The following is a 57,236-nucleotide window of genomic DNA, read 5'->3' as shown; positions in this document are numbered from 1 at the left end:
GAGCGTCTGTACCGGGTTCGCGGCTGACGTCGCAGGACGACGCATCCACCACATCCGGTATCCCCAGATAATCAGCACGCACAGCGCAACGCCAAACGCGATGAGCAGCAGCTGATTTGCCAGACCAAACAGGATCCCCATATGGAAATCCACGCCCCAGCGGGTGAGTTTAGCCATCAGCGGGAAATCCCCAAAGCGAGTCCTGTCCAGCACCTTCAGAGAGTGGGGGTCCACGGCAACGGCATCAACCTGCGTCGGCCAGCGGCGATCGATTTCCGTCACCGTCCAGGCCTGGTCGACCCTGCTTGCCGGACGGATCTCAACGTTGTTAGCATCAATTCCTGACTGGCGGGCGGCCTGCAATACGCTGTCAAAAAGCGACAGTTCAACAGGCATTTCAGGCATCGACATTCCGCCGTGATGACCACGATGTTCGGCGTGTTCATCCATCATTTCCGGCGCACCGGAAAGGGTGGTGTTTACCTGCGGCGTCAGCCAGTTCATCTCTGCACGCAGCTTATCGACGTTGCCACCGGCCCATTGTGACCAGGTTAACCCGGTGACTGAGAACAGCAGCATTCCCGCCAGTAACGTCCAGCCTAAGATCACATGCAGGCGACGACGATTCTGGAAACGATTGTTAATACGGCGCTTCGGTCGGGTATAGAACCACAGCGCGATCCCGCCCAGGGCAGCAACCCACATCCACGAGGCGGCTAACTCGCTATAGAGGCGCCCGAGGTTGCCCAGCATCAGCGAGGTATGCAGATAATCGATAGTCTGACGCAGCGGTAAAATCCCGCTGGTGCCGTACACAGTCATATCCCCTCGAACCTCAAGGCTGGCGGGATCAATAAAAATAGCCCGATGCTCGGAGGGACCCAGCGCCGGGTCGGCAAACATCACGCGGGTCGTTTCGCCCTCTTCCAGCCCCGGACGAACGGCATGCAGACGCAGGTCTGATTCTACGGCCTTTTCGGCCGCGGCAATTTGTGCAGCAAGAGGCTGCACCTCACCCACGGCATCCGTGTGGAGTGCATGATGGTACAGCGCATTTTCAAGCTGCGGCGTGGCGACATACAGCGTACCGGTCAACGCTGCGAAGAAAATAAACGGACCAACAAACAGCCCGATATAGAAATGGAGGCGACGCAGCAGGTTTCCCCATGCCGCGCGCGGAGTGCAGGTAGTCATACTTTTCCTTTTTAAGGCAAAAAGTGAGTGATTTTGTTTTAAAGGGAGAAAGCAGACCGACGCGGCGGCGCGCGGGTATCGGGGTAAAGCCAGGGGAAAAAGTGCCAGTGGCTGACCGCCTGACGAGGCGGCTTCATGCGCAGCCGCTGCAACACCACGCTGAGCAGAACGATAAGCGCCAGCATCACGCCCGGCACATGCGCTAACAGCACGCAGTAGCCGCAGGCTTCCGCATGGTCAACTGGCATGGAATGCGGCATATCCCCATGATGCTCGTCCATCGACATCATGCTCATGTCATGGTGCATGCCCGGCATGGCGCTCATGGGATCTTTTTGCAGCGAGACGGAGATCAGCGGCGCCACGACGATCAGCAGGATCGCAAACAGCGCGGTCAATGCCGCTGCGCGTTTCCAGCTATGCTGATGCAGTACGTTATCCACTTACCCTCCACCCAAGAGGCGAACATTGTAAATGATTTATGACGGAAGGGTTAACGCGAGAGTTGCGATGAGATAAAAAAAGGGCCAGCCTTTCGGCCAGCCCTTTCTGACAGGATGTCGCTTAAGCGAATCTTAGTTCAGACGCTCTTTAATACGAGCAGACTTACCAGTACGCTCACGCAGGTAGTACAGTTTAGCTTTACGTACAGCACCACGACGTTTAACAGCAATGCTGTCAACTACCGGAGAGTGAGTCTGGAAGACACGCTCAACGCCTTCGCCGTTGGAAATTTTACGAACAGTGAATGCAGAGTGCAGACCGCGGTTACGAATAGCGATAACCACGCCCTCGAATGCCTGCAGACGTTTTTTGGAACCTTCAACAACCCATACTTTCACTTCCACGGTGTCACCTGGACGGAAGGAAGGTACGTCCTGCTTCATCTGCTCTTGTTCAAGTTGCTTAATAATGTTGCTCATAATTTAATCTCTTATCCTGGGTAAACTGATATTCGGGAGCGTATTACGCTTTCCCATCATGTTCATGCTGCTGGTGCGCGTGTTCGGTTTTGAACTCGGCCAGCAACTTTGCTTGCTCTTCAGTCAGAGCCAGGTTTTCCAGAAGTTCAGGTCTTCTAAGCCAGGTCCGGCCCAGCGACTGCTTCAAACGCCAGCGACGTATCTCGGCATGGTTTCCAGACAGTAACACTGCCGGGACTTCCATCCCTTCTAACACTTCAGGACGAGTATAGTGTGGACAGTCCAGCAATCCATCGGCAAAGGAATCTTCCGTTGCCGAAGCTTCATGGCCCAGAACCCCCGGAATAAACCGGGCGACGGAGTCAATCAGCGTCATTGCTGGTAACTCACCACCGCTGAGAACGTAATCGCCGATAGACCATTCTTCGTCAATCTCGGTTTGAATTACGCGCTCATCTATCCCTTCGTAGCGACCACAGACCAGAATCAGCTTTTGATTCGTCGCCAGTTCGCTCACGCCTGCTTGATCAAGCTTGCGTCCCTGAGGTGACAGATAAATCACCTTCGCGCCTTCACCTGCCGCGGCTTTTGCTGTGTGAATGGCGTCCCGTAAGGGTTGCACCATCATCAACATCCCCGGTCCGCCGCCGTAAGGACGATCGTCCACGGTACGGTGCCGGTCATGCGTGAAGTCACGAGGACTCCAGCTCTGGATGCTCAGCAGGCCATTCTTTACTGCCCGGCCAGTTACCCCGTAATCGGTAATCGCGCGGAACATTTCAGGAAACAGGCTAATTATGCCAATCCACATAGCGCCGTCTTTTACCGTTTATCCGGAGAATTTAAAAACCAGGATCCCAATCTACTTCAATGGTTTGAGTAGTGAGATCGACTTTCTTGATAACCTGTCCATCGAGGAACGGGACCAACCGCTCCTTGATGCCAAATGCATCTTTCAGGTTTGCCTTAATGACGAGAACGTCATTTGACCCGGTTTCCATCATGTCGATGACTTTCCCCAGGCTGTAGCCTTCAGTGGTCACTACCTGGCAACCCATAAGGTCTTTCCAGTAGTAGTCACCCTCTTCCAGTTGCGGCAACTGCGACGAATCCACGACAATTTCACAATTAGTCAGCGCATTCGCGGCATCTCGATCGTCAATGCCTTTCAGCTTGATGATGATGTCCTGATTGTGGTGACGCCAGCTTTCCAGCTCGACCTCTTCCCACTTACCGGCTTTCTGGATAAACCAGGGCTGGTAATCAAAAATGCTATCAGCGTCTTCAGTGGAGGAAAACACTCTGAGCCAACCACGGATACCGTAGCAAGAACCCATTTTTCCCAATACGATCGGTTCAACAGGTGCTTTATTGCTCATCATGACCACCGTGACAGATTAAGCTGCTTTGTTTGCTGCTTTGATCAGCGTAGCAACGCGATCGGAAACAGTAGCGCCCTGGCCAACCCAGTGAGCGATACGATCCAGATCCAGACGAGTTTCTTCTTCTGCGCCAGAGGCCAGTGGGTTGAAGAAACCAACGCGCTCAATGAAGCGACCGTTGCGTGCATTACGGCTGTCAGTCACAACAACCTGGTAGAACGGACGCTTTTTAGCGCCGTGACGTGCTAAACGAATAGTTACCATAACATCCTCTTGTGTGAATAAAACAACCGGGCCCCATCGAGGAACGGAGCCCGGGTGTCATATTAAAAGCCCGAAAATTTTACTCATTTTCGGGCAAAAAGCAATCTCAAAAGCGATTATCGCCCAGGAAAACCGGGCGGCATCATGCCTTTCATGCCGCGCATCATCTTCGCCATGCCGCCTTTCTTCATTTTCTTCATCATGCGCTGCATGTCGTCGAACTGTTTCAGAAGGCGGTTAACGTCCTGGACCTGCATGCCGCAACCGGCTGCGATACGGCGCTTGCGGGAACCTTTGATGATTTCTGGCTTCGCGCGCTCTTTCAGCGTCATCGAGTTGATGATTGCCTCCATACGCACCAGCACTTTGTCATCCATCTGGGATTTGACGTTGTCCGGGATCTGCCCCATACCCGGCAGTTTACCCATCAGGCTTGCCATACCGCCCATGTTTTTCATCTGACGCAGTTGCTCAAGGAAGTCGGTCAGATCGAAACCGTCACCTTTTTTCAGCTTGCTGGCGAGTTTTTCAGCCTGCGCGCGGTCAACCTTGCTTTCGATATCCTCGATCAGCGACAGCACGTCGCCCATGCCGAGGATACGGGAGGCAATACGATCCGGGTGGAACGGCTCCAGCGCTTCGGTTTTCTCGCCCACGCCGAGGAACTTAATTGGCTTACCAGTAATATGACGAATAGACAGCGCCGCACCGCCGCGAGCGTCGCCGTCGACTTTGGTCAGCACCACGCCGGTTAACGGCAGGGCTTCGTTAAACGCTTTTGCGGTGTTTGCCGCATCCTGACCGGTCATGGCGTCGACAACAAACAGGGTCTCTACCGGATTGATAGAAGCATGAACCTGCTTGATTTCGTCCATCATCGCTTCGTCAACGTGCAGTCGACCGGCGGTATCCACCAGCAGCACGTCGTAGAATTTCAGCTTCGCCTCTTTCAGCGCCGCGTTAACGATGTCAACAGGCTTCTGCGCCACGTCGGACGGGAAGAAGTCTACGCCAACCTGCTCGGCCAGCGTTTCCAGCTGTTTGATCGCCGCCGGGCGATACACGTCCGCCGAAACCACCAGCACTTTTTTCTTGTGCTTTTCGCGCAGGAATTTCCCCAGCTTACCGACGCTGGTGGTTTTACCCGCACCTTGCAGACCCGCCATCAGCACGACGGCCGGTGGCTGAGCCGCCAGGTTAAGCACCTGATTCTCTTCGCCCATCGCCGAAACCAGCTCGTTACGGACGATTTTGACGAACTCCTGACCCGGAGTCAGGCTCTTGTTAACTTCATGACCAACCGCTTTCTCTTTCACGCGGTTGATAAAATCACGCACGACCGGCAACGCAACGTCTGCTTCCAGCAGCGCCATGCGCACTTCGCGCAGCGTTTCCTTGATGTTCTCTTCGGTAAGGCGTCCACGGCCGCTGATGTTGCGCAGCGTGCGCGACAAACGATCGGTTAAATTATCAAACATTGTCTCTCGCCTGGGGTAGAAACGTTAGGTCGCCTGGGCGACACATACACAGAATTTTGCCGGAGTATAACATGAAGGCGCCTTTGTTGTTATGCAACGGTTGGAGCAGGCGTCACGTAACGTTATACTGCTTCTCTTTCTTATTAAGACAACTGTCGACGCCTATATGCCTGTTTTCGCACTGATCGCCCTTGTTGCCTACTCTGTCAGCCTCGCGCTGATCATTCCTGGCCTGCTGCAAAAAAACAGCGGCTGGCGGCGCATGGCTATTCTTTCGGCAGTGATCGCACTGATTAGCCATGCGTTTGCGCTGGAATCACGCATCATTCCCGGCGACGGCAGCGTGCAAAATCTGAGCGTGCTGAACGTCGGCTCGCTGGTCAGCCTGATGATCTGTACGGTCATGACCATTGTCGCGTCTAAAAATCGTGGCTGGCTGCTGCTGCCGATAGTCTACGCCTTTGCGCTGATCAACCTGGCGTTAGCCACGTTCATGCCCAATGAGTTTATTACCCATCTGGAAGCCACGCCGGGGATGCTGGTGCATATCGGCCTGTCTCTATTCTCCTACGCGACGCTGATCATCGCCGCCCTTTACGCCATGCAGCTCGCCTGGATCGACTACCAGCTGAAAAATAAAAAGCTGGCGTTTAACCATGAAATGCCGCCGCTGATGGTGATTGAGCGTAAGATGTTCCACATCACCCAGGTCGGCGTGGTTTTGCTGACGCTGACGCTGTGCACGGGCTTGTTTTATATGAAGAACCTGTTCAGCGTGGAGAATATCGATAAAGCGGTCCTCTCCATCATCGCGTGGTTTGTCTATATTGTCCTGTTATGGGGCCATTATCATGAAGGCTGGCGCGGTCGTCGCGTGGTCTGGTTCAACGTTGCGGGTGCGGGCATTCTCACGCTTGCCTATTTTGGTAGCCGCTTCATACAGCAATTTGCTGGCTAAGTAACAAAAGGAGTTCCCCCTGGAACACATCTCTACCACCACGCTGATCGTCATTCTGGTCATCATGGTGGTCATCTCCGCTTATTTCTCTGGCTCTGAAACCGGCATGATGACGCTGAACCGCTACCGGTTACGTCATCGCGCCAAGCAGGGTAACCGTGCCGCGCGTCGTGTCGAAAAGCTTCTGCGTAAGCCGGACCGGCTGATTAGCCTGGTGCTTATCGGTAACAACCTGGTCAATATTCTCGCCTCTGCACTGGGCACCATCGTCGGGATGCGTCTGTACGGCAATGCAGGCGTGGCGATTGCCACAGGTGTGCTCACGTTTGTGGTACTGGTGTTTGCGGAAGTGCTACCCAAAACCATCGCGGCGCTTTACCCGGAAAAAGTCGCCTACCCGAGCAGCTTCCTGTTAGCACCGCTGCTTATTCTGATGATGCCGCTGGTCTGGCTGCTGAATATGGTGACACGGGTGCTGATGCGCATGGTTGGTATAAAGGCAGACGTCACCATCAGTAGCGCGCTCAGCAAAGACGAACTGCGTACCATCGTGAACGAATCCCGCTCGCAGATCTCCCGTCGCAATCAGGACATGCTCCTGTCGGTGCTGGATCTGGAAAAGGTCAGCGTTGACGACATCATGGTGCCGCGCAATGAAATCGTCGGGATTGATATTAACGACGACTGGAAGGCCATTGTCCGCCAGCTGACGCACTCCCCGCACGGGCGTATCGTCCTCTATCGCGATTCTCTCGACGATGCCATCAGCATGCTGCGTGTGCGCGAGGCCTATCGTCTGATGACTGAGAAAAACGAGTTCACCAAAGAGGTGATGCTGCGCGCCGCCGACGAAATTTACTACGTGCCGGAAGGCACCCCACTCAGCACGCAGCTGGTGAAGTTCCAGCGAAACAAGAAGAAAGTCGGTCTGGTGGTGGATGAATACGGCGACATACAGGGGCTGGTGACGGTCGAAGATATTCTGGAAGAGATTGTCGGGGACTTTACCACGTCAATGTCGCCTTCCCTTGCAGAAGAAGTCACCCCGCAAAACGACGGGTCAGTGCTTATCGACGGCAGCGCCAATATTCGTGAAATCAATAAAGCGTTTAACTGGCATTTGCCGGAAGACGAAGCGCGGACGATGAACGGAATGATCCTGGAAGCGCTGGAAGAGATCCCGGCGGCAGGCACGCGCGTGCGCATTGAGCAGTATGATATTGATATTCTGGACGTTCAGGACAACATGATTAAGCAGGTGAAGGTCCTGCCCGTTAAACCTTTACGCGAAAGTATCGCCGAGTAATGTTGTAGGCCGGGTAAGGCGAAGCCGCCACCCGGCACTACGGGTCGGCAAATTACGCTTTCGCTTTCGCCACGGTCACCATCGCAGCGCGAATAGTACGACCGTTCAGGGTATACCCTTTCTGCATCACGCCCAGCACGTTACCCGCGGCAACGTCTTCGGATTCCACCATCGCAATGGCCTGGTGAACGTTTGGATCCAGCGGTACATCCGTATCGGCAATCACTTCAACACCGAACTTACGCACCACATCCAGCATGGATTTCAGCGTCAGCTCGATGCCTTCAATCATCGCCGCGTTATCCGGATTAGCTTTATCCGCCACTTCCAGCGCGCGATCCAGGCTGTCGATCACCGGAAGCAGTTCGTTGACGAATTTCTCCAGCGCAAATTTGTGCGCCTTTTCAACGTCCAGCTCGGTACGACGGCGCAGGTTTTCCATTTCCGCTTTGATACGCAGTACGCCATCGCGTTCGCGATTCTGCGCTTCTACCAACTGAGCTTCCAGATTGGCAATTTTTTCATCGCGCGGGTCCACCTGCTCAGCAGACGTGTCTGGCTCTACTGCCTCAACTTCATCGTGCTGTTCCGTGATAATTTCTTCAGGGGCTTGCCCCTCAGGCGTTTTCTGTTCTTTACTACTCATGAATTTCTCCGCGTTTTTCTGCATTCATCTCGCTAACTTCGCTTATTATGGGGATCAGTTTCCTGGATTCAAGGGAACAAGGCAGATTGTCATCATTCATCAGGCACAAGGACCTCCAGAAAATGAATAATCATTTCAGGTGTATTGGGATCGTCGGCCATCCGCGTCACCCTACCGCATTGACGACACATGAAATGTTGTATCGCTGGCTGTGTGGTAAAGGCTATGAAGTGATGGTCGAGCAGCAGATCGCCCAGGAGTTGCAGCTTAAAAGCGTCAGAACCGGCACGCTGGCGGAAATTGGCCAGCAGGCGGATCTCGCCGTGGTGGTCGGCGGCGACGGCAATATGCTGGGCGCGGCGCGAACGCTGGCTCGCTATGATATTAAGGTTATTGGTATTAACCGTGGCAATCTTGGTTTCCTGACCGACCTCGACCCTGACAATGCGCAACAGCAGCTGGCGGACGTGCTGGAAGGTCACTATATCAGTGAAAAACGGTTTTTACTTGAAGCCCAGGTCTGCCAGCAGGATTGCCAGAAGCGCATCAGCACCGCTATTAACGAGGTGGTTCTCCACCCTGGTAAAGTGGCGCACATGATCGAGTTCGAAGTCTATATCGACGAAATCTTCGCTTTCTCGCAGCGCTCTGACGGGCTGATTATTTCAACCCCGACGGGGTCAACTGCCTACTCGCTTTCAGCCGGAGGCCCAATCCTGACGCCATCGCTGGATGCGATCACCCTGGTGCCGATGTTCCCGCATACGCTCTCGGCGCGTCCGCTGGTGATCAACGGCGACAGCACCATCCGCCTGCGTTTTTCACATCGCCGCAGCGACCTGGAGATCAGCTGCGACAGCCAGATTGCGCTTCCCATTCAGGAAGGAGAAGATGTCCTCATTCGCCGCTGCGATTATCACCTGAACCTTATCCATCCAAAAGATTACAGTTATTTCAATACATTAAGCTCAAAACTCGGCTGGTCAAAAAAATTGTTCTGATTTTACATCCAGCGCTTTACTGTATATAAAACCAGTTTATACTGTATACAAACACAGTTATGGTTTTTCATACAGGAAAACAATTATGCTGGCACAACTGACCATCAGCAACTTTGCCATTGTTCGTGAGCTTGAGATCGACTTCCATAGTGGAATGACGGCGATTACCGGTGAAACCGGTGCAGGTAAATCCATTGCCATTGATGCCCTCGGCTTGTGCCTCGGCGGTCGTGCAGAGGGTGATATGGTGCGCACAGGTGCGGCCCGTGCCGATCTCTGCGCCCGCTTCTCGTTAAAAGACACGCCTGCCGCCCTGCGCTGGCTGGAAGCGAACCAGCTGGAAGATGGACGTGAGTGTTTACTTCGTCGCGTCATCAGCAGTGATGGCCGCTCCCGCGGTTTTATCAATGGTACAGCGGTTCCCCTTTCCCAGCTTCGCGAGCTGGGCCAGCTGCTCATCCAGATCCATGGTCAGCACGCGCACCAGCAGCTAATCAAACCCGAACAGCAGAAAGCCCTGCTCGATGGCTACGCGGGTGAGTACGCGCTTACTCAACTCATGGCGGAGCACTATCGTCAGTGGCATCAAAGCTGCCGCGAACTTGCGCAGCATCAACAGCAAAGCCAGGAGCGTACCGCGCGCGCCGAGCTGCTGGAATATCAGTTGAAAGAGCTGAACGAATTTAACCCTCAGGCGGGTGAATTTGAGCAAATCGACGAGGAGTACAAGCGTCTGGCCAACAGCGGTCAGCTGCTTTCCATCAGCCAGAATGCCCTGAACATGCTGGCGGATGGCGAAGACGTGAATTTGCAGAGCCAGCTGTATACCGTGCGTCAGCTTGTTACCGAACTGACCGGCATGGACAATAAGCTTTCTGGCGTACTGGAAATGCTGGAAGAAGCCGCGATTCAGATTTCAGAAGCCGGGGATGAGCTGCGCCACTACTGTGAACGTCTGGATCTCGACCCGAACCGTCTGTTCGAGCTTGAGCAACGCATCTCCCGTCAGATTTCACTGGCGCGTAAGCATCACGTTACCCCGGAAGAGCTGCCGAATTACTATCAGTCTCTGCTGGAGGAACAGCAGCAGCTGGACGATCAGGCCGATTCCCTCGAAACCTTGTCTCTGGCGGTTAATCTGCATCATCAGCAGGCGCTGGAAACGGCGAAACGGCTGCACGACGTGCGACAGCACTATGCTCTGGAGCTTAGCCAGCATATTACCGACAGCATGCATACGCTGGCGATGCCGCATGGGGTGTTCACTATTGATGTTCGCTTTGAAGAGCATCACCTGACGGCGGAAGGCGCAGACCGCGTAGAATTCCGCGTCACCACCAACCCGGGCCAGCCTTTACAGGCGATTTCGAAAGTGGCTTCTGGCGGTGAACTGTCGCGTATCGCCCTGGCCATTCAGGTGATTACCGCCCGTAAAATGGAAACCCCGGCGTTGATTTTCGATGAAGTGGATGTGGGTATCAGCGGCCCGACCGCGGCCGTTGTCGGCAAACTGCTGCGTCAGTTGGGTGAATCGACGCAGGTTATGTGTGTGACTCACCTGCCGCAGGTCGCCGGCTGTGGTCATCACCACTTTATCGTTAGCAAGGAAACCGATGGCGAAATGACGGAAACGCACATGAAACCGCTGGATAAACGCTCACGCTTGCAGGAGCTGGCACGCCTGCTGGGGGGCAGTGAAGTCACCCGTAATACGCTCGCGAATGCGAAAGAACTGCTGGCGGCATAAACTTTTCCGGGATCTCAGGGTCATACAGAACAACAAAAACGCCGCCAGACCAGTTTCAAAGTGGGGCAAGGTCTATTATCATCGGCATATTACATATGAGCCGCGTACTGCTCGGGCCCGAAAAGGAATCAAATCACTATGCGCTGTAAAACGCTGACCGCTGCCGCAGCGGTTCTTCTGATGTTGACCGCAGGCTGTTCCACTCTGGAGAAAGTGGTTTACCGTCCTGACATCAACCAGGGGAACTACCTTACTCCTAACGATGTGTCCAAAATCCGCGTAGGTATGACACAACAGCAGGTCGCTTATGCCCTGGGAACCCCGATGATGTCCGATCCGTTCGGCACAAACACCTGGTTCTATGTATTCCGCCAGCAGCCTGGTCATGAAGATGTGACCCAGCAAACCCTGACGCTGACCTTCAGCAGTGCCGGTGTGCTGACCAACATCGACAACAAGCCTGCCCTGACCAAATAATCAGGCGTCAGCAACGCAAAAAGGTGCTCAATGAGCACCTTTTTTGTGTATGTTTATTTGGCTACTTACCGGATTTCTCTGCTCGCTGACGGCGCAACTCTTTCGGGTCGGCAATCAGCGGACGATAGATTTCGACCCTGTCGCCCTCTTTCAGCACATCACCGAGCTTAACCGGACGGCTATAAATGCCGACTTTATTCTTCGCCAGGTCAATATCACGGCGAAGTTCAAGGATGCCGGAGGCCCGGATAGCCGCCTCAACGGTGGCGCCCTCTTCAAGCGTCACGCGCTGCAAATACTGCTTCTCCGGCAGCGCATACACCACCTCAACAGCAATCTTATGCGACACTGTAAACCTCTTTGGCGCGCGTGGTGAACGCCTGAACCATATTCGAGGCCAGCTCTTTAAAGATTCGGCCAAACGCCAGTTCGATCAGCTTATTGGTAAATTCAAAATCCAGATGAAACTCAATGCGGCAGGCGTCAGCGCTCAGTGGCGTAAACTTCCACCCTCCCATCAGTTTTTTAAACGGACCATCCACCAGATGCATCAAAATACTCTGATTGCTCGTCAGGGTATTGCGCGTGGTGAACGTTTTGCTGATCCCCGCTTTGGAGACATCCACGGCCGCAGTCATCTGCGTCGGGCCGGATTCCAGCACCCGACTACCGGTGCATCCTGGAATAAATTCCGGATAGGACTGAACGTCGTTCACTAACTGATACATTTGTTCCGCGCTGTAGGGAACAAGCGCAGTACGGCTAATCTGAGGCATAGCATTTTCCATGGTCACACAACAGACAAATAATAACATTTATCACCTGTTAAAAAAACGCTAAGCCTTATCTCGTGCTAAGATAGCGCGTTAGACCTCACAGGACGCAATGAGGTGACTTTTTAAAATCAGATTACCGACGGCTTTACGACACTTATGACGAAGAAAAAAGCACATAAACCTGGTTCGGCGACCATTGCGCTCAACAAGCGTGCTCGCCACGAGTATTTCATCGAAGAAGAATTCGAGGCCGGCCTTGCGTTGCAGGGCTGGGAAGTAAAATCGCTGCGTGCCGGGAAAGCCAATATCGGCGACAGCTACGTGATCCTGAAAGACGGTGAGGCCTTCCTGTTCGGCGCGAACTTTACGCCGCTGACCGTCGCCTCTTCACATTACGTTTGCGATCCTACCCGCACCCGTAAGCTGCTGCTGAACAAGCGCGAGCTGGAATCCCTCTACGGACGCATCAACCGCGAAGGCTTCACCGTAGTTGCGCTCTCTTTGTACTGGAAAAACGCCTGGTGCAAAGTGAAAATCGGCGTGGCGAAAGGTAAGAAACAGCACGACAAGCGTACTGACCTGAAAGCACGCGAGTGGCAGCTCGATAAAGCACGTATCATGAAAAACGCAGGACGTTGATTCTGCGCGCTTATTGTACTATTCAATAAGTTAGCGTTTCGGGCTGGTATCGAGGAAGTGAAATCTGGTATACTGAGTTCAACACTATTGGGGCTGATTCTGGATTCGACGGGATTTGCGAAACCCAAGGTGCATGCCGAGGGGCGGTTTGCCTCGTTAAAAGCCGCAAAAAAATAGTCGCAAACGACGAAAACTACGCTTTAGCAGCTTAATAACCTGCTAAGAGCCCTCTCTCCCTAGCTTCCGCTCTTAAGACGGGGATCAAAGAGAGGTCAAACCCAAAAGAGATCGCGTGGAAACCCTGCCTGGGGTTGAAGCGTTAAAACTAATCAGGCTAGTTCGTTAGTGGCGTGTTTGTCCGCAGCTGGCGTGCGAATGTAAAGACAAACTAAGCATGTAGTACCGAGGATGTAGAAATTTCGGACGCGGGTTCAACTCCCGCCAGCTCCACCAAAATTCTCCATCGGTGATTACCAGAGTCATCCGATGAAGTCCTAAGAGCCCGCACGGCGCAAGCCCTGCGGGCTTTTTTGTACCCTCAATTTGTCCCGCGTAGTCCGAAGAGAACTAATTAAATCCGAACCTTTTAGGCCCATTGATAGGCCCAACGAAAAGCTCTATTGTTTTCGTTGGGCCTAAACGCATGGAGACTCCCCATGGCAAGAAAAACCAAGCCGTTAACTGATACGGAAATCAAAGCCGCCAAACCTAAAGATGCCGATTACCAGCTGTATGACGGTGACGGGCTAACTCTGTTAATCAAGTCCAGTGGCAGTAAGCTTTGGCAATTCCGTTACTATCGGCCTCTGACCAAGCAGCGAACCAAACAGAGCTTCGGTGCCTACCCTGCCGTCTCGCTTTCTGATGCACGTAAACTCAGAGCTGAATCTCGAGTTTTATTGGCAAAAGACATTGATCCTCAGGAACATCAGAAAGAACAGGTGAGGAATTCTCAAGAGGCCAAAACCAACACTTTCCTGTTAGTTGCGGAGCGTTGGTGGAATGTGAAGAAAGCCAGCGTGACGGAGGACTATGCCGACGATATCTGGCGCTCGCTTGAAAGAGATGTTTTCCCGGCAATCGGTGATATCAGTGTCACTGAGATTAAGGCTCATACTCTGGTTAAAGCAGTTCAGCCGGTTCAGGCCAGAGGTGCATTAGAGACTGTTCGCCGCCTTTGTCAGCGTATTAACGAAGTCATGATTTATGCGCAGAACACGGGCCTGATTGATGCGGTTCCCAGCGTAAACATCGGGAAAGCATTCGAGAAACCGCAAAAGAAAAACATGCCGAGTATCAGTCCGGATAAGCTTCCACAATTAATGCAAACAATGCGTAAGGCAAGTATCAGTGTGTCAACGCGGTGCTTGTTCATGTGGCAGCTTCTCACCATTACCCGCCCTGCCGAAGCTGCTGAGGCTCGATGGGATGAGATCGATTTCAATGCTAGCGAATGGAAAATTCCTGCAGCGCGAATGAAGATGAACCGGGACCATTCGGTTCCACTATCTGATGGGGCTCTCGCTATTCTGGAGATGATGAAGTCTCTCAGTGGTGGTCGAGAATTTATCTTTCCCAGTCGCATCAAACCAACCCAACCAATGAACAGCCAAACAGTGAATGCAGCACTCAAGCGAGCTGGATTAGGAGGCGTTCTCGTTTCTCATGGCTTACGCTCTATCGCCAGCACTGCTCTCAATGAGCAGGGATTTCCGCCTGATGTAATTGAGGCTGCACTGGCTCATGTGGATAAGAACGAGGTTCGCCGAGCCTATAATCGCAGCGATTATCTTGATCAGCGACGGCCAATGATGCAATGGTGGGCTGACTTTGTGAAAAAGGCAGATAGTGGTAGCCTCGCTGAAGTTGAATTTACAACATTAAAGCTTACTGGATAAAACCAATTCTTAATCCACACAAGCAAAAAACAGGAGTGTGCGGTAATGGCGCAATCCTGTTTTATAAGATCTTACTTCTTGGGTTACACGCATGATCTAACCAGACAAGCATTGGCTCATACTATCAGGAACAAATCTGAAGCAGCCTACCATCGTAAAGATCTGCTGAATGAGCAACGCCCGATGATGCAGGCATGAGAGGATTATGACATGTCAGCAATCTCAAAAGCCTGAGCAAAACGCTTTCCTATCTGCACAGACTTTCAACCGCTCATATAATAATCAGGGAGATAAATTTGTTAACCGTCCAGGTAATACGCAAAGAGGCCATCATATTTCGGGAACTGCTCGAAAAATGTGATCCATCGAAAACTTACCTTGTACCTGACAGCTTTCCTGTTGAAAGCTGCAGACTTGCTTCGATGCTACTTTCCTTCCACTTTATGAAATTATGGCCTGAGCTGGAATTGAAAGGTGTCTCAGGAGTAACAGGTAAAAATGATGCAATAACTCACTACTGGTTGGAGTTGGATGATATCGTTATTGATATTACAGGGGATCAATACAACGTCATCAGTACCAGCAAACTAAACGAAGCTATCGTAAAAAACAGGCCTTTTGTGCCTGTTCATATCGCTCACATAAAGGACAGCTATCTCTATGATTTATTTAGAATTCAAGGGGAATGGCGTTTAACCAGTGGATTTCCGACAATCGGTGATGATTTCATCGATCAGATGGAATGTGATTATCGCCAGCTTCTCAGGTGATGGTGGACACAGAATCAAGAAATAGATGCAGACCTGCACTTTTGCAAGTCTGCAACTGAAGTTCTATTTGTCGCTCAAGGGCCGCTGTATTAGCTGGCTAGTGCCAAAGTTGCGATAACCGTCATAGAAATCTTTACTGTAGTCTTTGCTCAGATAAGCTGTTCGTAGAAGAAACTCATAGTAGTCATCACTTAACGTTAACGCGTCATCCCGAGTGAACCAAGCGGTATGATTCTTCGGGAAATGCGGGAGATAAGTATATTCAGGATAATCAAGCCCAATGGCGCTGCACCAAGCTTTCTGAATACGGGTCGCCATATTATCAGCATCAGATTCAGTGTAATTCCCCAGATAGGCATAAACCTCTTTGTCAAACAGCAGAACCAGATGGTAGTGATGATGCTCCCCGATAACACGCTCTCTGACCCAAATATAGCCGAGTGGCCTAGGCTCACCACTCCTGCCAGAACGCTTGTGCTCTTCCCTTAACTGGCTTTTAAGGGATTCTATAGCCCGAGTTATGGCTTTCTCATCATCCTTCTGAAAACAGAGCGGCAAGTCTGGCTCTCCAGGCACATGGGACTGAGCAAATCTCAGGTCAACGCGTAATGCAAATACCCGGTGATAGCTTTCCAGATAGTTAGATATCACAGCAAGCGATCGACGAAGCATATAGCGTGATATCCGGGAGTCATATTTCTTTTCTGCTACCAGTATCAGGGATTTAAATTCTTTTTCAGATAACTCATAAGGTGATCTCATAATAAATTACTCAGGTAATATTTATTGATTAATGGGTAGCAGTGGGCTACCCATGTGATTAGGTGTATAGTTCCTCTCACAGAGAGGGATTATCTATGCTGGTATCTTGTATAGTGATCAATTAGTTAACTGGTATCTAGGCAAATGTTAATAAGGATATATATTACATATACCGACTGGCCAAAACTAAGAAACGATATTATTCTCGACACTCTAACCCGCAATCAATCAGGGTTCACGAGAAAGATAACTCGTTGATAAATAATAAAAGTCACTCTGAAGTTATTCAGGTTTAGCCAGCTTACTCAGTGCTAGTGATCCAGACTGGTATATGGGCGTATTAGTTTTCTCAGCTAGAGAAACAGGATCCATTTCTGAACCAGTAAATTTGACATAATTTATACCCGCCACTTCGAATAATTGCACCTTCCCTCTCGACTCAAGTTTTTCCAGCGCTGGTATCAACCTCTCAGCGCGCCTGACTGAGTTTGGCCCCTTTTTGATAATGTCATTTCTTCTGAATTCGAAAGATCTATTTTCTACAAGATGCGACTCTAGCCAGAACAATATTTTCTCTTCATCGCTAAGCTCTCTTGTTGAATCAATTTTTGTGATGGCGTGATTGGCAAACCAGTTTATAAGATCCAAGGCTGACGACAAATGTTCCTTTGTTATTACTGTCGAATCAGGATCACTAGAAATCTGAAAAATACCTGCCAACTTGAGGCTCTGCTCAGGAAGGCGAGCACCTATATCATCATAGTGGTACAAAAGGCCGCCAGGTTCCATCTCCTGCTTTAAGTTCAGTAATGTTGATTCGTAGAGTTCCTGTGCATCCAGAGCCAAGGTAAGTTCAATATATTCATCATCATTTTCTCTTCGCTTAACACCGGCTTTCATAAGCCGCGTCAAAAGTGAATACAGTCCACAAAGCGCTGACTCATCATGTGCATAACGGCCATTGGCGATGCATGGTTCAGTAATCTGATCCATATCAATCATTAGGGTACGAGCATATAACCCAGTATCTCTGATGCTTGCCATTTTCTGTCTGAGGGTATTGTTATATGGCTGCGGTTGCATCATTAAAAATGATGAAAACACGTAGTTTTCAATAATAAAACTTTCACTGGATGCTCTGTCTACAGTTTCCTTATCTGCACACCAGTATGTGTTAAGAGACGCAGAATTATTGACGATCCTCCTGTACACAGTTGCTGCTTCATCGTTGAAGAGAGCCCTGTTTTGATACCCCAGCCCGATGGCTTTTGCGAGTGCTTCGCTTGTCGGATTTGTTAAAATAATTGATTTTCTAACTGGTGCCTTCGGCTTTCGAGCAATACACTCTTCAAGTTTCTTAGCCGTTTCCGTTGTGTCTTCGCTCTGGCTCAGTTCTTTTTTATAACGCTTGTTTAATACTTTAAACTGCGCTTCCCAAAGAACAATGTTTCGCTCAAATACCTCAAGCTCCGCACGGTGATCTTCTTCAAACTCCCGCTCAAGTTGTAAAACAGGCTCCTTCAACAGTCTGAATATACTCGATTTTCCACTACCAGACCTTGAAAGCAGCAGCAGATACAATGCCAGGAAAGTTCGCGGTCTACCCACTAATTTAACACAGTACAAATCCTGACAAGCCAAACCCAAAAAGGCTAATAGCGCAACTGTTGCTATCTCAAGAGCCACTCCTGTTTTGTAGGAAAAATGAGAAGCCCAATACCTGATGTGCCGTGGTAACTTTACAAAATTCAGGTTAAGCTCTTGATTAATTTTACTTTTAAATTTATTGCTCATTGCATCATCCTTTGTTTTTTGCAAAAAAAATTAAACTGTGCGGGAAGCGATCCACTCATCAATAGCAGTAGCTCGCCAACCAACAGATGCTGCCCCAAGCCGGACCGGTTTAGGGAACTCAGCATCGTAGTACCTCGATTTCGGATTCAATTTTTCGTAGATACTTGAGCGCGAGATCCCAAGAATCGCCGTCAACTCAGTCATGCGTAGGATGCATAGCGGGTGTGCTTTTTGTTCACTAACGTTCGACATTTTCACTTCTCCTGTTGGATGTCTTTGGCTGGATTCGAAATTTGCCATAACATCTGGGATAGTGTCCGCGTAGGAAAATGGAAACCAACCGGAGGAAGTTCAGTGGCACATGCATTTGCAAAACTGATGTACGACGTCTGTCAGATTTTGGGAGTATTCAGGGAAGGGAGTAAACAGCGGGATATACGTGCATATGGGAGTTTTTGGCGTCATCAGGCGTTTTTTAATCAGCGCTATAATGAGATAATCGGAATAATTGATAAAGAAAGGGTATTCAGTGAAGAAGAACGTCGTAGTTTGTTCTACAAATACGAAATGTTTTATAATCAAATCATGTCTTACCCCGTGTTCAGCACTCTGACCCGGAGCCAGGTATTCGAACGTTATATTCAGCTCGGGGTTTCTTCATTCCTGGCACTTGATATACACAAAACTTTCAACACCACTAATAACAGCGGATTCTACTTTCATATTCATAGTTTTCTGTTGAGTGATCATTGCCCAACACTGGAAAATAATGGAAGGGATATCCTACAAGGAGTGAAAAACTATTTAAGGGACCTTATTAAGTCACCTGACGGGAGTTATAAAAAAGTTCTCAGCCCACTGTCTGAACATATAAGAAATATCAGAAAAAACAGCACACCGATAAAATCATGGATGAATAGTGCCATAGATGAATGCATCGAACATTCCCAGATAACATTAGACGAGGATGAGTTTAACAAAATTAAAGGTCAGCTGGATGATTTTAAAGTAGCTTACTCTTCGCTTCGAGTCCTGCTGGCTTTGGAACGAAAGACTGGACTGACTGAACACCTTTCCAGTTTTTACCGATACCTTTTTCAGGTAGAGGGTCTGAATGACAGCTATTATTTGGTATTACATCAATATCTTTATGAATCGAAAAAATTCGATGAGCGGTTGCTGGAATCTGTAATAGAAGAGTTTCATAAGAAAGCGACCAAACCTTATTCGATAGAGATAAACAAAGATGCATGGCTGGATATCAAGGTCATCTGGCATCTTGTTTTCAGTTCTCTTAAAGGTGACATTTTTTCTGAATTAGATTTGATAGAATTGGCTATCAACCTTAAAAATTCTCCAGACTCAGTTGTCCTTACACCTTATCTGACGTTATCTAAAATAATACATAACATTTGCATTGACGATTTAAACGAGGCAAATAAAAAAGCTAATGCCATATCAATTAATGAGCTACCTCCAGGTTTTATCTCAGCAGCTATTAGCACTATTAAGTTGGCTCTTAACATCAAATTAAACGGGAATACGATAAAAAATGGAGGGTTACTTTCAGATATAAATACAATTTTAACATATCGCGGCGTTTTTACTGATCATGTCAATATCGATCGCAAATTTAAACAACCCGATTTGATATTAATTATGTGTGCCAATAATTTGATAATAATGAATGCGATAAAACAATATAACAACATGGTTCAGATGACAAGTTTCTACAACGAGCTTGAATTATCAGCCATCCATCCACAGTCTATTACAGGCATTCTGGATGAAGTTGAATATGCATTGGGAAAAATAAATAAACGGCTTGATGCAATTGAGAAAATTATTAATAGCGAAGAGCTGGCCAAATTAATTATAGATGAGAAAATATTAACCATCCGGGAGAGCAGGCAAAATCTTGTAAGCTATTTGAATGAATTTACATTGTACAACTGTATTCTTAACCTGAATTATATAAAACCTTACCTGATACTCCCTGGGGAGAAATTGGTTCATATTTCCAGACTTGTCGGTAATTCAGAAGAACGTGTAATTAAGCGAGAATTTTTAGCTGAGGCTATCAGAATTGTTAATGAGAGAGAAGGTCAAGCTAAGCCTTTAGGTGAAGGAGAGAAATCTCAAAAAATGGCGCTAATACACGACTTGAGCAGTGAGCTTTTCAAAAATGATGAGTGAACCCTTTATCCCTGCTACAGCTGCTACGTGTAGCAGCTGTAGCAGGGATATGTGTTTCATTTTTTATTTTTCTTCTCGCAACTCTATGATAGATATACCATGCTCATCTATTGAGCTATTTTATAGCATTCAAACAATATTGACCTAGTGCGTTACAGACATCATACAAACTTTGAAACGCGATATGTCGATGAGCCACAACCATTTCGTTAGTCGTAGATAGCTCCCCCTATCCCTTTGGGCAATAGTTTAATGGTGGCTATTAATCACCACCTCGTACGGAGGTGATTTAGGCAAAAAAACAAATTATTATCTTTTCAACGTTTTTCAACTATTGAAGAAAGAAATCCACAGTCATGAGGCTTATCAAAACCAGAGGTGCTTTTGACATATTCAGTAATCAGCGCACCAATAATCTTAACTGCATCTTTGTTCGTTGTAATGAAGCCCAATGGCATAGTCACAGGCAGCGTTTCTGGTTGCGAAATATGATAGATAACGGCAGATAACTCATCCTCAAGATGAAGGATCTCAACATTACCATCTAACAGTCCTTCAACTAGCCCTTTAGCGCACGCGTAGAATTGCCCAAGTTCATGCTTCCACTGTCTGGCAACCCGGGCATCAGCTGCATCCTGGACAGGTACGTACAGCACCGGTTTATACAGCCGCTTATCCTTCGTAGCCGACCTGTTAAGAAAATCGCTCAGGCTTGAGATAAATCGGATGCTCTTTGACCAGTAGGGATCTGATGGAGCTACCCAGACAAACGGGCTACCGCCATAATCGGTTTTGTCTCTGATACGCTGATTAAGCACCGGTGCCAGAGCCTTCTGCAGTTTTTCCCAGTTGTCTTTAGAATAAACCGGGCCTAAAAAAGTCGTCCTGCCTGAGTCTGAGTATTCTTCCAGCGCCTGCATATCCTTGATAAATAATGGATTAAGTTGATTCGTTTTAGAGTCAAACAGCTTAAGCGTAAGGTCATCGTTAATGGATACCATGGCCTTAAAAATACTCATGGTATTGTTATGCCGTGATAACCTAGCTATCTCAACAGCCATTAACTCATGAACACATTCCGAACTGTTTAACTGTTCATAGTCTTCACGCTCGACAGCCTTACCATCGTTATCCATTTTAAATTCCGTTGTTAAACGGAGCGGTATTTGCCGCAGCTTATTAACAGAATTAACGGTATAGATAGAAGGTTGTTCTTTTCCGCCCTGAACCTGCAGGTGAGACAGATAACCTTTATCTAGGATTTGATTAAACTGGTACTGAAAGTGCTTCTCAACCAGTTTCTCACTTTGAGAAATGTTGTTGTCATCAACCTTTAATGTTAACCCTCCCCTCCAGTGGTCCTGGAAAGTTTGGTTGCTGAAGCAGCTAAATGTAGCTAAATCAAAGGATAAGGTACCGCCACTGTCCTGGATAGTTGAAAGGTGCGGTATCTCGCCAACCTCTGAAAAATAGCCATTTGATTTGTCGGTTAAGGTCAGTCTGCCGTCTGAGGAGAGCGTCAATTCGCCACGCTGCACAAGATCGGAAATCGCCTCCTCTGTCTCACGGTGGGTCAGGCCGAAATAGGTTGCTATTTGTGCTTTGCTCATCGAGGCTACATGAACAAGTCTCAGCACAAACTCCCGGATGAATGGCAGCCCCTTCTGGGAAACATAGGAAAACTGAATGTTAAACCTCTGTGCGGGCAGCAGGAAGTCAACCTCGTGATAGGTTACTTTGTTATCAGATATCATTTCTTTTTCCCTCCCTGCTGAGCGGAGAGGAACCTGTATCCAGCTTCCTGGCCTCGTTCAGCCATATAACTTACAACTGAGCCTAATGGCAGTTCTTTATTGTTTCCCTTCCAGATATCGGCATTACCCACAATCAACAGGCGATCCATTGCGCGTGACATCGCAACATTTATACGGTTTGGAGCGCGTAAAAAACCTGGGCTATGCTGCTTATCCGAACGCGTCAGTGACAGAATGATGATCCGGTTTTCCTTGCCCTGATAACTGTCAACAGTGTCAATTTTAACAATGTCCTTAAATCCCTCGCTCCAGATTTCCTGATTGAATTTCTGACGGAGCAGCCGCTTTTGTTCGGCATACATACATATCACGCCGATAGCGGCTTCATCTTTGTTAACGAGCTTTGAAAGCTGAGCGACAAATTCTTCATTCTCTGACACCTGTTTAAGAACAGAAATAATCTCGTCAGCTTCACATCGGTTGTAAATGCTTGTTCCGCGATCTTCAAGATGATGTGCCCGGTGGCCCAGATTAGCAGTATCAAGCCAGGTTACGACGCTACATAACGCTTCTGGAGCGTGCTGATAGACATCCGGAATTGCCCGTTCTCCATTCAGAAGCTTCCTGTCATAGAACGTCTTCGATACGAGATCACCAATCGGTGGAGCCATACGATACTGGGTCAGCAGAGCTGCACTCGCTTGCGCACCATAAGCAGAGTTGAAGGCACGGGCAAAGTCACTTCGTAATACCTCGTCAATTTCAGTGCGGGAGTTATTGATACCCAGCTTCCTCGCTAATGCCGCCTTGTGGGCATCTGAGTACAATGGGGGAAGCTGCAGGTGGTCACCCACCAACAGGACGCGTCGGGCCGACTGCATTGCAATGGCCAGTTCACTTGCAATCGAGCGCGCCGCCTCATCAATGATCACCCAGTCGTAGATATTCTCCTGAATGCCAATGTGCCCCTGTCCAATACCAACACATGTGCCAGCCACTAACTGCCTGGAACGCGAATAAAACTCGTCTAGGTTCACTCGCTCTCCCGACATAGCATCCTGCATATCACGGGATATTTTAGCTAATGCCTTTACTCGTCTTGCCTCATCAGGTCTGACGCCATACTCAGTACACAGCTTGGAAATCAGAATGTCTTTTGCTGCAGAGACCTTCGCGCCTTTGTCTAGGTTAATCCCATATTCCTGACTCAGCCTGGAGCGGATGGAAAAATCGAGTTCGACTGCAATTTCTTTCAGTTCACCGATCTCTTTTGAATCCGTTAAATCGTTAACCTGATAGAGCAATTTCTCAAGGTGATCGATTTGTCTGAACAACCTGAGCTCAGCAAGTACAACACCCGAAATAAAACCCGGCTCCAGACCAATGGCTTCACTCAACGCTTCAACACGGTACTTAATTTCAGCATTGAACAGTTCGCGCTTCTCAGTTGTGATTGCGTTTGAATACACATCTTTCAGGCCAGGGGAAACGGCTCCTTCCCGGTTGCTGAACCTGACAACGTCCAGCTCTGTACCAAGCCGGGAACAGTGCTTTCTGATGCGCTCGGCCGCTGTATTCACAGCCTCGTGTGACTGGCTGACCAGTAAAATGCGTTTGGTATTCTGTTTCTCGATCAGGTAGTGGACAAAGGCCGCGATGAACTCGGTTTTACCGGTCCCCGGTGGCCCCTGAAGCAGGGAGAGAGGGCCATTATTGACCAGTTTGTTAAACGCCTTTCTTTGCTGCTCATTCAGACTGATCTTGTTTCCGTGCTGGTCTTCACGGTCGTATCTGGCAAAATCGGTATCGCTGAGAGTGATACCATAATTTTGAGCCACCTGCTTGCAGGATGGGTCGAACAGGTCAATTAAGTCAGGCAGCACACTTTCTCGATCTAGGAGACGTTCCAGTGCGCGTTTACGTTTCTGATAAGACGCCCGATCCTGCTTTGTACGGAAGAAGACAATATCAGAATCCTTCAGCCTGTAGGCTGCTGAACGCACTTTGACCAGACGGATCTCTTTGAGCTCTGACTTCTTAAGTGACACCTCACCTATAAATCGCTCAACACCTTCCTGATCGACCTGTAAGGCTTCGACTTCATCACTACTTCTGAAAGCGCCAAGTGGATCAACGTCTGCAGAGTAAGGGAGAAGAAGCTCTCCATGAGCATCTGCAACCGGGACCACCTCCCCGCTGACTTCAATGTTTGGATAGGATTCCGTTTCAGTATCCAGAATGGCGCGCCACAGCTTCACCGTCGGGATTTCCAGCACTTCTTTTAAAGCAGGTTCAAGCGCCTGCTTATCAAGTCTTGCAAAGGCATCTTTTAGCTGAAGCGTAAGCGGATCCTGTTCCTGAACGTCTTCAGGTGCGGCAATCAATTCGATTGCCCGCGCAAAAGATTCTTCTTCATTAAGCAATACTGTCAACGCCGACATATCCTGCGGACTGCCGGGAATAATCCTGATGCCAGTACCAATTTCGAACTGACTTTCATCAATATCTTGCTTACGAATTGTGGCGCGAGCCCATGGTCTGAAGCCATGAATCAGCGTTTTCTGCTCTTTGTGGAACACTGCAGTGAAACCGCCACCTATCCCGGTGAAAGTTACTTTTACTTCAGCTGGGACTTTAGGATTTGGTTCAACTTTGACATACAGATGCCCGTTATCTGGCAGGACAGAGATGATTTCATCGGCATTTCCTGCTGTTATCTCTATCAGGGCTTGTTCTGACGTTAGGTCATTACTGTTTATCGCTTTTTTAAATCGCCCTAAATCCTTAAACCCAAAAACAGGATCCTCCAGTTCAGCCCGGATGGCATTCGCAATAGTCGGATAAATGCCTGATTCCTGCCCCCATGACAAACCTAACAACTCGCAAGACATCTTCATCACTGCATAGTTGTCGCGTTCAAAGGAAGTACAATTATCGATGTATTCAGGGCTGTAGCTGTGGTTTTTAGTTTCGTCACCGGACGGTGAAAAATCGGGGATATCGATGAGGAAAAGCGAACGACTCTGTGTCCCAAGCATCACATTACCAGGATGGATGTCCCCATGAGAAACACCAAGTCCGTGCAAGTGCTCAACGGCGGCGACAAACTTATCAATGAGGTCGATTTTTTCATCATCCGGGACCACCATGTTATCCCAAGTTTCTCCCAGTACCTGATCCGTGACCATGTACAGACTTGATGATTTGGATGCAATACCGAATTCACGAATTTCAGGCAGATACGTTGGTTTAACTAAAGAAAGCTGCTCAACCTGTTTTAAAAACTTCATAACCTGGAAGTTTACTGACGGATCGTCTCCCTGCCCCCCAACGTTCAGCCAAGCCTTCACGACCCTTCCACCCGAGATATAAACTTCTTTGTCGGATGTTTCTACCAGAAAGTCATCGTCTTCCCGGTACTGACGAGAGTGGTTGATAGCATGCCGGTAAGGGTCAAGCTCAGTATCATCAAATGTTGGGATAGCCTTGCCCGCAGGTTCGGCTTGTTTCAGGACAACAAAGAATTCTGTCGCGGAAGTAAATTTTGCAGCAACGGCATCCAGTAATACATATGAATACCAGTGCTGGCTGTTTAGCATACTGTCCTGTACTGTCTCCAGACTCTTGGGCGACATGCGCTTACCGCTTAACAAGTGCCAGGCTACAAGGCCCAGGGCATGAACATCCTGCTGAAAAGGCGTAAGCTCGCCCTCATCAAGCATGTCTTTTACCTCAACTGCACCTACGGATAAAAGCTTACGGTAATCGCCGACCGTTCCGGCTGGCCGGTGGTATGCCGAAATAAAGTTCGAAAGGGCAACTTCTTTTGAAGGTGAAATCCACAGGCTGTGATCGGCGATATCCCTGTGCGCAATTTTCATCTCATGGAGATCGCTAAACTTCGCAATAAGCAATTTGACCACATTCAACCGGTCCAGATCTGAAAACGCCTTTCCATACTTTCCGATGAATTCGTTAAACCGAACATGACCCGGCGGAAGCTCATAGACTTCACTGTACTCGGCAGTCACTTCGTCTTTCTGAAAACTCGTCAAAGACCTCAGACAGTGGTTATACAGATCCCGGTTCTGGTGATTAATGTGCTGTAACACTTCACGCTCACGTGAAACGATCTCAGCTCTTCCTTCCGGCGTGTACGCTTTCGTCCCTTGGATGTTCCGGAAATTCCATACCCTGAGTAATGCTTCGCTATTTGCCGATATCTCTGATTTTGCTAGGTATTCCCGATACACCTTTTTAGGATGTTCGAAAATCATATCCTTAGCTTCAAAGCCATTAACCCGCAGGGCTTTTGGCGCTGTCTGAGGCCCTAAGAAAAGGTTATCAAAAAGGGGAAAATCTTTGTTTAGAACCTGGGAGTCTGGATGGGGTCTGAAATAGTTGTTGAATGTGTTGCGATCAGCAAATTTAAGAAAATCTGTTAACGAGATTGTATGGTGAAGTTGTTCTTCCGGTAACTTGCTGAAGTCCGCATTGCCAGTCATCACAACAAAGAAATGTACAAATGGAACATAGCCTTTGTTCGTAAAACGGTCTGCCAGACGCTTGAGTTTGTTGTCCAACGTGAACTTTTTGCCACGGGTCACGCTTACCGGCGAGCGTCCCATGTTCTTATCACCTTTATACCAAGTCTCTCCGCGCGCAGTTACGGGCTGATGGTTCCAGTCCTTCAACTCAACTATGATCACATTACAATGCGTAACAATGACTAAATCAAATTCACCTTCTTTTTTTGCCTCAACAAAACGAAAACCTGCATAACCTTTCCAGGGGAACATTCCGTTGCCGGTATAACCATACCTTTGTAGCTGCTCGCCAATAGAACCTCCACGAACAGGCTTGTCAGACTTGGATGAATTATCCGAAAACGCAGCCTTTATTTTCTCAATAGCTGCCACTTCTTGCTCTTGTAAACCGCCATCCCACATTTCTAATTCCAACGGAATCCCCCCTAGGACTTCAAACTGATATATCTAGTGATCCTGACTAACCATCTCAGTAGTGCTTTGTAGCTTAAGTAAACAATGCCCACTATCGCCGTTATTCTCTCTGGAAGTAATATCCCTGCGAACTGTATTGGTGATTTTCATCATAATGCGTGAATTTTGTCCTATGCCTTCACCAGCTTCGCAGACATGGGGTCATAGACATACCCAATGATGCTACCATCCTTGATACGTGCTACAGCCTCATCGATGACGAATAACGGAACGAGAAACCATTCCTCGGGCTGCACTGGATGGCCGAAACGGTCATTAATGGTAATGTTAAGCCGTGCGGGTGCAAACAACCTGTGAAACAGGTTTTCCATTCGGGTGCGGTTGATGCCTGCGAGCTTGTATGAAGCTACCACCTCGACCTTCGCCAACAGATAGGTGGAATCGTGTTCAGCATTGGCAATACGAGTCTCTACCTTGCCACCAGTCACACCAATCTTGTGAATGACATCACGATGTTCAGCCACATAAGGGTTATCAGATAGCGAGCGCAACACATAAATTGTGCCACTTTCTAGACCGCTCTCTTCGAGAGCATCGCTGAATAAAGGCCCCATGTCTGGATCGGTAATTCGGCGTGCTGTTTCGTCTTTATACAAAGCGCGAACCAGTGACAGCCGAAGTAGGTTGCTTTCCGTACCATTCGAGTAAATGACACGCAGTCGAGCATCCTTCTTCCCCTGTGGAGAATCGAACTCTTCACCTTCCTCAGCCACATAAGCCGTTTGACCATCCAGGATGAACCAATGGCCTACTTCGATCGTCGCATACTGCCCAAAAGGTCGGGTCACTCTTAACCCTGAACTTAGATCACTGCGCACCTGCTCAAATAGCGGTTTGAACGCATCAAAATCCTCGCACGGCTTGCGATCCGCGATCCCTTGTACAGCACGCTTTTCGGCGCTAGCACGAACATGGCGCAAGACTGTGATATCGTCCTCGCTGGGAACATCAGCCAGTTCGGCAGCCAAATTATCGATATCGATAATTTCGTCCGCTGACTCCGCTACTTCCCCCCCTCCGGCCAATAAGCCATGATGATCCAGCGGCTCAAGCAAGGCACGGCAGTCTGGGAGAGTGCGTAGACGGTCGAGTCGCACTGCATAGAGCCGCTCGAAGATCTCACGCTCTTCGCCGTGTTGCGGCGCACGCCCATGTTGGTCAGCGAAGCGCTGAATTTCCTCAAAACCTGCGATGATGCGTTCCTCGCTGGCTGGGCGTCCTTTTTTCTTCTCAGGTGGTGCAAACTCGGCAAGTTCTGCCGCCAAATCGTCTAAATCAGAATTACTCATAACGTCCCTCCGCCCTAAAACGCATAAACGCGGCTGCACCTTCAGCAAGGTGCTTTTCCCAGGCATCCGGCGAAGTTAACGATGGGAGGCGCCCACGTTCACGTTTGAATTCAGCGGCACGCTTGGCGATCACTTTGGCATCTTCAGGCGTGATCGAGGTACGCTTGGCCGAGATGGCAGCCGCGACCTGCTTCAAGCTGTCTTCGCTCATCGTCTTAGCAAGGATGGCGTAGGCTTCACCAAAGGGGTTGATGCGGTCGATAAGGTCTATGTCTAAATCGCGTACGTCCATCGCAAAGCGACGCACTCCGTCAATAAGGGCAGTATTGAGCGTGCCATCGTTCTCGCCGTTGACAATACGCTTGGCCTGCTGCGTGAGGTTAAGCGCTGCGATAGCGTGCTGACGCACAGCCTCCTGATCTTCAGCGTCAAGTTCAGGATACTTATCTTTGATGATCTTACCCATACGAACCTGTGTTAATTCTTCAGGAATCAGCTCTTCATCGAACAAACCACGTTCGATGGCGGGCTTATCCTGAACAAAAGCTGCGATCACTTCGTTTAAATCTTCCTGACAGATGCGTGCCGCTTCTTGGCTCTTGGGCGCGGCAAGCCCCTTGATCTCGATTTGATACGTTCCTGTCTGCTCATGAACACCCAAATTGCAGCTATCCGGATCATACCCTCCATCACCATAGTTAAAGCCTGGAGTCGGGCCACTTTCTGGATTCTTTGGCTTAAACTCGAAGCGCGGAGCCAGCACCTGCTCCATCAACAGGCTTGCCGCGATGGCTTTCAAGGTATCGTTGACTGCCTCAGTTACTGCACCCTCTACAGCATCTGGCTCGGCGATCAGGTTAGTAAATCTCGCGCGGGTTTTACCCGGTGCGTCACGAGTAGCGCGACCGATGATCTGCACGATCTCAGTCAGGCTGGCACGGTAACCAACGGTCAGCGCATGTTCGCACCAGATCCAGTCGAAACCTTCCTTCGCCATACCAAGTGCAATAATGATGTCCACATAGTCACGGTCTGTCTTCATTTCTGCAGCTCGAAGGCTTTCCTGAATCTTGCCTTGGCTAGTTGGATCCACCAGGTCAGCAATACGCAACACACGGCCATCGAGGCATTTGACTAGCTGGAAACCAGTCGCAGGATCCGCACCTTGCCAATCGCCAAGCTCGCCGAGTATGTGCTCCACCTCCTTGATTTTATCCTTCGTGCTCTCTCGCGAATTGACGTTGGGTATATGGATAATGGTCTTCTTGTCAGGATCGAGGACATTAAGGATGTCATCGACGTAAGAGCCACTGTAAAAGAAGTAGCCGATGTCGAGTTGCTTGAGGTATTCGTAACCGTTGAGTTGTTCGTAGTAGGTATAGGTGACGGTATCGAACCTGGACTCATCCTGAGGAGCCAAAACGGCCTCCGCATCACCCCGGAAGTAGGAGCCGGTCATGGCAACGATGTGTGTCTTGTCACGCGCGATGAACTGCCCCAAATGCTGACCAAGCTTGTTATCCGGGTTAGCTGACACATGGTGGAATTCATCGACGGCGATCAGGCGATCGTCAAACGCTTCTACGCCATAGGCATCGACCGCGAAGCGAAAGGTTGCGTGTGTGCAAACAAGCACCTTGTCGCTACTTTCAAGAAAAGAGCCGAAAGATCTTACCTTGCCCCCGTTGTCGTTACCGGGCGCGTTGCATAGGTTCCACTTAGGTTCGACATGCCAATCAGCCCAGAATCCAAACTGCGATAGCGGTTCATCGTTGAAACTCGCGCCGATAGATTTTTCCGGCACAACGATGATTGCCTGTTTAATCCCTTGGTTTTCAAGTTTGTCGAGTGCTACGAACATCAGTGCGCGGCTTTTACCTGATGCCGGTGGTGATTTGATAAGCAAGTACTGCTCGCCGCGCTTTTCATAAGCTCTCTCCTGCATAGGACGCATCCCAAGCACATTAGCTTTGGTTGATGCGCCATTACGTGCATAAGTAACGGAAACGGAAGGTACATTCTTGATCTTATTGTTCATTCGTTATTTCCTGCTTTGCGCTTCTTACCTTTGACCGGTGCAGCCGAAGCAATCATTTTCGTGTAGAGGTCGAACAACTTTTCCAGCCGCTCAGTGTCGTTCTTGAATCGTCGCCCTATATAGATGCGTTCCAGCACTTCGTCGTTTCGTTCATGGGCAGCACGCAGGTCAGGAGGCATGTTCGCGGGATCATACAAATCCGCAATAGTCGCAGGGAAGTGGTGTTCCCGCGCCAGTAGGATATCCTCTGCGCAACGCGTAAGGTCGGCCTTGTTTTTCTCAGTGAGTGGTGGGACAGGGAAAGTATTCCAGCCAAGGGTATTAGAGTAGCGATAGTCAGTTTTGATACGCCCGCAGACTGTCGCCACCCATACCAAATGCAACCTAGAAGCAATAAGCGCCATATTCCAAAGCGGGGAATCATAGAGAGCAAGATTCGGAGCGATAACGATTGAACCAACATCGAGATAACCACATGGAAGATACTCCCTACGTTCAGAACTGACACTGGGAACAATAATGATTCGCTCGCTGCCGTCTTGCCTCACTTCACCAAATCTGTAAGCAATATCTGCTAGTTTTTTTGTCGCTGCCCGAGGACTATTTGCTCTGGCCTTACGTGTGATCTCAATTCGGTCTGAAATCCAAGAGTTCAGAATTGCTTTTTTAGCACTGTCTTTATTTAACCACAGGCAAGCTCTAGGAGTTCCAGAAATAAACTCCTTAGCTCCCCAAGCCTTTCGAAAATAACAAATATCAGCACCATAATCATTAACTGCACGACTTGATTCTGAACTGTCAAAAAGAAGGCCACCATCATCGTTCGCCATTGAACCAAAATCCATTACACTTACTTCGGATAAAGGAAAACTTCGCTGTGCAACAATTGTGCTTTTACCCGCGACAAGATACGCATTGATGTTGTCCACTTCTTTTATGATGGTCCCCAAATCCTCAGTTGTGGAAAATATTTTCCGGGGTCCCTTAACATGATTCGAAATTCCCACAACAATGACAGTCACTCCCGCATTGTGGCTAGCAAGATTTGCCCATTTGAAGGACGTATAAGCAAAGGATATTTCATGCTTGGCTGCAAAAATCAACGACCAAAGGGTTTCGACCTGTCTACCTTGACAAATGGAATTAGTTGAGACGAACGCAGCAGACGAGTCAGTTTGACTACCGTAGTCGACAGCCTTCATAAACCAACCTGCAACATAATCCAATGACTTCCAATTAGTTGTGCGTTTATCGAATATGGCTTTTAGATCATTTTTTTGGTCATCAGTTTGGGTTTGGCTACCCTTGTACGGAGGATTTCCACAAATATATGTCTCTCCTCCTTCATTTTCAAAGTCAATCTCTGCCTGATCAAGCGGTGATCCAAACAAGTCGTCACCATGTAATTTCACACCGGTTCCCGTTGGCGGACAAATTCTTAACCAGTCGAGCCGCAGTGCATTGCCACAAGTAATCCAATTTTCGTTGCGTAAAGGAAGAAGCTCGGCCAAGGCCAGCCGCAGCCCACGGTACAGCACATCACATTGGTACTCAGCGATAACAAGCGCAAGGCGGGCGATTTCTGCCGGGAAATCTCGTAGTTCAATCCCGCGAAAGTTGGTAAGTGGAATATCCGAGGCACGATCCGGCTCACTGCGCCTCTTGTTGATTTCGGCCTCAATGGCACGCATTTCCTTATACGCGATAACCAAAAAGTTCCCAGAACCGCACGCTGGGTCGAACACACGAATGTGGGAAATGCGTTTGCGCAGGTTCAGCAACATACGTGGATTGTCACCAGCCTCGTCCAGCTGTGCACGCAGGTCGTCAAGAAATAGTGGATTCAAAACTTTTAAGATGTTGGGTACGCTGGTGTAATGCATACCCAGCTCTCCGCGCTCTTCATCTTCGGCAATTGCCTGAATCATGGAGCCAAAGATATCCGGATTTATCTTGGTCCAGTCAAGGCTACCCACGTGGAGCAAATAAGACCGTGCAATCTTACTAAACCGTGGTACATCATTACTTCCAGAGAACAAGCGTCCGTTGACATAAGGAAATTCATTGGCCCAACGCGGGATTCCAGCGGCAGCTCTATCTTTGTTGCTAGTATTCATTGTACGGAACAAGGTAGCGATAACTTCATGCGTATTCGACGAATCTCTGGTGCTCATCTGCGCAACGGTTTCAGTAAAGCGCCCCTTGCCCACGAAGATGTCAGTATCCTCAGCGAAGAAACAGAAAATCAGCCGAGTCATGAATTTGTTCATGTCATGACGGCGCTCCGCCGTACCCCAAGTAGGGTTATCTTTCAACAACTCGACATATAGACGGTTCAGGCGACTGGTAGCCCGAATGTCAAAAGCGTTCTCACTGATCTGACGAACTGTACTAATACCCGCCAATGGTAGGAAAAAGCCGAAGTGATCGGGGAAGTCTTTAAAGGCGCAAGCGACAGTCTGGCCACTGATGAGATCTTCAGCTTCGAAGTCTTTTCCGTCTGTGGCGAGGATGAATTTAGCCTTGGCCTTGCCTGTTGCCGGGCTGGCTTTGAGCGAAGCCAGCATTTGTGTTACTTGCCCTTCTTCACTAGCCAAAATGTGAATGTTATTGGTCTGAAGAACGCCGCCCAAATCGGACTTATTCGATGCTCCGGCGCGCAAGCGTTTGATAGTCGTTTCTTTGTTACCAAAGGCTTCAAGGAAAGCATAAGGAAACTCTATGGGATCAAAGGGTTGCTCTGCAAGATCCGTGATGGCTTGTTCAATTTCTACGGCGTTCATTTGCGTACGGCTCTCCATTGGCATGTGACCGCCCTGCTGCTACCGATGTGCAGTGAACTCATGCCATATCCTAGGTTTTCTTGGAAATTTTTGACCGTAAGTTTAACAGAATAGAACCCAGCTCTGTAGCAGATTCAGCCTCAGGCTCTCGTTTCACAAAACCCCTTTATGTATTTATGGCGAGATTTCTAGCTTCGAGATAAATTCGAACAAATGTACAGATTTTCATTCACTTAAATGCTACTAATGTCATGACATATTAGGCGATCGCATATGAGTAACTTACGTCATTCTTTCTGTTGTTCTTCAAACATTCTCAGGTTGCATCAGAAGCCCTCTTCAGCACAGGAAATGACTTTCCTGCAATCCTTCGAACCAAAGGGGCCAACGGTTCTTGTCTCGCAGTGGCAATTCGGTTCACTCCATGTTCTATCTATATTGGAGTACTAATTTCGATATCTAAACCTAAGCGTAAATGTCTCTTATTAGCAAAAAGCCGTCAGTCGCCATGAGCGGTATTTAAAAGTGGCACTGCTGCAGTTACAGGTTTCTGCTTATATTTCAAATAAATTCAGATAGATATTATCTACGTGAATCCCCCACATCCTTTACCGGATCGCGGGGTCTTTTTTTTCACACAGAGATATTCGTATGCAAAAATCTGACGGCCTACAGGCGTTTGAAAAACCACTGGCGTCACTGCCAAACACGCTTCGCAACCTTATCCTTGAACGTCTTCGCAGTCTCACGCAGTACGAGCCGGTAATCGGCATTATGGGTAAAACCGGGACGGGAAAATCGTCGTTATGCAATGCCCTGTTTGCCAGTGAGGTTTCACCCGTTAGCGATGTGGTCGCCTGCACACGCGAACCCTTGCAATTTAGCCTACAAGTGGGCGAGCGCGTTATGACCCTTGTTGATCTACCAGGTGTGGGGGAAAGTAGCTTACACGATGCTGAATACGCCGCCCTATATCGCGAACATCTTCCTCGGTTGGACCTGGTGCTATGGCTGATTAAGGCCGATGACCGGGCACTGGCGGTGGATGAACATTTTTACCGGCAGGTGATTGGTGAAACATACCGGCATAAGGTGTTGTTTGTTATCAGTCAGTCCGACAAGGTTGAACCCACTTGCGGTGGTGAAAAGCTGTCTACAGTGCAGAAACAAAATATCAGCCGCAAAATCTGTCTGCTGCATGAGCTGTTCCAACCTGTAAACCCTGTCTGCGCGGTGTCGGTACGTTTGCAGTGGGGGCTGCGGGTGATGGCGGAGCGGATGATTCGTTGCCTTCCGCGTGAGGCCAGTAGCCCGGTAGCGGTACAGCTCAGTGCGCCACTTCGTACCGATGCCGTTAATAAAAAAGCCTGCGACGATTTTGGTGAGACGGTTGGCTCTGTGTTGGACACGGTAAGCAGCATGCCCCTGATACCGGCTCCGGTTCGCACTATTATCAAGGCTGTACGTGACACCGTGGTATCGGTCGCTCGTGCCGTCTGGAATTTATTCTTCTGAATATTGCCACTTAATCCGTCGTTTCCTGAGCCCTGTCGCCATTTGAGCGACAGGGCTTTTTAGTCTTTATTTTCCATCATGAGGAGTCTGCTTATGACCCGTCTGGCTTCGCGCTTTGGCGCAGCAAATATTATTCGTCGTGACCGTCCGTTAACCCGTGAAGAGTTGTTTCGGGTTGTACCCAGCGTATTCAGCGAGGACAAACATAAATCGCGTAGTGAACGTTACACATACATCCCCACCATCTCCCTGCTGGAAAGCCTGCAGCGGGAAGGCTTTCAGCCCTTCTTCGCCTGTCAGACCCGAGTGCGTGACCCGGGGCGTCGCGAGCATACAAAGCATATGCTGCGCCTGCGTCGGGAGGGGCAGATTACCGGTAAGCAGGTGCCGGAAATTATTCTGCTCAATTCTCACGATGGCTCCAGTTCGTATCAGATGCTACCGGGACTATTCCGTGCGGTATGCCAGAACGGGCTTGTCTGCGGTGAGTCGTTTGGCGAGGTGCGTGTGCCGCACAAAGGAGATGTCGTGAGTCAGGTGATTGAGGGGGCGTATGAAGTGCTGGGTATTTTTGACCGTGTGGAAGAGAAGCGGGATGCCATGCAGTCGCTGATGCTGCCGCCACCTGCACAACAGGCTCTGGCACAGGCTGCACTGACGTACCGTTTCGGTGAGGACCACCAGCCAGTGACAGCACCTCAGATACTCTCCCCACGCCGCTGGCAGGATGAGAGCAATGATCTGTGGACCACATATCAGCGTATTCAAGAGAACCTGATTAAGGGCGGGCTCAGTGGTCGGAGTGCGAAAGGCGGGCGAACGCATACCCGCGCCGTGCGTGGTATCGACGGAGATGTGAAGCTCAACCGGGCTCTCTGGGTGATGGCTGAAGCGATGCTGAGTGGGTTTCAGTCCTGAGCTTGTTATCAGCATGTTAGGAAAGGACACTCCCTATCCGTTTTACCTCCACTGGATTGAGTGTTTTTTCACCGTATTTCACGATGTGCCGCGTCGGGCCTGCTTCCGGTGGCAGATAAAAAATAGTTCATTCCATGTCCATACCCTGTCCGCCCCCCTCTTTAGAATCATTTCATATTCAGTCAGTTAACTATTACGGAGATTTAAGATGACACAGGCAGAGCGCCGTCATGATCGGCTGGCTGTCAGGCTGTCACTGATAATCAGCCGCCTGGTTGCAGGTGAAACGCTGAACATGGCGCGGCTGGCTGCAGAGTTTGGTGTGTCAGTCCGTACCCTGCGACGGGATTTTCGCGAACGGCTGATGTACCTCGACCTTGAGTATCGACGGGGGCAATGCCGCCTGCGCAGCACCGGTGGGGGCGTACAGGGGGAGCTGGATGCGCTGACCTTCGCACACCGGGCCGGACTGGCCGATATTTTTCCGGGGCTGGACCGGCGTCTGGCGGGCATGCTGCTCACTGCAGGAGGGATGCCGTGTCTGGTATGGCAGCCGCCACAGTCTGTGTCACCGGCCATCTCACTGGTGTTCTACCGTCTTGTTAGTGCCATCACCGCCTGCCAGCGGGTACTGCTGCTGGCCGAGGGAGAGCGCTGTGACGGGCTGGCCCCGTACCGCCTGATATCACTCGACGGCTGCTGGTACCTCACTGGTGAACTTAACGGATATATCACCGTGCATCCACTGGCGACCATCCATGCGGTGACAGTCCTCAATACAACGTTCACCCCGCTAAAACGTCTCAGCCAGTTAACCACACAGGCGGGCTTTATCCGGGCCCTTCCGCACTTCAGCTGTATCCGTGAAGTCCTGTCTCCTGGGCCCTCAGAGGAGGAGCCGGGCAACACACTGATTTAATTACCTCTGTTAAGAAGGAAAAACAATGATCTGGCATTACGAGAAAAATGGCATACGTCACGACAATGTGACCGAAGACGACGTCACCAGCCTGATTATGCGCGGTGAACTGACTGCATCCACTTTGGTGTGGCGACAGGGAATGGCAGAGTGGCAGCCGGTCTCCGCCACCCCGCTGGCTTCGGCTCTGCTCCGGAGCACCACACCGCCAGCACTGCCGGGGAACCGCATTCCGGGTGGCGTTGTGTGGACGCTGGCATTTGCTCCCTTCATTGGCTACGCGCTGGAGTTGTGGACTGCAGGATTGAGCGGGATGTCATTTGACGAGGCATATGATGCCGTCTCGGGTGGGCAGTACTGGTTTATCACGCTGCTGCTCAATATCGCTCTGGGGTATCTCGATGAACGACGCCTTCGTAAGGCCGGAGTGGACACCACCACGTTCGGCAAGCTGGCCTGGCTGGTGCCGTTCTATCTGTGGCGGCGGGCGAAAACTCTCGGTCAGAAACCGGCTTACTTCTGGGTATGGCTTTTGATGCTGGGCCTGACCGTCTGGGCCTGAATGACTGCTACCTGATTCTTTCTCTGTTAAGGACCAACGTAATGAAAACACTGATTAAAATACTGGGTATTACCGGCAGCCTTCTGCTCTGTGCGGGCGCTCAGGCTCAGCCTTATAACCGGACGCTACCTGCAGTCGTCAATGACAACAACGGGAATATTTTCTGGTGTGATGCGCATCGACAGGTTACCGGAAAATGCGAAGCCATGTCTGTTGACCGTCAGGGCGGGATGGTCACGGTGCGTTCAGCACCCTTTAAAGACTGCGAAGGCGGCCTGTGGGGCTGGATAACTATCATTCACAACGATGTGTCGAAGGGATTCACCATTACTCCGGATAAGAAATTCGGTCTCACCGTAAAAGATCTGTGCCGTCCGGGCACGGTAGTGACCTTTAAGCCCAACCAGAAGAAGCCGGAATATGACGACCTGGTGGCACTTTACCAGGGCAAAGAGCTGTTTCGCTACCGGCGCTTCTGATAACACCCGATACCAACCTCCCTCATTTTGCCCGACAGCGGGCTGGATTAATTCAGGAAGAAAACCATGCTGAAAATAATGACCTCTGCTGTACCCGCCCTCATTCTGTCACTTGCCGCCTTCAGTGCCGGTGCCGCTCAGCTTCCGGCAAGCCTCATGGATAAAGACAATCCCGGCCAGGAGTACTGGTGTCAGGGAAACGACATCAACACCTCCATGTGCTCATTGACCGGTGTCAGCGACGACCATAAATTTGCCCTGATTCAGGATTTGCCGGGTCCGGCATGTGAGGACTCAAGCTTCGGGGTTATCGACCTTGTGCGCCAGACCGGTGTCAACATTCCTTACGACGGTGGTGACTGTAAGGGCGATGTGCAGGCCGGGTTTGTGCGCGGCACAAAAGATAATGCCCTGTATGTGAAAATTGTCCGGGGCAGCAAAACCCTGCGGCTGTATAAGGTACAAACCGGTTACTGATAATCACCCCACACCTGCATACACTCATAGCCCCTGACGCTTCTGCGTCAGGGGCTTTTGCTTTTAAGGTACATCGAATGTCTGAATCTCACATGCTGCCACCGGGACCTTTCACCCGACAGCAGGCTGAAGCGGTTACCCGCCGGTATCACAACATCAGCATTGAAGACGACCAGGGTAGCTACTTCCGCCTAGTGGTTCGTGACTCTGAAGGTCGAATGGTCTGGCAGGCGTGGTACTTTGAACCTGATGCCGGTGAAGGGCTTAACCGTTATATCCGACAGTACGGCATCCTCAGAACATCCTCCTCCTGATCACACCCATTCATCATCCCTGCAAGTCCTTTATTTCCCATACGCCAGCCATCGTCGCTGGCGTTTTTTATTAACGGAGAATATCCATGACGACACAAACGCAATGCGAATTGATGTCCGCTAATGAACCTCAATTTGACCTCACTGCAACACCAGTACCTGACGAACAGCGCCTCGATTTCTGGCCGCTGTACTTTGGCGCTATCCCGCAGTGGATAACGCTGGAACCCCGTATTTTCGCCTGGATGGACCGCTTCTGTGATGAGTACAGCGGTGGTATCTGGTCCTTCTACACGCTCAGCAATGGCGGCGCGTTTATGGCCCCTGATGCTGACGTTGACGATAAATGGCATCTGTTCAACGGCATGAACGGCAATGGTGCGCAAATGAGCGCGGAAGCCGCAGGTATCGCTGTCTGCCTGATTGAATACAGCCATCATGCCTGTCGCACCGAATATGATGCCATAACTGAGCACTATTATCGCCTGCGGGATTACGCCCTGCAGCACCCTGAATCCAGCGCCATTCTGCACATTATTGATTGAGGATACTTATGATGGAACAGTCACTTATCCCACAGACACCGGTACTTCCACTGACCGCACAACGCACGGTAAAACGCGCTTTAACGCTGCTTGACCGACACCTGCGCGAAACAGGCGTGGCATTCACCTCCACTCAGGCTGCCCGTGACTGGCTGAAACTGAAAATGGCGGGACTGGAGCGCGAAGAGTTTATGGTGCTGTATCTCAATCAGCAGAACCAGTTGATTGCCCACGAAACCCTGTTTGCCGGTTCCATCAGCAGCACGGAGGTTCATCCCCGTGAGGTGGTCAAACGCGCCCTGCATTTCAATGCAGCAGCAGTGATACTGGCGCATAACCATCCCTCTGGCGACACCTCGCCCAGCAAGGCAGATAAGACCATCACGCAGCGTCTGGTGCAGGCGCTTCAACTCGTTGATATCCGTGTGCCTGACCACCTTATCGTAGGTGGTACGCAGATATTTTCGTTCGCTGAACACGGTCTGCTTTGAAGTATGACATGAGAATTATCAGTAAACGCCGGGCGATGACGATTTACTGTCAGCATCCGGCCTCCCGCATTTTTCGATACTGCACCGGCAGATAACAGTGGCATGGCAGTGTCTGTCATTACACCGGTCTGGCAGTTCCTGACATTCCCGGCGTGCTGGCGGTATACGCCGAAAGCCGCCAGGACCGCAAAGGGCCTTATGCCTGTCTGATGAGTATCACCCTGAACTGACAATAAAGGAGAAGCCGATGAAGAGTAACGCTACATGGGGACTGCAACGGGATATCACACCGCGTCTGGGAGCCCGTCTGGTGCAGGAGGGCAACCGTCTCCACTATCTGGCTGACCGGGCAAGTATCACCGGTAAATTCAGTGACGCCGAATGCCTGAAGTTGGATGTCGCATTTCCGCATTTTATCCGTCAGATGGAATCGATGCTGACCACTGGAGAAATGAATCCTCGCCATGCCCACTGTGTCACCCTGTACCACAACGGTTTTACCTGCGAAGCCGATACTCTTGGTAGTTGCGGCTACGTATATATCGTTGTTTATCCAACTCAAAGCTAACTAATTTCACGAGAGCAAGCATGAAAACTCTACCTGCTACAATTTCGCGGGCGGCGAAGCCCTGTCTGTCGCCCGTTGCAGTCTGGCAAATGTTACTTACTCGTCTGCTTGAGCAGCACTATGGCCTGATGCTAAAGGACACACCTTTCAGTGATGAAACCGTTATAAAGGAGCATATCGATGCCGGTATCACTCTGGCTAATGCTGTTAATTTTCTGGTGGAAAAATACGAACAGGTTCGTATCGACCGAAAGGGATTTTCGTGGCAAGAACAAACCCCGTATCTTTCCGTAGTGGATATTCTGCGAGCAAGGCGCTCTAGCGGCTTGCTAAAAACTAACGTGAAATAAACGCTTAAATACAGAGCAGACTAAAGGAAAGCAAAATGCTAATCTCACAGACGAAGAAACTTCTGCTGTAACCTCCCCTCCCCCGAAAAAAACCTGACATTTTCTTTTAGGACCAACGATGGGACCAAAGTGAAAATTGAACTGAACATTACTAGCCATTAAACAATAAGTTATAGCACCAATTCAGACTCCGCCAGCCCACCAAATAAAACAAGGGGTTACGTGAAAACGTAACCCCTTTTTTTGCCCATGTCCACATTACGTCCACTCGGCAAAACTTTGGCCAGCGCTAACTTCAGTAACCCCAGTTTTACATTTTTGCATCCAGTGCCCATATGCCGCTTGCCACGCCTCTTGTTCATCGGCAAAAGATGTTCTGCAATAGGCAACTACTCAATGCCTTTTGAACCAAACTCCGAGTACAAGGATGACCAGCTCTGTCGCTATATCCTTACAGCATTCCCGACCCCATAGGACAGGTAGATTATGCAAAATTTCTATCATATTGATCAGCTGATTCAGGGTTATTTCAATCAGGATCATGACCTCATAAATGAGGGAGAGGATACTATTGAGGGCACTATTGAACTCTATAAAAAAACAGCCCCAGATTGGATGTTAAAAGAGTTAGCCGAAGAGGTCGATTGTTTCCTTGAGCTTTACGAAGACAGGCTGGATGAGCAATTCAAAAGCCGGTATGGATTTGATTTCTCACCTGAGTTGTGGGATTCAACCCCATTCGATTTCCTGATGACTGTGCGCAGACTTGCCCTTTCTTAGAAGTAGCGACAGGAAGACAAACCCGTAACGGCTTAACCGACCTCAGACCGGCAACAGCCGGTCTTTTTCTTTCTAAATATAAGTTAAGGGTGAACAGTTAAATCCAAAAAAGCTTTTTCTTGATGTGATCCATTCAAAAAACAGGTTTGCTTAACCACAGGAAACACTGCAACAAATCGCCATTGGCATACCCGTGAAAGTAGAATTTATAAATTATCAACAAAAAACAGCCTATTAATGAATTTATTCAGACTCCACCAGCCCAATAATCCTCCATCGGTGATTACCAGAGTCATCCGATGAAGTGCTGAAAGCCCGCACGGCGCAAGCTCTGCGGGCTTTTTATATCTGTCCCTTCCCGTCCAGCGCCCCCTCACACGCCAGCGCCAGCACCATCAGCGCCGTCTCATCCTTCTGCACCGATAACATCTCCATCCCCACCGGCAGACCGATACGGCTTACGCCGCACGGCAACGTTATAGCTGGCAGGCCGCTGATGGCGGCCAGTTCCGGCGCGCAGCCTGGCGGCATCTTCGCCATACTTTCTGGTAATCGTTGTACGGTGGGATACACAAATCCGTCGATGCGCTGCACCTCCGCCACCTGGCAAAGGTTCTGCCGCAACAGGCGCTGAAAGCGACGCCCCGCCAGCCAGTGCGGGGTTTTCAGCGTGTTACTCACCAGCATCTGACGTAGAAACGGCGCAAACTCTGGCAGGAAAGCGCCGGAGTCCACAATGCTTGTTAGTCCGGAGGGAGCGCCAGGCTGTTTGCTAAGCCAGTCGTCAATCGCCACGCGAAATTCATACAGGCTCAGGCATGTCGCCTGACTTACGTCGTCCAGCAAAGGTAATGATACCTCCACCAGCGTTGCTCCGGCACGACGCAACGAGTGCAGCGCCGACTGCCAGACCTCCAGCTGTACCTCATCTTCTCCCTGTAATGCGGTTACCACACCAAAGCGAACGCCTTTCAGCGAACGCACAGGAAGCGCAACCGGTGGCAAACCATGGATCACCGCATGCAGCAAGGCGGCATCTTCAACGCTATGTACCATTGGCCCAACGGTATCTTTGCTGGGCGAGAGCGGCGCCACGCCGTCCAGCTGTGAACGGCGAAAGGCAGGTCGTAGCCCCACCAGCCCGGTATAGCTACAGGGAATGCGGATAGAGCCGCCGGTATCGGTACCCAATGCGCCATCCGCCATTCCAGCCGCCACCGCCGCGGCGCATCCTCCGCTGGAACCTCCGGCGGTGAGTGTCGGGCAAAGTGGATTCGCCACATCGCCCCCCAGCGAGCTTCGCGAGCGCACGTCAAAAGCAAACTCGGACATATTCGCTCTGGCGAGGATAATCGCTCCTGCCCTGCGCAACCGCTGTATAACAAGCGCATCCGACGTCGCGTTAAGTGAGGCCAGCGCCCGGCAGCCAAGAGTAATGGGCATCGGTGCGCAGGCAATATTATCTTTGACGATCAACGGCACGCCGTGCAGGGGGCCGATCGGCTCCCCGCGTCGACGCTGCTGCTGATGCTGTTCCGCCTGAGACATGGCGTCAGGGTTAACCCCGAGGATCGCGTTGAGCGCCCGGTGCTGCTGAATGACGTCGAGACGGCGGGCAATTTCCTCCGGGCAGTCGTCTGGCGGTATCAGGCGCTTCATAGTCTCAGGCTCCCTCGAGATGAAAACCGGGCAGAAGGCTGCCCGGGATACGTTTTAGTCCCGCATGCCGGTAGTAATGGCATCAATGTCCTGCGGACGCAGACGAATTTCCGCCGCCCGTCGGTGCCCCTGCATCCCCTCGGTACGGCTCTGGCGGATCGCCGGTTCTGCGATTGCCGGGATACCCTGCTCGTCAATCCACTGATGGGTACAGATTTTGACGTACGCCCCAACCCACAGACCGCCGGTATAGCGTGCCGCCGCCATCGTCGGTAACGTATGGTTGGTGCCGCAGCATTTATCAGAGAACACCACGCTGGCGTTCTGACCAATAAACAGCGAGCCATAGTTGCGGATCTTCGCCGCCGTCGCGTGCGGATCGCGGGTATGCACCTGCAAATGCTCCGTCGCCATATGGTCAGCAAACGCAATCAGCTGCGCTTCATCTTCGCAGAGCACAATCTCACCCTGCCGGCGCCACGCCTCCCCCGCCGTGGCGGCCGTTGGCAGGCTGGCAAGCTGACGCTCAACCTCCGCCAGGGTACGCTCAGCGATATCCCGGCTGGTTGTCGCCAGCCCGACGCGGGTATGAATATCGTGTTCTGCCTGCGCCAGCATATCGGCGGCCAGAATGCGCGGATCGGCGCTGTCGTCAGCGATAGTGAAAATCTCGCTCGGCCCGGCGAGGGCATCAATGCCGACTCGACCAAACACCTGGCGTTTCGCTTCGTTAACGAAGGCGTTGCCTGGCCCAACGATTTTGTCCACCGATGGAATGCTCTCCGTTCCCCAGGCCATGGCCGCAATGGCCTGCGCGCCACCTACCCTGAAAATGCGGTGCGCGCCCGCCAGATGGCAAACCGCGATCATCGCAGGATGCGCTCCCGGTGGCAGACAGGCGATGATCTGTTCGCAGCCCGCCACCGTCGCAGGGACAATCGACATCACCGGCGCAGAGAGGATCGGGTAACGCCCACCCGGCACGTAGCAGCCCACCGTCTGCACCGGGATGATCCGGTGACCGAGATGTACGCCAGGCAGCGTCTCAACTTCCAGCGGCTGCATGGTCGCCAGCTGCGCCTGCGCAAAACGACGCACCTGATTAATAGCAAACTCGCTGTCGCGGCGCGTCTGGGCATCCATCCCCTGCAGTGCTTCGGCGATCTCCTGCTCGCTCACCTCAAAGTGCGTCGGCACGACGTTATCAAACTGCTGCGAAAAGGCTCTTAGCGCCGTATCGCCTTCGGTTTTCACGCGCTCGATAATGGCGCTGACCTTCTCCGTCAGGGAACGATCGGCCTGCGCATCCTGCCCCTGCGGGCGCTTAATCCAGCTCACCTGATTTAACATTTACGCGTCCTCCATCTGGCCGAGTTTGATTTGCGCCAGCAGCGCCAGGTGGTCATACACGACCCATTCATCAACAATTTTGCCGTTGACGATGTGGTAGTGCGACATGCCCATCACGAACAGTCGTTCTCCGGTCGGCTTGCCCAGTTCGCCGTAACCCAGGTGATGCCCTTCGATGATCCAGCGAACCGCCACTTTGACGCCGCCTTCATCGCACGGGTTGGAACAGATATGCTGCGGCAGCCACGCGCCGTCAGGGATCATCCCCACCAGCGCCAGCGTCTGATGGGTTACCGCCGCGGTGCCGTACAGCTCTTTCATCAGCGGGCCATGCCACTGCACGTTAGGGGCGTAAACCTCTTTGATTTTGCCGAACATCCGACGATTGTAGATCTCATGCAGCCAGCGCAGGCACTGCTCTTCCGTATCGGTGTGTGCAATGGATACATCGCACTCCATCTCCGGCGGATATTGCCCCAGCATGCGGCCATTTTCGCCGATGTCCATCACGCGGAAGCCTTTATCAAACTGCTCCTTTGCCATATTAAATGCGATTTGATCGGTATTCAGGCCAAGCTGTTTCATTAACGACATGTTGTCGCTGACCACCCACTCCCGGTAAATTTTATTCTCGTGGATCATGCAATCTGCCACGGTACGGGTAACGAAGGTGCGGTTGGTCGGCTTGCCTAAATGGCTGTGCTGGGTATGCCGCCCGCTTCCCGTGACCAGGTGAGAGGTATAAAAACCGTCAACATCATTTCCGTTCCAGATAACCTGGGTTGCCATGCCGCGCCGCTCCGGGAAGGCAATTAAGCGTTGCAGCGTATCCTGTACCACCTGCTCACGGTTATAGAGTGTCCCCAGCGCGTTATACAGCACGCAGTTATGGGTATAGTGAGAATAAATTAAGCCGACATCGCGCTCGTCCCATATTTTATGGGTGCAGCGAACTATATAATCGACAATATCGGTATAGCAGTCATCAAAGCCGCGTAATGATTGCACGCGCGGTCTTTTTTCCGGTACCAGATCGACAAAATCACGACGTTCCACCTGTAATACAGGTTCCTCTTTCAGCGATTTCACGCTACTTTTTTCGGGTACGGCTGGTGCTTTATTTGTTGCTTCGGTGGAAGACATATAAACTCCTGCTCTGTTTTCAGACAATAAGAACCCGCACCCGTAAGTGAGGGTGAATTAAACTCGATTATTTTCGGCAGCCAGAATAAGGGGGCTGCCGCCCCTGTTAATTCACTATTTGCGACCAGATCGCTAATTCATCGATCCCCAGATATTCACGGAAAATTAAACCATCACGTAATTCAAGCTGGCTGATACCGGTAATTGATATGGGTTTACGGGTTGGCGCACCAAATTTGCCGTAACCGTCATGCCAGGTTAATAACGACCAGCGCAGGGAAAGCCGAATCGGCTCGTTAGGATCTTTACGCACAATCAGATGATGGAGCTGCGTTTCGCTGTCGGCAAATGAAGCGCGGTAGCCAGAAAGCTGTGCGCCAATTTCCTGCTCACCGGTGCAGAGGCAATGACCCGGCGCGTAAAGCGTCGCCGCCGGGTGATAGAGACCGGGCACCACGCCACTGTTACCGCCCGCCCACATGGTTAAGTAGCGCTCAACGACGCCTGCCAGCGCCCCTTCTACGTCGTCGCCCTCGGGTCCGCCCGCCCAGCGGGCATCCAGCGTCTCGGCAGAGACCGCCTCCACGCCAAGCTGCTGGCGCATGGTCGCCAGGTTAAAGGCAAATTCGCGGATATCCAGCCCCAGTTGCGCCACAATCGCAGCACGATCCTGAAGCAGCCACTCCTGGCGTACGGCCCCATCAACACAGATGCGATCGGCCCAGGTGCGGACCCAGACATTTTTCCCGGTCGGCGGGCCAAAAAACCCCTCCCCCTGATGCTGAATGCGGGCTACGGTACGCTGAGCCGCATAGTACTCGTCCCCCGGGTTCTGGCTGCACAGAATATCCTCCGTCAGCACCGCTCGCTGCGGGAAGCTGTGCATCGCCTCAAGCGTCAGGCGCATAAACTGGGAAAGCTCATGCAGCTGTTTTTCGGGAGTAGTGAAAACCACCGGCGTGGCGTAAAAATCCGCCAGCTGGCCGATATCTTTCTGCTCCCAGACGACATGCGTCAGCGTCAAAATGAACTGCTGGATAGAGTCGAATTGAGGGCTGAAGCCCCGCAATCTGGTCATGTGCGCTCCTTAGACTGGAATAGCGTTAAACCATTGGTTTCGATAACGCCGCTGCGTGGGCGACGCGCCGAGTGGCGTATCACCAGCGTACCGGGCACCGTAATCTGTTCAGGCTCTATGGTTCCGCTGTCAATTTGCTTCATTAACAGTTCCACCGTGGCATCTACCATCGCGCCGACCGGCTGCGACGCCGAAGTCAACGCATAAGAGGGCCAGCCGGAAGGGCCGATGTCGTCATACCCGACAATGGAGACCTCCTCCGGAATGCGCAAACCAAACTCATAGCGCGCCACATCCATTACCGTGACGGCCATATGATCGTTGGCGACAAAGACCGCATCCGGCGCTGGCGACGCCGAAAACAGGGTATAAGCCGCCCGGGTGGTTTGCTGAGCGTCGTAATTCCCGTGCACCACCCGCACATCGGTGATGCCATGTTCTTCCAGCGTGGAGATGAACCCGCGCTGGCGGGCGATATTGACCGGGGAATCCGCCACGCCGCCCACGTAGGCAAAACGCTTGTGCTCCCCCGCCAGCAGAAACTCGGCAATCTGCCGCGCGGCCGCTTCGTTATTACTGTTGACGCTGGAAGCCATGCCACTCTCTTCGCTGCGGTTAAACAGCACTACCGGGATCCCGGCGGCAAGACACTCCTCGGATAACTCCAGCGACAGCGTCACCGAGGCCAGCACAATGCCATCCACCCGGTACTGCATAATCTGGTCAAAAATACGGTCAACGTTACCGTCCCGGTCGCCAACGAACAGCAGCAGGTGATAGTTCAGCGTATCCAGCTTTTGTGCCAGCGCCTCCAGCACCTGCGAGTAAAAGGGGTTATCAAAGTAAGAAATGACGACACCGATAATGCGCGAACGCGCCGTGTTGAGCGAACGGGCGATCGCATTCGGGCGATAGCCCAACTCGCGCGCCGCCTTCAGCACTTTTTCACGCGTTGCCGGTGAAATGCTGGCCCCCGGCGTGAACGTTCGCGACACCGCAGATTGCGATACCCCCGCCAGCTGAGCGACCTGTTGGGATGTGACTGCTGCAAAAGTCTTACGTTTCATTACCCCTGATTCCTTATCAACGTCCTGCCCATTTGCGCGTGCTTCAAACGCCTCAGCAAGTGGGTGTTTTTTATACTTACACCACCTTTGCATGCGTATGCAACACAAAAAATTAAAATTCTCACAACAAGATCGAGATCACTTTACAAACATGAAACCTTTTCGTAACTTCAAATCTTGAATACGTATGCAAAGAGTTTTCATACCGTCAATGGTACCGGAGAGAACAGGAGTCGCCCAAAGGATTGAACCGGTAAACGTCGTCCCTGACTGGTTATAACCCATTAATTCTTAAGAGGTTCAAAACCATGTTTCAAGCACTGTTACGCCGTCGGGAAGCCCGGCTCTTTTTCATCATCAGCATCCTGTTCTTTATCTGCATCCATAGCATTGATGCATTCCTGGCCCCCATGATGATCAACCAGGGCATTGAGCCACAGATCATGGGCATCATCATGGGCGCATCCGGGCTGGCAACCCTTCTGATACGCTTCCCGTTAGGCATTATTTCCGACGTGGTTAAAAGCCGCAGGATCTTCATCCAGATTGGCCTGCTGCTGCCAATTATCGCCTGGCCAATTGCCTGGCTTGAACCCAATGCCATTACGCTGTATCTGGCGAAAGCGGCAGACGGCGTCACGGCGGCGACATGGGTGCTGTACAACATCCTGTTCATGCGTTACTTCGGTCGCAACGAAGCCCCTGCCGCCGTCGCGCTGCTGGCGCTGGCAGGGCCCATCGGCGTGTTTCTCGGCAACTGTATTGGCGCGGTGCTGATTCACTATTTTGCCAATAACATCGCCTTTTTTGTCTCCTGCATCTCCGCCCTGGTGGCGTTGATCCTGACGACCCGCATTCAGGACGTGCACGACCCGGTGCAGGCCCCCACGCTTAAAGCCTGCATCACCGGCGCGCGCCAGCAGCTGGCCGACCGTTCCGTCTGGCTGATTGGCATCCTGGCGACCGTCGTCATTCTGGTGCCCTTCGCCACCCGGGACACGCTGACGCCGGTCTACGCCGAACAGCTCGGCGCCCGGGCGGGGATCCTCGCGGTGCTCGGAAACATCCACCTTCTGTTTTACGGGCTGGCCATCGCCCTGTGCAGCTCGGTGTTTTATCAGCGCCTTGGGCTGGTAAAAACCGCCGTGCTCGGCATCGTTTTACAGGTGATCTCCACCTTCGGCATTCCCTTTACCAGCAATATGTACGTCATTTACCTGTGGCAGGCGCTGGCAGGTTTTTCGTTCGGTATGGCCTTTGCCGCATTTATGTCGCTCAGCGTAGTGAATACCTCGTCTGATGAACAATCCACGCGAATGGGACTATTCCAGACCATTTATTCCTGCGGCATGTTTGTCGGGCCGGTAATGATGGGCGTAATGATGCAACATATTAACCTGTCGTCCGGTTATATATTGATTGCCGCCCTTTCCGTTGTGGCCGCTATTGCCACGCCGCTGTCCGCTCGATGGGTATATGCCCGTAAAACACAAACCTCAGCCCAATTATTAAAAAACGGTGCGTACGCCGCCGCGCCGGATCAATAACCCACTCTGAAGTAAACACCCTTTCCCGGTCTGCCGGGAGGACAACTGACATCTAAAAAAGGTAAGGAGAAGCGTGTGTCCTGGAAATTAAAAACCGGTAAATCTACCGAAGAGCGCCAGCAAGCCAACCAGCAAATAAGAGAAACGGTTGAGCAAATACTTGCAGATATTGAAAAACGTGGAAATAAAGCCATTCGCGAATTATCCATTAAATTCGATCGTTATGACCGTCAGGATTATCGTCTGACCCCCGCGGAGATCGACCGCTGCATAAAACAGTTAAGCCGCCAGGATATTCAGGATATTGAATTCGCCCAACAGCAGGTGGCGAATTTTGCCCGCGCGCAGAAAGAATGCCTGCGGGATCTGGAAATTGAAACGCGTCCCGGCGTTATTCTCGGGCATAAAAATATTCCGATTAACGCCGTGGGATGTTACGTGCCTGGCGGAAAATATCCCCTGCTCGCCTCCGCGCACATGTCGATTATCACCGCCAGCGTGGCGGGGTGCTCAAGAATTATCAGCTGTGCCCCGCCGTTTAACGGTCAGCCCGCCCCGGCGATTGTCGCGGCGCAAAAAATGGCTGGCGCAACGGAAATCTATGCCCTTGGCGGCATTCAGGCGATAGGCGCCATGGCGCTGGGCACGGACTCGCTGGCACCAGTCGACATGCTGGTCGGCCCCGGTAACGCCTTCGTCGCGGAGGCCAAACGCCAGCTGTTCGGCCGGGTAGGTATCGATCTGTTTGCCGGTCCGACGGAAACGCTGGTGATTGCCGATGACACCATTGACGCGGAAATGTGCGCCACGGATCTGCTGGGCCAGGCCGAACACGGCGTCACCACCCCTGCCATCCTGCTGACGAACTCGCTCCAGCTTGCCAAAGAGACGCTCAGCGAAGTGGAACGGCTGCTGGAAAAGCTCCCTACCGCCGACATTGCCCGCCAGTCCTGGCAGGACTACGGGGAAATCATCGTCTGTGACAGCTACGAAGAGATGCTGCTGGAGGCAGATCGTATCGCTTCCGAACATGTTCAGGTGATGACCGACCGGGACGACTGGTTCCTGGCTAACCTGACCAATTACGGCGCGCTGTTCCTTGGGCCGCGTACTAACGTGGCCTACGGCGATAAGGTGATCGGAACCAACCACACCCTGCCGACGCAAAAAGCCGCACGCTATACCGGCGGCCTGTGGGTGGGCAAGTTCATGAAAACCTGCACCTTCCAGAAAGTCCTCAGCGACGAAGCCACCGCCGAAATCGGCAGCTATTGTTCGCGTCTGTCGTTGCTGGAGGGTTTCGCCGGACATGCCGAGCAGGCCAATATTCGCGTGCGCCGTTATGGCCAGACGGAGGTTCCCTACGCCACACCGGCCCCGGTCAGGGAAAAGGTGTAAGCCATGACGCTTTTGCAAACGCCCTCTTTCACCCTGCACGGCAAACGCGCGCTGGTAACCGGCGGGTCAAGAGGGATTGGCTTCGCTGCCGCCGTCGCCCTCGCACAGGCGGGCGCAGAGGTATGGATCGCCGCCCGGGGCCACGAGGCGCTGGCGCATGCCGCAAGTCTGGCAGCGGAACACAGGCTCGCATTTCACCCGCTGGAGCTGGATATTACCGACGCTCAGGAGGTGGAGCGTGTGCTGGCGACATTGCCCACGCCCGACATTCTGGTGAACAGTGCCGGGCTGGCCCGCCATCAGCCGTTTCTTGAGGTGAACGAGGACAATTTCGATGCGGTGATGGCGCTTAACCTGCGCGCCACCTTTTTTGTCAGCCAGCGCGTGGCGCGCAGAATGCGGGCGGGCGGTAAGGGAGGGTCGATTATTCACATCTCATCGCAAATGGGACACGTTGGTGGCCCCGAGCGTAGCGTGTACTGTGCCTCCAAATTCGCGCTTGAAGGGTTAACCCGAACGATGGCGCTGGAGCTGGGCGATGCGGGGATCCGCGTTAATACGCTGTGCCCGACCTTCATTGAAACCGACCTGACGCGCCCGGCGCTTGCCGATCCGGCGTTCCGCCACTACGTGCTGGACAACATCAAGCTGCGCCGGTTAGGCAGGCTGGAGGACATTATGGGCCCGGTAGTGTTTCTCGCCTCAGATGCCGCCGGGCTGATCACCGGCAGTGCCCTGATGGTTGACGGCGGCTGGACCGCTACGTGAGGGATGCAATGGAATATCCGCTTCTGGACAATACCGATCTGCCACTGGTGCTGCTTGGTGGCACGCTTTGTAACGCCCGGCTCTGGCAGCCCGTCATTGAACGGCTGAATGTCGCAGCGGTGTCGTGTATTACGCTGACGGGTGCGGAGTCCGCGCCGCAGGCGTCACGGCGGTTATTAGAGGTTCTGCCGCCGCGCTTTCTGCTGGCAGGGTTTTCTCTCGGTGCCATAGTCGCGCTGCAAATGGCCGCCGACGCGCCAGAAAGAGTGAACGGGCTGACGCTGATTTCCGTTAATCCGTTGCCCGTTGCGCCAGACACCCTCGCTTCACGCCGGGAAGCGGTACGCACCGCACAGGCGCGGGGCCTGGCCGACTGGCTGGTCTCCTCGCTGTGGCAGAGCTATGTCGCCCCGTCACGTCTGTCCGATCGGATCCTGCAAGAGACTATTTGCCGAATGGCGCAAGAGTGCGGCATTGAGACCTTTGCCGGGCAAACGGAAATGGCCATTCACCGGCAGGACAACCGGACTGCGTTTAACGCCCTCTCCTGCCCCACATTACTTCTAAACGGCGCGCAGGACGTTATCTGTACGCCCCATCATCATCAGCTACTGGCAGCAGGCAACGCGAACGTGACCAGGCATACGGTGGAGGCTGGCGGGCATTTTATTCCGCTGGAAACCCCGGATGAGATCGCGCCGCTGCTGCGTCAGTGGATAACGGAGTGCATACAGTGCGCAAAAACAGTTTAAAGACCGCATTTCTGGAAAATACTCCCATCATAAACGGCTGGCTGGCGATCCCGTCCGGTTATAGCGCGGAAATTATGGGCCATCAGGGTTACGACGCCGTCACCGTCGATTTGCAGCACGGCATGATTGATTTTGCCAGCGCGCTGTCAATGCTACAGGCGCTATCGGCCACGCCTGCCGTGCCGCTGGTGCGGGTGGCAGATAACGATCCGGCGCAAATCATGCGCGTATTAGACGCAGGAGCCTACGGCGTAATCTGCCCGATGATCTCCAGCGCGGAACAGGCTCGCCGTTTTGTCGCTGCCTGTCGCTATCCACCGCTGGGTGTTCGCTCCTTTGGTCCGGCCAGAGGTCTACTCTACGGCGGCAGTGATTATCCACAGCACGCTAACAACGAGATCCTGACGCTGGCGATGATCGAAACCCGCGAAGGGCTGGCTGATCTTGACGCCATCCTTGATACCGAAGGGCTGGACGGTGTGTTTATTGGCCCCAACGATCTCTCACTGACGCTGACCGGCAGCGCCAGCGCCGAATCGCAACATCCCGAAATGCTTGCTGCTATTGAGCGGGTGATTCACTGCTGCCGCCAGCAGCAGAAGATTGCCGGAATTTTCTGCACTTCCGGCGCGGCCGCCGCAGCGCGCATTGATCAGGGTTTTCAGTTTGTTACCCCTGCAAACGACGTCATGCAACTGGGTCGCGCCTCGCGTGAAGCCATTGCCCTCGCCCGCGGCAACGCTATCCCTACCACCGGTGCATCCGGTTATTAAAAGGAGAAATAATGAAAACCATCCATCTTACCCAGAGTCAGGCTCGAACACGGTTAATCGCCCCCGAGGACATGATTTCCTGTAATCTTGCTTTTATTGATTGCAAGCTACCCGGCTCGCATCTCAAACAAAACTATTCCTTCATCGGCCCGGGTGTAACTCAGTCCAGCGAGCAGATTGTTAATATCCCCGAGCCGCACGGCTTTAACATTGGCGCGGCGGCTATGCCGAAAGGGGTAACCAATAACCTGCATCTGCATTTCACCGCAGAAGTGTTCCTGATCCATGAAGGGACATGGCGTTTTCGCTGGGGCGCCAACGGCGAGCATGAAGCGGAATTTAGCGCGCCCACCATCCTCTCAATACCGACCTGGATCTTCCGCGGTTTCACCAACGTCAGTAAAGAAGATACCTGCGGCATGGTATTTACCGTGCTCGGCGGGGACAACACGGGCGGCATCATCTGGCACCCGTCAGTGCTGGCGGCCGCCAGCGAGTACGGTATGTATCTCAGCAAGGATAATATGCTGATTGCGCAGGAGGCAGGTGAACCAATGCCCGATCCCGCCACGCTGCTGACGCCGCTGTCAGAGCAATATATTGCCGGGCTGCGTGACTACAGCGTTGAGGAGATGCGCCAGCGTGCGGTAACCGGCGATGACCGCTGCTGGTCAGCCCAGGGACTGCTGGATTCGGTGCTGCCAGGACACGGCGGCGAAATTGCGCCGGTTATCGGTTTCGGCATTTCACAGGATCGGGATTCCGCTCCCGCTATCGTGAGCCCGCACGGTTTTTCCGTCGAATGGCTGCGTCTCGCCGAGGATCACGTTGTGGGCCGCCATCTCTGCCCGGATATTCAGGTCATTATGGTCTTTAAAGGCCAGCTGGAGGTCACCTGGAACGAGGCGGGCGAAGAAGTGAGCGTTATCGCTCCGGAACGTTCGGTGATCTCTGTTCCGGCAAACAGCTGGCGTCGCTACCGCGCGGTTGACGGCAAAACGGAGTTTATTCTGACGACCCGCGGCGATCAGCGTAAGCGCCTCTACTGGGATGAAGCGATCCTGCAACAGGCGAGAGAACACAATCGCTGTCTCGATCCCGATGGCTACGTAGCCGATGCCGACATCCTGCCTGCCACGGCCCGTCGGGCCGGTGCGATACTGGAGACATGCAACAGCAACAAAACCTGAATTATCCGTTGAGCTCACTTGCCGGATCCGCTGCGTTCGTTGAGAGGCATGCCAGCCTGCATTTTCAGCCTGTTAACGAACCAGCGTCCGGCCGGGCCGGGCGGATGTTCCTCCAGGTGCACCGCCTGCATGGAAAAACCGGGCCCGACGTCGGGCTGCATCGGCACGTTCAGCGTAACCAGTTTTCCCGCTGCGAGATCTTCCTCGACCATTGGCAGCGGCATATAACCCCACCCCAGTCCGGCACGCAGGAAGGCGTGCTTCGCGCCCATATCCGCTAAATGCCATGTCTTTGACGACATGACGCCAAAGCTTCGGCCCACGGTAAGAGAGGAGCGATCGGTCAGCACCAGCTGGACGTGTTCCTGTAAAAGTGAACGAAGGATCGGACCGGACGCGTTCGCCAGCGGATGCTCAGGGGAGACAACGGCCACCGCAGGCACGCTGAGAAGGAATTCTGAGATGCATCCCGCCGGAAGATGCGGCAGCGATCCGGTTATCGCCACCCGGCAATGACCGTCCAGTAAAGGCTGGAACACCGCCCCCAACGCTTCCACATACAAACGCAGCGGGGTGTCAGGAAATGCCTGCTGAAACGCCTGCACCGCAGCGGTGAGCTGCGCTACGGGAAACATCACGTCGACGGACACCGCCAGTTCAGGCTCAAGACCTTCGGCTAAGGTGCGTGCCTTCGCCTTAAAGGCGTCCATCCCGGCAGTGGCAAGACGCGCCGCTTCCAGCATGGCGACGCCCGCCTCCGTCAGCTTCGGATAACGCCCGGTACGATCGAATAATGGAAACCCGACCTGTGCCTCAAGGTTTGCCAGCGTCGCGCTGACAACCGACTGCGCGCGCCGCAGCCTGCGACCGGCGGCGGAAAAACTCCCTTCATCAACGGCAGCAATAAAGGTGCGGAGTTGATCAACAGACATACCGTCCAGCATGTATCGCTCCAGCAGATGGATCCCATCTAATTATATAGGCTATTCAGATAGGTCAAAGATTACTACTCTCAGTGCATGTTCACTACTCTTCAATGAAGGAAATACAATATGAAAACGACTACTGTAGGTATCATCGGCGCTGGCGCTATCGGACAAGCCTTTGCAGAACAACTGGTTAAAGCGGGCATGAACGCTATTCTGAGTAACAGCCGCGGGCCGGAAAGCCTGACTGCGGTGGTTGAGAAACTGGGCCACGGGGCTCGCGCTGGCACCGTAGAACAGGCCGCCCAGGCCGACATCGTTTTTGTCAGCACAAACTGGGACAAAACCGAGGCCGCGTTACGCGGCATCAACTGGGAGGGGCGTATCCTGATCGACGCGACCAACCCGGTCATACTGCCAGGCTTCACGCTGGCTGAACTGGGCGGAAAAAACTCAAGCCAGGTGGTGACACAGTGGGCTCCGGGTGCACGCGTCGTTAAAGCCTTCAATACTCTCCTTGCAGGGGTGCTGGCTCAGGATCCGGCGCAGGCGGGTGGCCGTCGTGTCGTCTTTATCTCCGGAGAACATCCTGACGCAAAGGCGGAAATAACAGCCTTAGCCGGTCAACTGGGCTTCGCAAGTATTGATTTAGGCAGCCTGGAGGTTGGCGGTACGCTACAACAATTCCCCGGAGGGCCTCTTCCGGCGGTGAACCTGGTGCAACTGGCATAGCTAAAGGCAACGATAAATATGACGCAGCGTACTTCCGCAGAGACCTTTGAAGAATACCTTCCCGGCAAGCTGATCAGGGAACATCGGGCGCAATCTTCCCGGGATGTATTCGTGCAAATTCTGGCGCGCAGACACGTGCAGGAAAACGTCATTATTCCGGCAGTGCCGGAGCCTTTTATCGTCTGGATCCTCTCAGGTAATGCCGTCGTTGAGGAGCGTTCCCCCGGTGAGCCGTGGTTAGCAAACCGCGTTACCGCAGGCGATTTCTTTCTCACAACGGCGGCTTCTCCTACTGAAATGCGCTGGCACGCCGGGCCAGATACGCCTTTCGTCGTTATGCATGTTTATATGGGAGTGGCTATGATGCAGGAGTATGAACTGCGGGAAGTCTCCGGCGCGCGCGACGACACGCTATCCGCCCTGCTGGAGCAGATACGTCAGGAGCTGTATCTGCAAAATCCACCCAGCGGCCCGTTTATTCAGGGCATTGCGCAGGCGCTGGCAGTACATCTGATTCGCACCTATGGCACACATGCGAAACGACACCGCGGGGGCTTGCAGGCATTTAAGCTGCACCGGGTCTTCACGGCAATGCGTGAAGGGTTAGCCCAGCCATTTGACCTGGCACGCCTGGCTGAACTGACCGATCTTAGCGAATACCATTTTAGCCGCGCCTTTAAACAGTCAACCGGACTTTCCCCTTCTCACTACTTTATCCGGCTACGCATGGAGGAGGCGCGTCGCATGCTATCGGAAAGCAATGATTCCATTATCAATATTGCACTGAACGTCGGATACACCAGCCCCAGCCACTTTGCTGCCGTATTCCTCAGGCATAACGGCGTGACGCCCTCCCACTATCGCAGCGATGCCGTTCGCAGCAAAAGCCCGACAGTTTGAGCAAAAGCCCGCGCGAAGCGATTGCCAGAAAGATCCATTATTGACCCGTACTTCAGACATTCTTTCTGAAGCGTTGAAATTAACTCTCAAGAGGATCAACTATGGAACTCAACGGTAAAGTCGCGCTCATCACCGGTGCTTCAAGCGGAATTGGTGCCTCCACGGCCAAAAAGTTAGCGGAACAGGGCGTCAGGGTGGGTCTCGCTGCCCGCCGTCTGGATCGTCTTCAGGCGCTGGTGTCTGAAATTGAGGCTGCTGGCGGGGAAGCCATGGCGCTGGCCATGGATGTCACTGACCCGGCCTCAGTTAATAAAGGGGTGGAGGCACTGCACAAACGCTATGGCCATATTGATATCGCCTTTAATAACGCCGGGCTGATGCCGATTTCGAATATCGCCAGCCTCCGGGTTGACGAGTGGCATCGAATGGTAGATGTAAACGTAAAGGGCCTGTTTAACACGGTCGCGGCCGTATTGCCGATTATGCAGTCACAGCGCTCGGGTCATATCATCAATACCTCGTCGATCGCCGGGCGTAAAACGTTTCCCGGACTGGGCGTATACTGCGCGACGAAGCACGCGGTTGCCGCCTTCTCGGATATTTTGCGTATGGAGCTGGCCCCTCAGTTCAACATTCGCGTCACCTCGCTTCAGCCGGGTGCCGTTGAAAGTGAATTATTCGAGCATATCAGTGACGAAAATTATCGTGCACAGATGGAACAGCTGAAGGAGAAGATGACGTTCCTGAAAGCCGATGATATCGCCGACTCGATTCTTTACGTATTGCAGGCACCGGAACATGTGGACGTGGCAGAGCTGTTTATTATGCCGACCGAACAGCCGTGGTAAGAGGGTGAAGCGGGTCAGGCTGGTGCCTGACCCGCTACGTTAGTTTTTCGAAGCCTTACGTGTACTGGTGATTTTTGCGGTGTTTACACCC

General features: G+C 51.8%; 54 protein-coding genes, 1 other RNA gene and 1 pseudogene (1 of these 56 only partly in view). 32 read left to right on the top strand and 24 right to left on the bottom strand.

Annotation, left to right across the window (positions count from 1 at the left end; translation table 11 throughout):
- The 7 genes from ACNQ0T_RS06120 to ffh all read right to left on the bottom strand — a co-directional run.
- Nucleotides 1–1,194: the 5' portion of a PepSY-associated TM helix domain-containing protein gene (locus tag ACNQ0T_RS06120; RefSeq protein ID WP_045308389.1), read on the bottom strand. The gene continues 177 nt to the left of window position 1, outside the view; the window shows 1,194 of its 1,371 coding nt (coding positions 1–1,194); it begins with the start codon at nucleotides 1,192–1,194; its stop codon lies beyond the left edge, outside the window.
- 38 nt (nucleotides 1,195–1,232) lie between these two features.
- Nucleotides 1,233–1,637, bottom strand: coding sequence for a DUF2946 domain-containing protein (locus ACNQ0T_RS06115; protein ID WP_022649065.1), 405 nt, complete (start codon nucleotides 1,635–1,637; stop codon nucleotides 1,233–1,235).
- A gap of 132 nt (nucleotides 1,638–1,769) precedes the next feature.
- Nucleotides 1,770–2,117, bottom strand: a complete 348-nt coding sequence (gene rplS / locus ACNQ0T_RS06110) for a 50S ribosomal protein L19 (RefSeq protein WP_002914145.1) — start codon at nucleotides 2,115–2,117, stop codon at nucleotides 1,770–1,772.
- 43 nt (nucleotides 2,118–2,160) lie between these two features.
- A complete protein-coding gene (gene trmD, locus ACNQ0T_RS06105; protein ID WP_003863138.1) occupies nucleotides 2,161–2,928 on the bottom strand; it encodes a tRNA (guanosine(37)-N1)-methyltransferase TrmD in 768 nt (255 codons plus the stop codon).
- A 31-nt stretch (nucleotides 2,929–2,959) separates the two neighbouring features.
- Nucleotides 2,960–3,499 carry a ribosome maturation factor RimM gene (gene rimM / locus ACNQ0T_RS06100; RefSeq protein ID WP_003863136.1) on the bottom strand — a complete coding sequence of 180 codons (540 nt, stop codon included), beginning with the start codon at nucleotides 3,497–3,499 and terminating at the stop codon, nucleotides 2,960–2,962.
- Between the two features lie 15 nt (nucleotides 3,500–3,514).
- A complete protein-coding gene (gene rpsP / locus ACNQ0T_RS06095; RefSeq protein WP_022649067.1) occupies nucleotides 3,515–3,763 on the bottom strand; it encodes a 30S ribosomal protein S16 in 249 nt (82 codons plus the stop codon).
- 116 nt (nucleotides 3,764–3,879) lie between these two features.
- Nucleotides 3,880–5,241 carry a signal recognition particle protein gene (gene ffh, locus ACNQ0T_RS06090; protein ID WP_003863132.1) on the bottom strand — a complete coding sequence of 454 codons (1,362 nt, stop codon included), beginning with the start codon at nucleotides 5,239–5,241 and terminating at the stop codon, nucleotides 3,880–3,882.
- A gap of 166 nt (nucleotides 5,242–5,407) precedes the next feature.
- Here ffh and ACNQ0T_RS06085 point away from each other — a divergent pair, with 166 nt between their 5' ends.
- Nucleotides 5,408–6,199, top strand: a complete 792-nt coding sequence (locus ACNQ0T_RS06085; protein ID WP_014832951.1) for a cytochrome C assembly family protein — start codon at nucleotides 5,408–5,410, stop codon at nucleotides 6,197–6,199.
- 19 nt (nucleotides 6,200–6,218) lie between these two features.
- Entirely contained in the window at nucleotides 6,219–7,505 is a 1,287-nt protein-coding gene (locus ACNQ0T_RS06080; RefSeq protein WP_026094274.1) for an HlyC/CorC family transporter, read from the top strand.
- 52 nt (nucleotides 7,506–7,557) lie between these two features.
- On the opposite strand, the gene grpE is transcribed toward ACNQ0T_RS06080, so the two are convergent.
- A complete protein-coding gene (grpE, locus tag ACNQ0T_RS06075; protein ID WP_003863126.1) occupies nucleotides 7,558–8,151 on the bottom strand; it encodes a nucleotide exchange factor GrpE in 594 nt (197 codons plus the stop codon).
- 122 nt (nucleotides 8,152–8,273) lie between these two features.
- On the opposite strand from grpE, the gene nadK reads away from it, so the two are divergent.
- The 3 genes from nadK (at nucleotide 8,274) to bamE (ending at nucleotide 11,376) form a co-directional block, all read left to right on the top strand.
- On the top strand, nucleotides 8,274–9,152 hold the full coding sequence (gene nadK, locus ACNQ0T_RS06070) for an NAD(+) kinase (protein WP_022649070.1): 879 nt from the start codon (nucleotides 8,274–8,276) through the stop codon (nucleotides 9,150–9,152).
- An 85-nt stretch (nucleotides 9,153–9,237) separates the two neighbouring features.
- The gene (gene recN / locus ACNQ0T_RS06065; protein ID WP_022649071.1) at nucleotides 9,238–10,899 is read left to right on the top strand and encodes a DNA repair protein RecN; all 1,662 of its coding nucleotides are present in this window, start codon (nucleotides 9,238–9,240) and stop codon (nucleotides 10,897–10,899) included.
- A gap of 138 nt (nucleotides 10,900–11,037) precedes the next feature.
- Entirely contained in the window at nucleotides 11,038–11,376 is a 339-nt protein-coding gene (gene bamE / locus ACNQ0T_RS06060) for an outer membrane protein assembly factor BamE (protein ID WP_003863121.1), read from the top strand.
- 61 nt (nucleotides 11,377–11,437) lie between these two features.
- Here bamE and ACNQ0T_RS06055 read toward each other — a convergent pair whose 3' ends face one another.
- Both ACNQ0T_RS06055 and ACNQ0T_RS06050 read right to left on the bottom strand, forming a co-directional pair.
- Nucleotides 11,438–11,725 (bottom strand): RnfH family protein, encoded by a 288-nt coding sequence (locus ACNQ0T_RS06055; protein WP_003863119.1) that lies wholly within the window; start codon nucleotides 11,723–11,725, stop codon nucleotides 11,438–11,440.
- Nucleotides 11,715–12,152 (bottom strand): type II toxin-antitoxin system RatA family toxin, encoded by a 438-nt coding sequence (locus tag ACNQ0T_RS06050; protein ID WP_003863117.1) that lies wholly within the window; start codon nucleotides 12,150–12,152, stop codon nucleotides 11,715–11,717. The genes ACNQ0T_RS06055 and ACNQ0T_RS06050 overlap by 11 nt, the downstream gene beginning before the upstream one ends.
- A 156-nt stretch (nucleotides 12,153–12,308) precedes the next feature.
- Between ACNQ0T_RS06050 and smpB the strand changes: the two genes are divergently transcribed.
- The 4 genes from smpB (at nucleotide 12,309) to ACNQ0T_RS06030 (ending at nucleotide 15,459) form a co-directional block, all read left to right on the top strand.
- A complete protein-coding gene (smpB, locus tag ACNQ0T_RS06045; RefSeq protein WP_003863115.1) occupies nucleotides 12,309–12,791 on the top strand; it encodes an SsrA-binding protein SmpB in 483 nt (160 codons plus the stop codon).
- 89 nt (nucleotides 12,792–12,880) lie between these two features.
- Nucleotides 12,881–13,244: a transfer-messenger RNA gene (gene ssrA / locus ACNQ0T_RS06040) on the top strand.
- 203 nt (nucleotides 13,245–13,447) lie between these two features.
- Complete coding sequence (locus tag ACNQ0T_RS06035) at nucleotides 13,448–14,689, top strand: integrase (RefSeq protein ID WP_417929773.1); 1,242 nt, start codon at nucleotides 13,448–13,450, stop codon at nucleotides 14,687–14,689.
- A gap of 296 nt (nucleotides 14,690–14,985) precedes the next feature.
- Nucleotides 14,986–15,459, top strand: a complete 474-nt coding sequence (locus ACNQ0T_RS06030; RefSeq protein WP_417929772.1) for a hypothetical protein — start codon at nucleotides 14,986–14,988, stop codon at nucleotides 15,457–15,459.
- Nucleotides 15,460–15,522: 63 nt separating this feature from the next.
- Here ACNQ0T_RS06030 and ACNQ0T_RS06025 read toward each other — a convergent pair whose 3' ends face one another.
- The 3 genes from ACNQ0T_RS06025 to ACNQ0T_RS06015 all read right to left on the bottom strand — a co-directional run bounded on the left by ACNQ0T_RS06025 (nucleotide 15,523) and on the right by ACNQ0T_RS06015 (nucleotide 18,219).
- Nucleotides 15,523–16,221 (bottom strand): inovirus Gp2 family protein, encoded by a 699-nt coding sequence (locus ACNQ0T_RS06025; RefSeq protein ID WP_417929771.1) that lies wholly within the window; start codon nucleotides 16,219–16,221, stop codon nucleotides 15,523–15,525.
- Nucleotides 16,222–16,503: 282 nt separating this feature from the next.
- On the bottom strand, nucleotides 16,504–18,015 hold the full coding sequence (locus ACNQ0T_RS06020; protein WP_417929770.1) for a DUF3987 domain-containing protein: 1,512 nt from the start codon (nucleotides 18,013–18,015) through the stop codon (nucleotides 16,504–16,506).
- 30 nt (nucleotides 18,016–18,045) lie between these two features.
- A complete protein-coding gene (locus ACNQ0T_RS06015; RefSeq protein ID WP_226875014.1) occupies nucleotides 18,046–18,219 on the bottom strand; it encodes a helix-turn-helix transcriptional regulator in 174 nt (57 codons plus the stop codon).
- Nucleotides 18,220–18,369: 150 nt separating this feature from the next.
- Between ACNQ0T_RS06015 and ACNQ0T_RS06010 the strand changes: the two genes are divergently transcribed.
- A complete protein-coding gene (locus tag ACNQ0T_RS06010) occupies nucleotides 18,370–20,211 on the top strand; it encodes a hypothetical protein (RefSeq protein ID WP_417929769.1) in 1,842 nt (613 codons plus the stop codon).
- 317 nt (nucleotides 20,212–20,528) lie between these two features.
- Here the strand turns inward: ACNQ0T_RS06010 and ACNQ0T_RS06005 are convergent, their stop codons facing one another.
- From ACNQ0T_RS06005 to ACNQ0T_RS05985, 5 genes are all read right to left on the bottom strand, one after another.
- Entirely contained in the window at nucleotides 20,529–21,965 is a 1,437-nt protein-coding gene (locus tag ACNQ0T_RS06005; protein WP_417929768.1) for a hypothetical protein, read from the bottom strand.
- Entirely contained in the window at nucleotides 21,962–26,914 is a 4,953-nt protein-coding gene (locus ACNQ0T_RS06000) for an AAA domain-containing protein (protein ID WP_417929777.1), read from the bottom strand. The genes ACNQ0T_RS06005 and ACNQ0T_RS06000 overlap by 4 nt, the downstream gene beginning before the upstream one ends.
- Nucleotides 26,915–27,096: 182 nt before the next feature.
- Nucleotides 27,097–28,275, bottom strand: a complete 1,179-nt coding sequence (locus tag ACNQ0T_RS05995; RefSeq protein ID WP_417929766.1) for a GIY-YIG nuclease family protein — start codon at nucleotides 28,273–28,275, stop codon at nucleotides 27,097–27,099.
- Nucleotides 28,268–30,313 carry a DEAD/DEAH box helicase gene (locus ACNQ0T_RS05990; protein ID WP_285111995.1) on the bottom strand — a complete coding sequence of 682 codons (2,046 nt, stop codon included), beginning with the start codon at nucleotides 30,311–30,313 and terminating at the stop codon, nucleotides 28,268–28,270. Before ACNQ0T_RS05990 ends, ACNQ0T_RS05995 begins: the two co-directional genes overlap by 8 nt.
- Nucleotides 30,310–33,096 (bottom strand): class I SAM-dependent DNA methyltransferase, encoded by a 2,787-nt coding sequence (locus ACNQ0T_RS05985; RefSeq protein WP_417929764.1) that lies wholly within the window; start codon nucleotides 33,094–33,096, stop codon nucleotides 30,310–30,312. The genes ACNQ0T_RS05990 and ACNQ0T_RS05985 overlap by 4 nt, the downstream gene beginning before the upstream one ends.
- Before the next feature lie 651 nt (nucleotides 33,097–33,747).
- Here ACNQ0T_RS05985 and ACNQ0T_RS05980 point away from each other — a divergent pair.
- The 13 genes and pseudogenes from ACNQ0T_RS05980 to ACNQ0T_RS05920 all read left to right on the top strand — a co-directional run bounded on the left by ACNQ0T_RS05980 (nucleotide 33,748) and on the right by ACNQ0T_RS05920 (nucleotide 41,014).
- Nucleotides 33,748–34,611 (top strand): GTPase family protein, encoded by an 864-nt coding sequence (locus ACNQ0T_RS05980; protein WP_417929763.1) that lies wholly within the window; start codon nucleotides 33,748–33,750, stop codon nucleotides 34,609–34,611.
- Nucleotides 34,612–34,704: 93 nt separating this feature from the next.
- Nucleotides 34,705–35,529 (top strand): DUF932 domain-containing protein, encoded by an 825-nt coding sequence (locus tag ACNQ0T_RS05975; RefSeq protein WP_417929762.1) that lies wholly within the window; start codon nucleotides 34,705–34,707, stop codon nucleotides 35,527–35,529.
- Nucleotides 35,530–35,737: 208 nt separating this feature from the next.
- On the top strand, nucleotides 35,738–36,448 hold the full coding sequence (locus tag ACNQ0T_RS05970) for a transcriptional regulator (RefSeq protein WP_417929761.1): 711 nt from the start codon (nucleotides 35,738–35,740) through the stop codon (nucleotides 36,446–36,448).
- Between the two features lie 25 nt (nucleotides 36,449–36,473).
- Entirely contained in the window at nucleotides 36,474–37,010 is a 537-nt protein-coding gene (locus tag ACNQ0T_RS05965; RefSeq protein WP_417929759.1) for a DUF4339 domain-containing protein, read from the top strand.
- A gap of 41 nt (nucleotides 37,011–37,051) precedes the next feature.
- The gene (locus tag ACNQ0T_RS05960; protein ID WP_417929758.1) at nucleotides 37,052–37,489 is read left to right on the top strand and encodes a hypothetical protein; all 438 of its coding nucleotides are present in this window, start codon (nucleotides 37,052–37,054) and stop codon (nucleotides 37,487–37,489) included.
- A gap of 66 nt (nucleotides 37,490–37,555) precedes the next feature.
- Nucleotides 37,556–37,966: a hypothetical protein gene (locus tag ACNQ0T_RS05955; RefSeq protein WP_417929756.1), complete on the top strand. Its 411-nt coding sequence runs from the start codon at nucleotides 37,556–37,558 to the stop codon at nucleotides 37,964–37,966.
- Between the two features lie 77 nt (nucleotides 37,967–38,043).
- Entirely contained in the window at nucleotides 38,044–38,280 is a 237-nt protein-coding gene (locus ACNQ0T_RS05950; protein WP_417929754.1) for a DUF905 domain-containing protein, read from the top strand.
- 86 nt (nucleotides 38,281–38,366) lie between these two features.
- Entirely contained in the window at nucleotides 38,367–38,825 is a 459-nt protein-coding gene (locus ACNQ0T_RS05945; RefSeq protein ID WP_417929753.1) for an antirestriction protein, read from the top strand.
- Nucleotides 38,826–38,833: 8 nt separating this feature from the next.
- Entirely contained in the window at nucleotides 38,834–39,316 is a 483-nt protein-coding gene (locus ACNQ0T_RS05940; protein ID WP_417929751.1) for a JAB domain-containing protein, read from the top strand.
- Between the two features lie 8 nt (nucleotides 39,317–39,324).
- A pseudogene (locus ACNQ0T_RS05935) lies at nucleotides 39,325–39,546 on the top strand (DUF987 domain-containing protein).
- Nucleotides 39,547–39,563: 17 nt separating this feature from the next.
- Entirely contained in the window at nucleotides 39,564–39,884 is a 321-nt protein-coding gene (locus ACNQ0T_RS05930) for a type IV toxin-antitoxin system YeeU family antitoxin (RefSeq protein ID WP_417929750.1), read from the top strand.
- A 20-nt stretch (nucleotides 39,885–39,904) separates the two neighbouring features.
- Complete coding sequence (locus ACNQ0T_RS05925; RefSeq protein ID WP_417929749.1) at nucleotides 39,905–40,234, top strand: TA system toxin CbtA family protein; 330 nt, start codon at nucleotides 39,905–39,907, stop codon at nucleotides 40,232–40,234.
- A 486-nt stretch (nucleotides 40,235–40,720) separates the two neighbouring features.
- The gene (locus ACNQ0T_RS05920; RefSeq protein WP_022649090.1) at nucleotides 40,721–41,014 is read left to right on the top strand and encodes a contact-dependent growth inhibition system immunity protein; all 294 of its coding nucleotides are present in this window, start codon (nucleotides 40,721–40,723) and stop codon (nucleotides 41,012–41,014) included.
- Nucleotides 41,015–41,356: 342 nt separating this feature from the next.
- On the opposite strand, the gene ACNQ0T_RS05915 is transcribed toward ACNQ0T_RS05920, so the two are convergent.
- From ACNQ0T_RS05915 to ACNQ0T_RS05895, 5 genes are all read right to left on the bottom strand, one after another.
- Nucleotides 41,357–42,673 (bottom strand): amidase, encoded by a 1,317-nt coding sequence (locus tag ACNQ0T_RS05915; RefSeq protein ID WP_154849485.1) that lies wholly within the window; start codon nucleotides 42,671–42,673, stop codon nucleotides 41,357–41,359.
- A gap of 54 nt (nucleotides 42,674–42,727) precedes the next feature.
- Nucleotides 42,728–44,023, bottom strand: coding sequence for a histidinol dehydrogenase (gene hisD, locus ACNQ0T_RS05910; RefSeq protein ID WP_045308434.1), 1,296 nt, complete (start codon nucleotides 44,021–44,023; stop codon nucleotides 42,728–42,730).
- Nucleotides 44,024–45,166 (bottom strand): ester cyclase, encoded by a 1,143-nt coding sequence (locus ACNQ0T_RS05905; RefSeq protein ID WP_015571629.1) that lies wholly within the window; start codon nucleotides 45,164–45,166, stop codon nucleotides 44,024–44,026. It lies immediately after the preceding gene.
- A gap of 106 nt (nucleotides 45,167–45,272) precedes the next feature.
- Nucleotides 45,273–46,244 carry a nuclear transport factor 2 family protein gene (locus ACNQ0T_RS05900; RefSeq protein ID WP_022649093.1) on the bottom strand — a complete coding sequence of 324 codons (972 nt, stop codon included), beginning with the start codon at nucleotides 46,242–46,244 and terminating at the stop codon, nucleotides 45,273–45,275.
- Nucleotides 46,241–47,311: a LacI family DNA-binding transcriptional regulator gene (locus ACNQ0T_RS05895; RefSeq protein WP_023298419.1), complete on the bottom strand. Its 1,071-nt coding sequence runs from the start codon at nucleotides 47,309–47,311 to the stop codon at nucleotides 46,241–46,243. Before ACNQ0T_RS05895 ends, ACNQ0T_RS05900 begins: the two co-directional genes overlap by 4 nt.
- Nucleotides 47,312–47,619: 308 nt before the next feature.
- Here ACNQ0T_RS05895 and ACNQ0T_RS05890 point away from each other — a divergent pair, with 308 nt between their 5' ends.
- The 6 genes from ACNQ0T_RS05890 (at nucleotide 47,620) to ACNQ0T_RS05865 (ending at nucleotide 53,739) form a co-directional block, all read left to right on the top strand.
- Nucleotides 47,620–48,858 carry an MFS transporter gene (locus ACNQ0T_RS05890; protein WP_022649095.1) on the top strand — a complete coding sequence of 413 codons (1,239 nt, stop codon included), beginning with the start codon at nucleotides 47,620–47,622 and terminating at the stop codon, nucleotides 48,856–48,858.
- A gap of 75 nt (nucleotides 48,859–48,933) precedes the next feature.
- Nucleotides 48,934–50,256, top strand: coding sequence for a histidinol dehydrogenase (hisD, locus tag ACNQ0T_RS05885; RefSeq protein WP_180246315.1), 1,323 nt, complete (start codon nucleotides 48,934–48,936; stop codon nucleotides 50,254–50,256).
- A 3-nt stretch (nucleotides 50,257–50,259) separates the two neighbouring features.
- Entirely contained in the window at nucleotides 50,260–51,024 is a 765-nt protein-coding gene (locus tag ACNQ0T_RS05880; protein ID WP_063137595.1) for an SDR family NAD(P)-dependent oxidoreductase, read from the top strand.
- 8 nt (nucleotides 51,025–51,032) lie between these two features.
- The gene (locus tag ACNQ0T_RS05875) at nucleotides 51,033–51,776 is read left to right on the top strand and encodes an alpha/beta fold hydrolase (RefSeq protein WP_023298422.1); all 744 of its coding nucleotides are present in this window, start codon (nucleotides 51,033–51,035) and stop codon (nucleotides 51,774–51,776) included.
- Entirely contained in the window at nucleotides 51,758–52,549 is a 792-nt protein-coding gene (locus tag ACNQ0T_RS05870) for an HpcH/HpaI aldolase family protein (RefSeq protein WP_022649099.1), read from the top strand. The genes ACNQ0T_RS05875 and ACNQ0T_RS05870 overlap by 19 nt, the downstream gene beginning before the upstream one ends.
- 11 nt (nucleotides 52,550–52,560) lie before the next feature.
- Entirely contained in the window at nucleotides 52,561–53,739 is a 1,179-nt protein-coding gene (locus ACNQ0T_RS05865) for a cupin (protein ID WP_417929746.1), read from the top strand.
- A 14-nt stretch (nucleotides 53,740–53,753) separates the two neighbouring features.
- On the opposite strand, the gene ACNQ0T_RS05860 is transcribed toward ACNQ0T_RS05865, so the two are convergent.
- Complete coding sequence (locus ACNQ0T_RS05860; protein WP_320684361.1) at nucleotides 53,754–54,683, bottom strand: LysR family transcriptional regulator; 930 nt, start codon at nucleotides 54,681–54,683, stop codon at nucleotides 53,754–53,756.
- A gap of 108 nt (nucleotides 54,684–54,791) precedes the next feature.
- Here ACNQ0T_RS05860 and ACNQ0T_RS05855 point away from each other — a divergent pair, with 108 nt between their 5' ends.
- The 3 genes from ACNQ0T_RS05855 to ACNQ0T_RS05845 all read left to right on the top strand — a co-directional run bounded on the left by ACNQ0T_RS05855 (nucleotide 54,792) and on the right by ACNQ0T_RS05845 (nucleotide 57,145).
- Nucleotides 54,792–55,397 carry an NADPH-dependent F420 reductase gene (locus tag ACNQ0T_RS05855; protein WP_032625884.1) on the top strand — a complete coding sequence of 202 codons (606 nt, stop codon included), beginning with the start codon at nucleotides 54,792–54,794 and terminating at the stop codon, nucleotides 55,395–55,397.
- Nucleotides 55,398–55,415: 18 nt separating this feature from the next.
- Nucleotides 55,416–56,297 carry a helix-turn-helix domain-containing protein gene (locus ACNQ0T_RS05850; RefSeq protein WP_022649103.1) on the top strand — a complete coding sequence of 294 codons (882 nt, stop codon included), beginning with the start codon at nucleotides 55,416–55,418 and terminating at the stop codon, nucleotides 56,295–56,297.
- Nucleotides 56,298–56,398: 101 nt separating this feature from the next.
- Nucleotides 56,399–57,145 (top strand): SDR family oxidoreductase, encoded by a 747-nt coding sequence (locus ACNQ0T_RS05845; protein WP_023306785.1) that lies wholly within the window; start codon nucleotides 56,399–56,401, stop codon nucleotides 57,143–57,145.
- Nucleotides 57,146–57,236: the final 91 nt, after the last annotated feature.

The organism is Enterobacter cloacae complex sp.6700776, assembly GCF_048284255.1.
In the GTDB taxonomy this organism is placed as follows: domain Bacteria; phylum Pseudomonadota; class Gammaproteobacteria; order Enterobacterales; family Enterobacteriaceae; genus Enterobacter; species Enterobacter intestinihominis.
Note: the sequence above shows the minus strand (reverse complement) of the source record. Positions and strands in the feature narration are given on the sequence as shown.

Excerpts from the sequence above, each read along its gene's own strand:
- rplS (WP_002914145.1), bottom strand. The coding sequence starts at position 2,117 with ATGAGCAACATTATTAAGCAACTTGAACAAGAGCAGATGAAGCAGGAC.
- trmD (WP_003863138.1), bottom strand. The coding sequence starts at position 2,928 with ATGTGGATTGGCATAATTAGCCTGTTTCCTGAAATGTTCCGCGCGATT.
- rimM (WP_003863136.1), bottom strand. The coding sequence starts at position 3,499 with ATGATGAGCAATAAAGCACCTGTTGAACCGATCGTATTGGGAAAAATG.
- rpsP (WP_022649067.1), bottom strand. The coding sequence starts at position 3,763 with ATGGTAACTATTCGTTTAGCACGTCACGGCGCTAAAAAGCGTCCGTTC.
- ffh (WP_003863132.1), bottom strand. The coding sequence starts at position 5,241 with ATGTTTGATAATTTAACCGATCGTTTGTCGCGCACGCTGCGCAACATC.
- ACNQ0T_RS06085 (WP_014832951.1), top strand. The coding sequence starts at position 5,408 with ATGCCTGTTTTCGCACTGATCGCCCTTGTTGCCTACTCTGTCAGCCTC.
- grpE (WP_003863126.1), bottom strand. The coding sequence starts at position 8,151 with ATGAGTAGTAAAGAACAGAAAACGCCTGAGGGGCAAGCCCCTGAAGAA.
- nadK (WP_022649070.1), top strand. The coding sequence starts at position 8,274 with ATGAATAATCATTTCAGGTGTATTGGGATCGTCGGCCATCCGCGTCAC.
- recN (WP_022649071.1), top strand. The coding sequence starts at position 9,238 with ATGCTGGCACAACTGACCATCAGCAACTTTGCCATTGTTCGTGAGCTT.
- bamE (WP_003863121.1), top strand. The coding sequence starts at position 11,038 with ATGCGCTGTAAAACGCTGACCGCTGCCGCAGCGGTTCTTCTGATGTTG.
- ACNQ0T_RS06050 (WP_003863117.1), bottom strand. The coding sequence starts at position 12,152 with ATGCCTCAGATTAGCCGTACTGCGCTTGTTCCCTACAGCGCGGAACAA.
- smpB (WP_003863115.1), top strand. The coding sequence starts at position 12,309 with ATGACGAAGAAAAAAGCACATAAACCTGGTTCGGCGACCATTGCGCTC.
- ACNQ0T_RS06035 (WP_417929773.1), top strand. The coding sequence starts at position 13,448 with ATGGCAAGAAAAACCAAGCCGTTAACTGATACGGAAATCAAAGCCGCC.
- ACNQ0T_RS06025 (WP_417929771.1), bottom strand. The coding sequence starts at position 16,221 with ATGAGATCACCTTATGAGTTATCTGAAAAAGAATTTAAATCCCTGATA.
- ACNQ0T_RS06020 (WP_417929770.1), bottom strand. The coding sequence starts at position 18,015 with ATGAGCAATAAATTTAAAAGTAAAATTAATCAAGAGCTTAACCTGAAT.
- ACNQ0T_RS06015 (WP_226875014.1), bottom strand. The coding sequence starts at position 18,219 with ATGACTGAGTTGACGGCGATTCTTGGGATCTCGCGCTCAAGTATCTAC.
- ACNQ0T_RS06005 (WP_417929768.1), bottom strand. The coding sequence starts at position 21,965 with ATGATATCTGATAACAAAGTAACCTATCACGAGGTTGACTTCCTGCTG.
- ACNQ0T_RS06000 (WP_417929777.1), bottom strand. The coding sequence starts at position 26,914 with ATGTGGGATGGCGGTTTACAAGAGCAAGAAGTGGCAGCTATTGAGAAA.
- ACNQ0T_RS05995 (WP_417929766.1), bottom strand. The coding sequence starts at position 28,275 with ATGAGTAATTCTGATTTAGACGATTTGGCGGCAGAACTTGCCGAGTTT.
- ACNQ0T_RS05990 (WP_285111995.1), bottom strand. The coding sequence starts at position 30,313 with ATGAACAATAAGATCAAGAATGTACCTTCCGTTTCCGTTACTTATGCA.
- ACNQ0T_RS05985 (WP_417929764.1), bottom strand. The coding sequence starts at position 33,096 with ATGAACGCCGTAGAAATTGAACAAGCCATCACGGATCTTGCAGAGCAA.
- ACNQ0T_RS05980 (WP_417929763.1), top strand. The coding sequence starts at position 33,748 with ATGCAAAAATCTGACGGCCTACAGGCGTTTGAAAAACCACTGGCGTCA.
- ACNQ0T_RS05975 (WP_417929762.1), top strand. The coding sequence starts at position 34,705 with ATGACCCGTCTGGCTTCGCGCTTTGGCGCAGCAAATATTATTCGTCGT.
- ACNQ0T_RS05970 (WP_417929761.1), top strand. The coding sequence starts at position 35,738 with ATGACACAGGCAGAGCGCCGTCATGATCGGCTGGCTGTCAGGCTGTCA.
- ACNQ0T_RS05965 (WP_417929759.1), top strand. The coding sequence starts at position 36,474 with ATGATCTGGCATTACGAGAAAAATGGCATACGTCACGACAATGTGACC.
- ACNQ0T_RS05960 (WP_417929758.1), top strand. The coding sequence starts at position 37,052 with ATGAAAACACTGATTAAAATACTGGGTATTACCGGCAGCCTTCTGCTC.
- ACNQ0T_RS05955 (WP_417929756.1), top strand. The coding sequence starts at position 37,556 with ATGCTGAAAATAATGACCTCTGCTGTACCCGCCCTCATTCTGTCACTT.
- ACNQ0T_RS05950 (WP_417929754.1), top strand. The coding sequence starts at position 38,044 with ATGTCTGAATCTCACATGCTGCCACCGGGACCTTTCACCCGACAGCAG.
- ACNQ0T_RS05945 (WP_417929753.1), top strand. The coding sequence starts at position 38,367 with ATGACGACACAAACGCAATGCGAATTGATGTCCGCTAATGAACCTCAA.
- ACNQ0T_RS05940 (WP_417929751.1), top strand. The coding sequence starts at position 38,834 with ATGATGGAACAGTCACTTATCCCACAGACACCGGTACTTCCACTGACC.
- ACNQ0T_RS05930 (WP_417929750.1), top strand. The coding sequence starts at position 39,564 with ATGAAGAGTAACGCTACATGGGGACTGCAACGGGATATCACACCGCGT.
- ACNQ0T_RS05925 (WP_417929749.1), top strand. The coding sequence starts at position 39,905 with ATGAAAACTCTACCTGCTACAATTTCGCGGGCGGCGAAGCCCTGTCTG.
- ACNQ0T_RS05920 (WP_022649090.1), top strand. The coding sequence starts at position 40,721 with ATGCAAAATTTCTATCATATTGATCAGCTGATTCAGGGTTATTTCAAT.
- ACNQ0T_RS05915 (WP_154849485.1), bottom strand. The coding sequence starts at position 42,673 with ATGAAGCGCCTGATACCGCCAGACGACTGCCCGGAGGAAATTGCCCGC.
- hisD (WP_045308434.1), bottom strand. The coding sequence starts at position 44,023 with ATGTTAAATCAGGTGAGCTGGATTAAGCGCCCGCAGGGGCAGGATGCG.
- ACNQ0T_RS05905 (WP_015571629.1), bottom strand. The coding sequence starts at position 45,166 with ATGTCTTCCACCGAAGCAACAAATAAAGCACCAGCCGTACCCGAAAAA.
- ACNQ0T_RS05900 (WP_022649093.1), bottom strand. The coding sequence starts at position 46,244 with ATGACCAGATTGCGGGGCTTCAGCCCTCAATTCGACTCTATCCAGCAG.
- ACNQ0T_RS05895 (WP_023298419.1), bottom strand. The coding sequence starts at position 47,311 with ATGAAACGTAAGACTTTTGCAGCAGTCACATCCCAACAGGTCGCTCAG.
- ACNQ0T_RS05890 (WP_022649095.1), top strand. The coding sequence starts at position 47,620 with ATGTTTCAAGCACTGTTACGCCGTCGGGAAGCCCGGCTCTTTTTCATC.
- ACNQ0T_RS05880 (WP_063137595.1), top strand. The coding sequence starts at position 50,260 with ATGACGCTTTTGCAAACGCCCTCTTTCACCCTGCACGGCAAACGCGCG.
- ACNQ0T_RS05875 (WP_023298422.1), top strand. The coding sequence starts at position 51,033 with ATGGAATATCCGCTTCTGGACAATACCGATCTGCCACTGGTGCTGCTT.
- ACNQ0T_RS05865 (WP_417929746.1), top strand. The coding sequence starts at position 52,561 with ATGAAAACCATCCATCTTACCCAGAGTCAGGCTCGAACACGGTTAATC.
- ACNQ0T_RS05860 (WP_320684361.1), bottom strand. The coding sequence starts at position 54,683 with ATGCTGGACGGTATGTCTGTTGATCAACTCCGCACCTTTATTGCTGCC.
- ACNQ0T_RS05855 (WP_032625884.1), top strand. The coding sequence starts at position 54,792 with ATGAAAACGACTACTGTAGGTATCATCGGCGCTGGCGCTATCGGACAA.
- ACNQ0T_RS05850 (WP_022649103.1), top strand. The coding sequence starts at position 55,416 with ATGACGCAGCGTACTTCCGCAGAGACCTTTGAAGAATACCTTCCCGGC.
- ACNQ0T_RS05845 (WP_023306785.1), top strand. The coding sequence starts at position 56,399 with ATGGAACTCAACGGTAAAGTCGCGCTCATCACCGGTGCTTCAAGCGGA.